The following is a 51,129-nucleotide window of genomic DNA, read 5'->3' as shown; positions in this document are numbered from 1 at the left end:
TGATTCCGGATCGCGACCGTCCGGATAACCCGTGACAACGATATCCAGCCACGAATCCCATGGCGGCGGCAACTCAACAATGATGTCGTCAAACTCGTCGTCGGCGTTGTGCAGATGGTTGGCAATTACGGTTCCCGTCCAGGTTACCACCCCGCCGTCGATACTGGTTTGCACCGGCATCTGCGTGAAGTGAAGCTCCTGCAATTGCAGGCCACTGCCGCCAAGATTGATATTCATCCGGAACCAGTTCAAGCCCCGGTTGAGATAGTTTGGGCTGCGCAGCCACTGCTGGAATGCTCGCTCCTCAGCCAGAGTGAAGATCCACGTCAGCGACCAGGTCACTTTCAGGTCGTCGGTTTGATTCTCGAAGATAGCCGGGCCGACCGCTGGCTGATCGGTCTGGAACCCGGTATCGAGAGTCATGTTTTTGCTGGCTTTCTGCGCCAGCGGCAGCCAGTCGGGATAGTCGATAATTGGCATCAGCCCTGCCCTCTTGGCGTGCGTTTAACGTTCATGTTACTGGTAATGGCGTTGCTCGCCGGGCCACCGTTATTCATGTCAGCGATGAAAGCCTCAAGCGTCCATGAACCATCACCGTTCTGTGTAGCCTGAGCATCTACAGAGGCGGATGAGTAGTTGTAGATGTTGAGAACCGGAGCGCCACCCCCTACACCCGAAGTCATGTCCTTGTTGCTGATCACCCTGCCATTATCGCCCGGTATCATGTACTGCTTACCGGTACTGGCCTGGTAAATCTCCGGCATGCCGCCTTCGCCGACCTGATACATTCCGCCAGCCGACACAGGGCCGCCGTTCTTGCGTTTGCCTGACAGTGCCAGGATGCCAGCCATTGCGCCAAGACCAATAGCAACAGCACCACCGAATGAAGCCACGGATGACATGATGGCCGCAGGAGTCCATGCCGCCGTAGTAGCCGCTGCCGCTGCCGTCGAAGTCGCCGTCGTGGTTGCGATGCCTGCTGCCTGTGCCGTGGTGGATGCTGCAACCGCCGCGGTAGTGGCCGTCTGGCCCATAATGGCCGACTTCACCCACTCGACGCCCATCTGCACAAATGTGTTTACTAGGCTATTTAAAACAGTTCTTCCTAAAGATTTAGCTGCCTCTTCAGCGTCCATGCTTTTGGTGATAAGACCTGTCAGAGTGTTAGAGGCATTATTGCCGAATGCGGTAAATGCCGCCGCCGCTGCCTGAGTGGCCGCGTTCTGTTGCGCCCATTCTTCCCACATCGCAGCGTTACGCTGATCACGATACTGCTGCTCGATAGCTGCACGCGCTGCCTCAGCCTCCCCGATCTTCTGCGGGTAAAGCTGGGCGTAAAGCTGGATGTCAGCAATGTCTTTCTGATACTGACTATCCAGCCCGGCAGTTTTACTGGTTTTTCCCTGGATGGTGCTGAACTTATTGGCTGCCTCAGTGCGCTCCCGTTCAGCCTTGGCCTGCTCACGCAATGCGTTGGCATTGTCCCAGGCTTTTCCTGCCAGTTGCCCGGCCAGCAGAAGTTGTTCCTGCGTGGCTGTGTTACCGAGAGACTGTTGCGCATTAAGCACGGCCTGCGCTCTCGACAGTTCACCGACACTGCCAGCTGACAGCTCGGCCTTCTGCCTCAGTTCATCCAGCTTTTGATTAACAGTTTCTTGAGCTTTGGCGTATTGCTCAGCTTCTTTCTGTGCCGAAGACTTTCCGCCTTTCGCTTTGCCGCCTGTAGCTGAGGCGGTAGTTTTAATCTCGATCGGCTTTGTGTTAGCCGCGGTCTGCGATGCTTTGGAAACAGCGGCCAGGTCGCCAACCAGCATGGCGGCTTTATTACTCAGCCCGGCCAGCGCTTTGTTTTGCGCCTCCCAGCCATCAAGCCCAAGCCATGACCAGGTGCGCGCGCGGCGAGTAAACATTTCTGCGGTGCTGTTCAGATCCGATATCTGAGCATCTGCCGACGCCGCTTTACCCACCAGCCGGTCGAGTGCAGCAGTCATTGAATCGATGACTGCCACCAGGCCGTTACTCGCACCTGTTGCCTGGTTAACAGAGTCAATCATCGACAGGAATGAGTTTGTCAGCGCGGTATTAGCCTGTGAAAGCGTGCGCGGGAGTTTCTCGAACTCTGCATTCACTGAGCCGGTTTGCTTCTGAATGGCGTTGAGAGCATCTTCTGCCGTCAGTTTCCCGTCCAGCATCAGCTGACGAAGCTCTCCGATGCTTACACCCATCCCGGCGGCAATCTGGCGCGCCAGTTCCGGCATTTGCTCAAGGATGGAGTTGAACTCCTCCGCCCGAACCGTACCGGATGAAATTGACTGGCCGAACTGACGAAGAGCATTCGCCATTTCTTCGGAAGAGGATCCGCCAATGCGACCGATTTTCTGAAGCGTCTCGGTGAGTTGGATGATCTGGCCGTTCGTCGCGCCGGTATCGCGCAACGCCGTGCTGAGAGTCTCCCACAGCTTTGCTGTATCCTGTAGCGAACCACCCGTTGCCGAACTGATGCGCATCATATTCTGCATAGTTTGCGAGGCTGTCGCTGCGCTGCCAGTGAGCCTCTCTATACGCGCGTTTAACTGACTCATATTGTCAGCAGCAACGAGGAATGCACGCCCCCAGTCAACAACTATCGATGCAGCTATGGCCCCGGCAACTTTGTTTATGCTGGTCTGGAGTTGGTCAAATTTGCTGGCTGCCTTTGACGCTCCACCACTCATCTTCTCAAGGCGCTCATTTACTTTGCGCTGTGCCTCAATCAGATTCGCAACATCCATCTGCACCTGATAGACGATATTGCCTACTTGTTCCTCACCAGCCATTGATATTTCTCCTGTGGATTATCCCACGCAATAGCCGGGAGTTATTTTTTCGCTGCGGCCCTTCTTGCCGCCTGTTTAGCCAGAAAATCATCAGCAACTGCGCTGTATTCTTCTTTGGTTAGGCCTTTCTGATCCGGATATTTCTCTGACAGCAACGCCTGAAATTCAGTCATGGTCAGACGGCGCGCTTCATCCAGGCTTATACTGAAGTGGATCCTTGCTGCGTTGATGTATTCAATGGCGTTAAATTCTGTAGTGCCGCCAGACGATTCATGGCGCTGGAGTTTCCGAGTCTTCGCTTTACCTGTTACGCCATGCTGTAAAAGATGCTGAGCAAAGATGACAATATCTGACTGAGGCATGAGGCCGGGCGAATAAGAAAACTGTCCTTCAACCTCATCCCATTGGCCTACAATCGGCGTTAAATCTTCGTATGAGCACGCCTGTAAAACATCCATGGCTTTTGTTAGCAGGCGATCTGAAACCCTGCGCATCGCTGGCCCCATCCAGTCAGGTAAACCGCCAAAAGCATCTGCGCATGCTGCAATTAATAATTCCGCCTCGCGACCATGAATATCAGCGTATATCTCAACAATTTCATGCGGCTCACCGATCCTTGTGATTGCCTCGAAAGACGGTCGTAACAAGTAATCTTTTCCGCCTTCACGGCTGTCACTTATGCCTATTTCGCCAATTTCTCTCAAAGCAGTCATGGTATTCCCTGATCAACGGTCATTATCAAGGCTGCCAGCCGACAGCCTTTGTAATGTTCGCTATGCGGTAACAGTGAGAACGCAGGTAGTTGAGGTGATTTTATTTCCGTCGCTATCCGTGACCTCACAGCGATAGCTACCACTCGATGCGGTTGTAACTCCAAGCAGCAGGAGCGTGGCTGTTGCCGCCGTAGGGTTTGCAGTTGAATCGATCTGAGTGCTGCCAAGGAACCATTTGTAGCTGTAAGTTGGGCGACCGCCTGTTACGTCAACATCAAGAACGACGTCGTTGTCTGCATCGGCAGCTTTAGTCGCTGGCAAATCTTTGGAGAATGCCAACGGCGTTGAAGGCGTGGCGTCCGTATTAACAACCTGAACAGTAGTGCCATCAGATACTTTGAACTCAACGGTAAACGTGATGATGTCGTTACTTCCGCCATCTGCTGGCGTAAGGTTAGAAATCACCATATAGCCCGAAAACTCGATTGGACCGATAGCGATACGTGCCCATAGCGTCGGCTGGCGCTTGGCATTGATCTCATCGGTGAAGTACTTCACCAGATTGCCATAACCGAACTGGTCAAGTTTGTCGTGTTTCCGCACTTCACCATCAAAACTGATTGTCGCGTCTGCGTTGGTGATGATGTTTTCTACCCATCCCGCAGTATCGTCTGCATCAGAGGTGACAGAGTTTGGAGCGAAATCCAGCCCCTTACTGGTTCCCGCACCGAGAGCCTTCCAGTCGTCTTCTGTAGGCCGCGCGTCTGGGCAACCATAGGCCAGCTCCAGCACTGTTGCTGAGCCGAATACCCTTTCGTTGGAGTTTTGGCAATTAGCCATCTTTGACCTCTTTTATGTATAAAAAAAGGCCGCCAGATGGCGACCTTGTGTTGATGATTTTTTTCAGTCCCCGAAAGTGCAGGAAAACTGTAATCTCAGGACAATCCTCCCCTCCTCCGTCGTTACTGGAGTTGGATAAGCACCCATGTTTTCGATCTTACCCACGCATTCTTCTGCGTGAGGATTTGCCTGAACGTAATCAAGGATTGACTGAGCTGCCGTTGCCGCCGCCTGGTTTTTGTCCTTTGCGCCGATCACATCGACCAGGACATAGTTATCGTTCCCGAGGTCGTTTCTGATGGGGGTTCCGCCATTTGGCCTGAACACCATAATCGCTTTCGAAAGGTCATTCGGGTCATTGAAATTAAGAAGCTGAACCAGGAAACCGTTAGTAAGCCCGGCATCTCCAAACATGTTCCTGACTCGCTGATACATAGGAGGATTCATAGAGACATTTCCTTGGCGATCACAGCATCAATCTGTCGCTGCGTGTCTTCAAACCCTTTGGTTAAAAACTCCTTCCTGGCCGTCGCCCGGCGGAAGTTCTGAGGTACGCTTGGGTCATGGACGTATGCAGCATAGTTAGCTGAATAACCCACCCGGCCCGTCACGCGATTGCCATTTACAGTGATCTCGCGGAACTGGCTATTTATGAGGGTTGATGTATCGATCGGGGTATAGAGCGCAGCCTGAGATCCGCCAATAATCAAAGCTGATTGCATGGCTCTAACGACCTTTCTCCCCTGAATGTCACCAACCAGAGCATTAAGGTTTTTCTTCGCCTGGCTAATGCCCTTCACTTTGATGCCCATGGCTTTCTCCAGGCAATAAAAAACCTCGCCGGGGCGAGGCTTCTATCAGTTGAGTGTTTGTGTTTTTGATGAAGATGGTTATGAATAACGCTAAAAGGGTAACATCGCGCGCATTTCAGAATAAAAATCATGGAAAAATGGAATGTAGTCCAGAAACCATAACCCAAGTCCAATCATCGCGAAACTCATTGCGAAGTGACAAATCACACTAAACCAGTACTCCATTGGCTGCATGTTTTTGTGAATGTATTCTCTCCGCCTAGTCCCTTTGAATGTTTTAGTGTAAATCCCCCGCCTTACGTATGCGACAGCCTCCACTAAAGCAATCGGGCCGAACAGGAGCGAGCACCCTATTACCAGCCAGTAATCAAACCCCATCACACGCCATTCCGTTTAATGAATTTTGTCCATTATTACACAGGTTTATCAAATCCCAGTAATGACGGCATAATCATCAGCCAGGCGCTCGAACGTGTCGGCGTAACGGATAACCTGCCGCACCTCGTCGGCACCGGCCATAACCGGGTCGGGTTCTGTCGAAACGCCAATCATCAGGTAATCACCGGCGGCCGCCAGCGCGAACTCCGTCCAGACGGTATTCTTCACAACGATTTCAGCGCCAAGGCTGGCTAACTTCTTGCTGAGGCCGCCCTCATAATCACAGAGGATTTGCTCAGGTTCGGCATAGCCAAGCGGATCGCCGTATTCATCATTGCCTTCCAGCTTTCGCCAGATAGTCGCCGTGGCGGTATATGACCAGTTCGCTACCGATGACATCAGCCCTCCTTCCAGCGCAGCACCTTCGCGCCAGTCGCCCGGATGCGCGCGCAGTTGATATGCCACTCGCCATCCGATTTCACGTAGCCGGTAGTTTCCCGTCCGGTGTCGGTTTCAACCCATACGCGGGTAAACGAACGAGGTAGCCCGTGCTTAACTGATTTGTACGTCATCAGCAGCCTCCGACCACCATGAACAGGCCGACACTGTTTCCGGCGCTGATCGGCAACTCGCTGGCGCAATCGCTGGTATCGAGACGGGCCAGCGAGTCGCGCAGCCAGGTAATGCTGTCATCACCGTACTCAAACGAGCGGGACGCACCAGACGGCGCACCCTGCGATTTGATGCGGCGTGCGCCGGACGACGTAGCCATAAGTGCTGCTGCATACATCAGGATCAGCTTCGAGGTGCACTCGTCATGCCCTGCGCCGTCGAGGCACGGGATGATTTTGTTAACCACGCAGAGAATCGGCTCCAGCAGCGCGCCCGGGATGGAGTAACCCAACTCAGCGAGGAAGCCTTTAATTTCTTCTGGCGTAAGCGGGGTTGCCATGGTTATTTCGCCTTTTTTGATTTAGCGGTGGTTCCTGCCTGCTCTGCCTGCTCTGAAGGTTTATCGTCGGCACCTGGCGTGGCAACTTCAAGCTCTTGCTCTTCGACTTCGCCCACCACCGATACGCGACCAGCGAAAGCCGGTGGAACGTCAATCGCAACAAACTCATGACCTACTGGCAGTTGCTGGAATACGCCGTTAATTGTTCCCCAGCAGCCAGTCTTCTCGACCTTCAACTTTTTCATGCTCTCTCCCGTAGAGAAGGGGCCGAAGCCCCTTAACCCTGTGCGTTGAACACTTTAGAGCGACCGTTGAAATCGCGCTTGATTTGAAGACCGACAGCACTCCAGACCAGAGTGTTGTAGTTGTCGAACGGATTCTGACGCGGGATCATGAAGGTACCCACTGGCGCGGCGATGCGCGTCTTGATGTACTGCGAATTGCGTACGTAGGCAATGAAGTGGTTACCGGTCAGCTTAAAGGTCTGGTTGAACGACTCGATGCGACCGTAGCGCAGGATGTACTCCAGCACGGTGCCTTCTTTGAAGCCAGCGGCATCTGAATATGGTCGGTTCAGGTTGCGCATAATGTCAGGCGATGCCCACAGCTTAACCTTCTCCTGCACGTAGTTATCATCCAGAAGTTTGGCGAACGGGCCGGTGAAGAATGCCACTGATTCATCAGGAGTTGAGGTGGTCAGGTCAATATTCAGACCGGATGCACTCAGATCCACTTGGTTGGTATTGGCATGGTTGGTGATACCTGCGCCAACATAGCCTTTCACCTTCACTTTCGCGTCACCAGAAAGCATATAGTCGGCCATATCCTCACGGATGGCTGCAACGTGCGCTTCCTGGTCATCGGCCATTGCGTCAAGGTTTTCTGACTGCATGCCGTTCCACTCACGCCATTCACGGCTGTAGCCAGTGTTGAAGATCGGAATGGGGTCACCGGCTTCGTCGTAGATGACTTTATCCAGTTCTTCCGGAACGTGGCCCGTCAGTGTGCGATGAACCTTACCAGCATCACTGGAAACGCGATACAGTGCCGCAGTTTTGCCGATAGAGATCGGCGTACCGAGACCGAGCAGATCATCCAGCAGGCCGTTGCCTTCGTCATTACGGAAGACTCGGGTGGTGATGTTGTCCACTTCACGCCAGTAGTCTTTGGAGATCAGCGCGGCCTGGTTAACTTCCAGCGCGCCGCCGTACTGTGCAGCAATAGTTCCCTGATTGATATTGAAGGATTCACGCTGCATAAGCAGTTGATTCCATGCCTGCTTCACCTGGTTGTGCTCGGTGATCAGCTTTTTGTTGAATACGATCATGCTCATGCGGTTGCTTTCCCTGATTTGCGAACTTTCACGAGTTGAGCTTCAGCGCCAACGGTGATTTTTTCGCGTGAATAAAATAGGACCTGGTCGGTGGCTGGTGTGGTTGACTTGGCCAGCGTGCCGTCACCGGCAGAAATCAGTCCTTCATTTTCCAGCAGCACTTCCCCGGCTTTGACGCGCATGTGGTAGTCAACATCGTCTTCACACATGATCGCCGCGCCAGTATCACCAGCGGGAACCGCGTCTCGGATATCGCCGCCGCCGATATAGTTGTGCTGCATGGCAAGCGCCACACCAGGGCCGCCAGCAGTGGCGTGATAAATGAATTGCCCACTTGCATCAAGTTCAACAAGAGAGCCAGGGATAATGGCGACTTTGCAGATCGCCTCAATTACCTGCGGGTCATTCTTACGGGCCGGGCCCGCGATTACGGTATGAAAACGAGGTGCGAGAGCCATTATTCAGGTGCCTCCATGTTAAGGATTTCACTCTGAGCGCCATTTCCCTGGAATGCAGGGTTCAGACCGGTGCTGGTCTGGCACTGTGAGTACAGGTCGTTCAGCGCGTCACCTGACAGGGAGTTAACCGCTGCTTCGGTCATGAACGAGAATTTCGCTTTAACCGCATCGCGCTTGGTCTTTAGTTCGCTTTCGGCATTAGCTTGCAGCTGAGTTTCCAGCTTGCTCAGCTTTTCGTTCAGCGGGGTGAGCGCAGCATTAACAGCAGCAGTAATCACATCAGAGTTGATCTGAGCCTGGCCCGGGTCGCCGCCACCCTCTTTTTTCTGCATCTGCTGGTTGTAGGCATCCCAGACCTGATCGTCGGACAGCCCCTCGGTTTTAACGCCTGCGGCATTGAGCGCGGCGATCATCTTCTCTTTCATCGGGTTTGTATCTCCGTTGGTTTTGACTTCGTACTCAGTTGGTTTGCGCACGACTTCTACAGGCTCGCCGACCAGCGTCACTTCGCTGTCATCGATGAGATATTTTTGCTGGAAGAGTTTGTTGCCCTCTTCGTAGATGAATTTGTCCGGCCAGACTGTCACGACGTAGCGATAGACATCACTGCCGGATGGCGCGCGGATAGCCTCGCGCAGCATCTGGTATATTTCGTCGAATGAGGCGTCGGAGTTGTGGGCGAAGAAGAACTTCACCTTGTTCAGAAGGCCGTCTTTCATGCTGTTTGCAGCATCGATGAGGCTCGTCGCTTCAACATCGGCCTCCTGCCCGTCAGCGTTGACGAACATGCCGACGCCTTCATCCGGCGTACCGGCACCCGGCTCGTCGAGCAGGATTGCAATGTGGTCGAACTGCATGTTGTGAGCGACCCAGGAGTATTTCTTCTGCTTCGACTCACCGGCCTTTTGCTCCTTGTTCAGCAGCAGACCAGTAGAGACATGAATCGGGTCGGCGTTATTGCCGGAAATCATGTCGTCCAGGCGTTGGATAAGGCGCTTACCGTCAGGCTTGGTGTCTGCCACAGCCTTATTTACGTAAACGTCCATCACGACCTTGTCGTTGGCTTTGCTGACGTTCTGAGCCCACGCCCCGGCGTAGTAATCGTTGACTGCCTGCGGGTCGTTGGCGCTGACGTATTTGCCGTTCACCATCGGGTGGCCGATCGGCATTAACTTGCGCTCCATCGTCTGGTAGCTGTTGTTAATCTCCTCCGCCGGGTACAGGCCACCATTCATCACGATGTCATCGACGATCGGGACCGCACCACGAATGACGTAGTGTTCCTGGCCGTTGATGGTGGTCGTTGAGATGTTGGAGGCGTTGATGGCGAGGGATTTAACGTGGATGCTGGATAGCTTCACGTTACGTCCTCATTGGTGGATTTCAGGCATTAAAAAAGGCCGCCGTGGCGACCTTCTGTTGTTCATATTAACTGATTATAAAAATCGCTCTGTATCGACAGACTCTTCAATTTTTTTGACAATAAAATCAAAGGCATTGGTAAAATCTGTCTTATCCGTAACTTTCCTGCAACCAACGCTTTCCCCACAGATAACCATAGTGTAGCCATCGTCTTTCCCCCAGAAAAGACATTCAAATATCTCCGACTTCACATAAATTTCACTATTGTATTTTGAAAGGTTTATCTGAACAAAGAAACGTAAGCTGGGCTTTTGGCCATCTACTTTTTCAAAATTTCTTACTAATTCATCTTCAACTTCTTCGCCAACTTTGTTGCCAACCAAGACGATAGGGTACTTATTTTTATCATGATCATCACAAAGTTCCATACCTTCAACGCCAAGATAATCAATAAGTTTAGGCTTGAATAGAGTAAGGCGCGCCTTGAGATCGTCCCAGTAACGTTGTTCAGTTTCTTTGTATTCTGTTAACTTTTTTTGAACGCGATTATATAACGACATATTATTCTCCTGTGTGTAGGGCTTTAATATGTCTAGAAAAAAACATTGGTTCAACTACCATTTTTCCATTGTTTTCGCTCCTTCTCCAATTTCTCAGCAATCCCTTCGTTGAATATGCTGCCGTCGTCGTTGAGCAGTACCGGAATCTGACCGCAGTAGCAGTGGTATTTGTTACCATCGACTGCATACCAGTCGCGAACCTCTTGCACGGTTCTAACCTTTCCATGCCAGAATGCGTGCGTTGTCCTGGTGGTAGGCTTCAGCGCAGAAAGATGGAGAAGACCAGTGTTCAGCCCGAGCCTCTCGGAAGCCCAGTCCGTTTCATTCCATTGAGCTTCACGCAGAGCGCCGACCTGCTCAGTCTGAGCGATGGTCTTGGCCTTCGACATCGATACATCAAGGCGCTTGCTGATGACGCTGGCCGTGTCGCGAGGATTAACGCCGCGAGCTACCGCATCGGTGATGATGTTGGTCAAATCGCCGCGGGCGGTGTCGCTGATCACCTTCCAGTCACTGAACGTTGTCAGCCTGGTCGCCGCTATCTGATTCAGATAGCCGGGACTGCTTAAAAGCTGCTGTAGCGTCGTCTGGCTGGCGTAAACCTGCGACTGCTGCGAGAGGTTATTGAAAGCCTCCAGCGTGCCGCGCTGCGCTTCTGCGACGACGTAATCCATCGCCCACAGGTTTTGCTCGCCACCTTCCAGCAGGTAATCGTCGAGAACCGACTGCACCGCCTCCAGCAGGTCCGCCAGTTCCTGCGCCGACATGTCGTAGATGAACTTGCCGGCGTTTACCTGGTAGAGCCGCACATCCTCGCCGTGGTCATGGCAAAGGAAGTGCCAGTTATGGCTGTTTACCTCTCGCTCTCTCCCAGTCAGGCGCTGATCGAACAGAGCTTTAAGCGCCACCTTTATCGCGTAATACCGACCCTCAATGTCACGCTCCATCTTGCTAACGGACTTGCGCGACATCGTGGGGTCAACTTTCGACCGTGGTATCACCGGACTTTTCGGCTTCTGATTCTGGGTCGGCCAGTGGATCAGGTTTTGGCTGGTTGCCATCTGGCGGCACCTCATCATCAAGTTCAGGCAGGGCTTGCAGTTCGCCCGCCGCGCGTATCTCGTTTTCGGTGATTGCTGAGCGGCCAAACGCGTTCGTCGACTTCACGGCCACGTCCGCGAGCTTGTCCATGTTGGCAATCTTCTCTGCCTGGCTCGGCGCCAGTAGATCGGACCATCCCACTGTAACTTCTTCGCCGCTGGCTGGAGGAATGAAACCAAGCGTCCAGAAGCGGGTAACCACCTCAGTGATTGCTTCGGTCAGGAAGCCATTGCGTCGGCTCATACGGGTTTTTGCCCAGTCCTTCGCATCTTCCGTGCTGGCCCTTTCTCCTGTCTGCATGCCCACCAGCACCTTCACCGGGATCGGCACTGTGGAGCAGAACTCATTGAGCGCAGTCCGCCATGTTGGCTCCGGGTCGGCAACTGCCACGGAAAGCACGCTGGTATCGCCCTCCTGCATGATGACGGCGCTATCTGTGCTGTCATTCAGGCGACGAACCTGGTCATCCATCCCTTCAGAGAGTTGCGCCTCGCTAACGCCCAGTGCTCTTGCCAGCTGCGCAAAACTTGTCTTGGCGCTGAAGTTAAAATTGAGCTGCCGACTGGCATTCTTCAGGAACCCCTCCGCCGCGCCGCCTGATACCTTCTCAAGATCCATCAGCTTGTTGAAGCCCTCTTCCAGCAGAGACTCGCCGGAATCCAGTCTTCCATCATCTGAACCTTCCGCCAGGATGATGACGCGATCAGGATGAACGTTGATGATTCGCCCGGGCTGGCCACTGCGTTGCTGCTGAACCGGTATCTCGGTAAATGAGTACATGCTAACAGCACCGTAGTCCTCGCTGTTCTGGTCCTCGTTATAACTGACAGGGTCGAGCTGAGCCTCCCAGACCGGGATTAGCCTGACGAGCGCCCTTTCTTGGAGTCTGCCGACCATCGCCTTATCGACAGGTTCCCACCATGGCTTACTGTCTTTAACCTGGATGAGCAGAGCCGAGTAACGGCCCACTAGGTTACGTTTGTCAGCGCCCTTAATCTGCTTCCAGCAGCGTTTAAGCAGCTTATTGACCCGCTTATCCCAGTCTGTCTGCTGTGTGGCATCCTTAGTCTGGTCGCCTTCGTAAACGTCCGGGTAATCCTCCCAGCAACCATCAACCATGCGCGCCACTGCGGCGCCAGCGATGGCATTGCGGCGGTACGCCCGGTAAAAGTCATCGAAGCAGAGATCCTGCGGGTACCCAAACTCCTGATACAGGCGCTTGCGCTTGGTATTACTGGTGCCATTGAACAGTGCGTTGACGTAACGCATCCGCTCGCGGTCGATGCTGGCGTTCGTGGCGAGTTGTTTATTTTCGCTTTCGTTCACGGTGTCCTCCGTCAGCGCGAGCGCACCAACATGCCGGTTGATTGTGGTTCTGATAATTCGGTGAGTGCGTATACCGCGGCATCAAGCCGGTCAGGTGATTTCTTCGCTGTCGATGGAACGTACTCCATGAACTGGTTTTCAACCTCGTAGAGACTGCCACGGTGAGCGACCCGGCCCTGCGCATATAGCGCGGAGATGGGTTCTGCGCGAGCGTATTTGCCCTTGCTGGCATGCACCCGGATGATGCGTCCGCCGAAACCGGCGTTGCGGAGCGTGTCCTCTGCCATATCGCCACCTTGGTTGGTTTCAATGACGATCGCATCAGCTTCGTGCTGCTCATAAGCCTCAATGGCCTTAGTAGCCCAGCCGTTGGGTGAATACTTCCCACTGTAATCCGCATCGAGGCTGTACTGCCGTTCATCACCAGTACCGTAAACACTGGCGACGGCAATCCCTGATTCGTCACTCTCTTCGCTGTTGGTGGCCTGCGGGTCGATTGCCACTACCGTACGTGCCAACTCCTGAGTGATCCGCATCGCATGTGCGGCGCTGATCATCTCCTCGTTCCACAACGCTCCCTCCGCATTGAAGCGTTTCGGGTTCTGCATGTACTGAGCTTCGGCAGTGCGTCTGTGAGAGAACAGCGATACGCGGTGCGATTCATTGTGCTTAAACGGCCACAACCAGCCATCAGGCAGTCCATGGTCAATCGGTATAGCGTGCGAGTTTTCAGGATACTGCGCAGCGTATGGTTGGCTATTGTCGATAATCACCGGCAGATTCAGGTGATGCCACTTCTCACCACTCCCGCCCCGCAGCAGATAGCCGCTCAGGTCGTGGTAGTGGATCCGCTGCATGATGACAATCATCGGCGTCGTCTCGATCGCCAGTCGTGATTTGATTGTCTCGTTAAAACGGCTGTTTACCCCGTCTCGGACGATCTCTGAGTAAGCGTCATCTGGCTTAACCGGGTCATCGATAATCAGCGCGCCCTGCCAGCCAGGTTCCATGTGTCCGGCACGAAAGCCGGTAACCTGTCCAGCAGCTGACGACGCATAAACGCCGCCGCCGTGCTCAGTCCACCACATGGCCTTGCTGTCAGCGTCATCGCGCAGCGCCATCGGCCACATGGATTGGTATGCCTGCGACTTAATCATGCCGCGCGCTGTGGATGAGTTCAGCAGCGCCAAGTTATGCGAATAGGACAGGTGCATGAAACGGGCCCGGCAGTTCAGCGCCAGCCCTCGGCCCATCATATTGATGGTCGCCAGTTCCGTTTTCGTGTAGCCAGGCGGTACGTTGATGATCAGGCGTTGAATCTCACCATCAATGACGCGGTCCAACGTCTGCTGAATCACCTTGTGGTGAGGAGCGACAATCATCTTGCCGCCGGTGCGCTGCTTGAAGAAGTATCGAGCGTAATAGAGCCCGTCCTCTTCGCATTCAACCTTACGGGCAAATGCCCTTTGCTCAGCAGTCGTCATCCTCCAACATCTCCCGCCGGGCAGCCTTGTACTCTTCCTTGGTCAGCGTAGCCATTTCGATTGGCCCACCGTTCTTGCCTGTATGCTCATGAGTGGCCTGTTCTTTGAAAGCCATCACATCTATGTGCTTCCCGAGCAGTTCGAGGTTTTTGACTTTATCAGGCCACTTAATTTTCTTGAGCAGCCCGACCATCTCACGCTCCTCCCCACGGCCTTCAAACATCTCAGCCACATCGAAGCCGCTCAAATATCTTCGCCAGGATGAAGGCCACTCGCTTACTGGCTTCAGACTCATGTCGTCTTTGAGGATGTCGAGCACGTCCATCTGGTCAATCTCAACCAGACGATTCAGGACATATGTCGCATTTATGCCAACCAGATCATTGCGTTGCGCTTTAAGTTCGGCAATTCTGGACTGGATGTCAGGTTTTGACAGGTTTTCGGACGCAGTGCGGTTAGCTGTCTTTGCGCTGTACCCCGCCCGAATAGCCGCTTGCGTGGCGTTTAAATCGATGAGGTACTCGCGACAGAACATTTCTTGCTTGTCGGTGAGTGCCATTTATTATCCAAATATTAAGGTGCTATATGAACGAGCTAACTGTTGGTGATGTGATTTCAAGCCTTAAAGACTATCGTGCATATCTCGAAAAAAAAGCAGCAGACTTCAAGCAGGAGATTCATGATCACTGGCATGAGAGTAGACATTTGCAAACTCAGTTCCTGATTGAAATCAATGAGAATGAAGAAATCGCTTTTAGCATTCCTGCATTGCATTTTAAATGTTGGTCTAATTTTAGAATTGTCTTTCTAGAGAAGCTTCCTGTTGCAGAAGTTCGGTTCTCAAGTGAAGTTGATGAAAAGGCATTAGATATCGAGACATACTATTTGGATACTCAAGGTCACTTACATGTGGGTTTGCCTGGCACGAATAAACCAATTGATTTTGAGTTTGAAAGTATCGGAGCGACATTTTTTGGATCAATTGTTAAATCCGCCTCAGCGAAAAAACTGATTTCTTTATGATGAAAGTGTCTTGGGGTTTGGGTTATACCCACGCCCCATCATGCTCGATTCTTAATCAGTCCATGATTCAGGAGTAAGATTTCTATGTACCAATCCAGCAAGATAACTGGACGGCCTCCCAGTCCGGTTTGCTCATTCGTTACTCCGTTGCTTGTTCTTCTGGCTGTTCGGTCTGCTCTGCCGGTGCTGGCGTGAACTGCACGCGCTTCACATCAGCCGGAGCGAAATACAATCACTCGCCCGTCTCAGTCGCCAGCGGCACAAATCCGTTTACCAGCTCAGGCTGACGTCGTGACATCTTGCCCGTGAAGGTTTCGCCTGTTTGGGTGGTCAGGGTGATTTGGTAGATATCGGACATTGAGAGCCTCTTTATCCGCTTATGGGGATAATGCCATTACGATGAGGCTACTCATGGTGATGGCAATAAAAAACCACCCGAGGGTGGTTAGATTTATAAAACCTTTAGTTTTACATTTAGTGATTCGAGAATGCCTGCAAGGCGATTGGTATCGCCGCCCCTCATTATGTAATCTCGAAACTCACCTCGAAACTTATTCCATAAGACTTCGATCTCTGTTTCAGAGAAGAGATGTTCACACATGATCCATGCTTTGGTTGAGCCACTGAATGCATCCTTGAGAGCCATTTTATTGATGTATATCTGCGCAGGGTCAGCAACTCTATTTGCAACCTCAGGCGATGCTTGTAACCTTGCCCGAGCTAAATTGATCTGATGATAAGACCAATTTCTTGGCATAGAGTCCATAGCATAAATTAATTCAAGAATAGACCTCTTGAATTCCATCTTCAGCTTTAACATCTCTTGCTGACGCCAAGTATCCAAGGCGCTGAAAGCCATACCTAGAGTACCCAAGGAAATCAGAACACTGAATATAGTCGCAGCCATTGTCCACCACGCCCAATGTGCAGAGTCCTTAGCTGCCAACATAGCCTCTAATGCAATTTGTTTTTCGTCCATAATCACCCCTAATTTATCAAGGTGATTTTACTTGATTCAATCAATTTAAGCACTGCTCTTTGATGTATTCCTGCAAATAGCCGACCTGCTTCGTCACTGTGACGATTCGCTCTCTGAGGGTGAAATAATCCCGTTCAGCGGAGTCAGTAAGTCCGGGGCTGGAAGCATCGCCCAGGCTGCCGGTGCTGGTCGCTCCGTTCGCGGGACAGCTTGCGTTGAGCTGCAACCGACGTTTACCAGAAGCAACATCGCGCTCAAGCTGATCGATAGTGGCTTTGGCATCAGCCAGTTCTCCAGTGTATTTAGCATCCAGTGCAGTGACATCACGCTGGCGCGTCTGCATGTCTTTGATTGTGGCGCTCGCAAGGCTGAGCTGTTCGGTAGCCTTATCGCGCTGGTCTTTGTAGGTGATGGCATTATCGCGGTAGTGGTTCACGAAGAACACCAGCACGCCGATTACCGCCAACACCAGCAACTGCAACCAGTAACGCCTTAGCAGCGCGCCAATCACGACAGGAACAGAGCGCGCTCCGCCTCACGCCGACGGGTCAGACCGTTCAGGACTTTGCCACCGGCTTTATTCCAGCGCATGAACTCATCGGCAGCGCCAGCGTAATCTCCGGCGTTGAGTTTTCGCAGAAGAGTAGATGTCGACAGTGACCGGGCGCCGAGGTTGTACGTGAACGACACCAGGGCGTCGAATTGCCCCTGAGTCAGACCGACTTTAACCAGACGGGACACGTCATTTTCATAGCTGACCAGTCCGGTCTTCAGCAGGCGCTCAGCCGTTTCCTGCTTAATCGTCATCCCAGCGCGGATTGGTTTGCCGTCGACAGGCTGAGTCCAGCCATAGCCAATCGTCCACACTCCGACGCTGTCCTGGTACGCGGTGAGCTTGCAACCTTCGAACTGCTTGATCAGGTCAATGCCTTTATTACTGGTTTGCATTCTTCATCCCCGTCAGGCGTTCCCAGAAGTACGTCAGTGCCACGGAGCCCATTGCACCGCTAATGCCAGACGTAACTAGGATCATGTAAAGGCTCAGACCACTTTCAACGCTGATCAGGCCACCAATGAGACCGGTAAAGCCGGACACTGCAATTTGTGCCAGCGCGTTGATCCAGCTCCAGGTGGCTTTGTTCTGTTTAACGTCAATAAGGTATCGGACCAGGCCGCCCCAGCATGACAGAGCAAGGACAATCAGCCATGACACTCCGGCAATGCTTTCTTTATCTTGCATACGTTTAGCCATATCACCTCCGAAAGAACGGGGTGCTGTTTGTGTAGTGGGGAAAGGCCGTCAGACACGATAGCTACGTGGCATATGGAATTGATTGTCTGCGGCCTGAATAAAAAACCCGGCGACAGGCCGGGAAGATGAGGGTAAGGCAATGTCGGCTCTCTGGCCGTAAATACCTTGGCTGGTATTGGCTCGCCTGGCTGGATTCGAACCAGCGACCAACCGCTTAGAAGGCGGGTGCTCTTTCCTCTGAGCTACAGGCAATAAAAAAGGCCGCCTGAGCGACCTGTTTGTTGAGTTGCACATTCACCACATTTTGAGCCCACGCAAAAAGCCTCTTAGGCCTTCAGCGTGCCTCCTGTAATGCGATGTGCACTCATCGATAACATCATGAGCTGACACAAAGCGAAGCGACTTACAACCGACCTCTTTGTGCAACTTGTTTTTGACGTTGAATATTCGAACACTAAAAGCATCATCCACCTTTCTGATTTCGTAACGATAGGTGATGTTGTTAGTGCCGCCAACATAAAGCTGGAAGTTCTTCATGATGAGGCCTCTCTGTTTTCACTGGAGGCCATATTTTACATAAGTAAAAAAAGATTATTAACTTTTAAAGACCACTTGGTTTATATAAAGCACAAAAAACAAAGCCCCGCACGGTGGCGAGGCTCTTAATTCTTTGTCGACCTACGAAGCTATGGCGACGATATCAGATTTACATGAAATATATGCGTTTCAGTTCGGTTTAGCAAGACTTACATCTAAATTTGTCGCCTTTTGTTGTGAACGTGATCGCGTTACAGAGATAAGCGCACCGCTATCGAGTCGCTTAAAGTTGTTGCGCATAGCCAGCCAATGAGGCAAATACGTTTCTGTCCAAGTGGATTTAGCCACGCCCGCCAGTTCCGCCAGCGCTTGGTATTCATACGTTTCCCGCCCCGCCAGCTCTGCTTTCACGTCCTGCGCCGCCAGCCAGATAAGCTTCTTCAGGCGTTCCATCGTCTTGCCGGCCACTTTCTTCGTGCTGAGCTGTTCCCGGAACTCTTCCCACGCCCACTGCGTGATCGACACCTGGTATTCAAAGCGGGTGTTCTCGCTGTAGTTCCACAGTAGCCACGCTTTCTGATGTTCTTCCAGAGACAGGACAGCACGGCGCCAGGATGCCGTAACGAACTCCAACGGGCCCACCAGCGCGATGGATGATCCCTTAGCGCGGGACTGGTTGCCGCTCATCGGCGGGCCGTCAGGGTTAACTTTCCGGCCGGTGACCGGGTCGGTGATTTTCTTCCGGCCCCGGCTGCGCACCGTCGCGGTGAATTGCGCGTTCTCGGCGAAAGCTACCAGCTGCCCTTTCGTCGCCCCGCTCAGATCTGCGGTCGCCACCATGATCTGCTGACGTACGTATTCCAGTTGCTGACTGTTCATGCGGCTTCCTTATGTGGCTGGTTGGTTTTGGTATGGCTGTGCTTTGCTACTGGCGGCATGCTGGCGCGCTTAACGCTTTCGGCCTGGTACTTTTCGAAATCAGCTCTGGTCATGATTCCACCACTCCCGTGCTGACTTTCTGTATTCAGGGTTATCTGTCTGGCAGATAATTTCCGCTCGATCGCCGCTTATCAGCTCGCGGGCTTTCGCATACAGCCTTTCTCTTTTCGAAAGCTGCGTTGTTTCGTACCAGGTGCTGGCAACGAACCTTCTCGCTTCAACTGGAGTGAATGTCTTCACGCTGCCTCCTGCTGCTTCAGTGCGCGAAGATCTGCCCTGGCTTTGGCGCGGATGCCGTCCAGTTCTTCGCGGGTATATCGGTGGTTTTCGTTGTTGGATTCGAGGGCCAGTACGCGTTCTTCACCGATCAGTTCGACCAAGGCTGCACGATAGGCCTCGATGTTCCCTGATTTATGAACGTTGCAGACTGGACACTGTAACCACAAATTATCTGGGTTGAAGCGCAACTGAGGTGCAGCCGCCGTGGTGCGGTAATGTCCGGCATGCCATACAAAAGCGCTCTTAGTGCCGCATGAGATGCAGCCATAGCCGGCAGCAAGCAGCATTTCGCGACGCCAGTCGTTGAAGGCGCGCTGAGTCATCTGCACCCAGTGACGGAGCGGCTTCAGCTCATTACGCCGCGCAGCGCGCCGTTGGCGACCTGCCTTCTCGGCCTCTTTCTGCTCTTTGATGCGCTTAGCCGCGGCCTTCACCTTCTCTTTTTCGCGCTCTTCCATCGCGAGGATTGCGCCGTGCTCCGGGCAGCACCAGCGGATCCGGATATCGTGGAATTTCGGCACGAAGTATTCTCCGCATACTTTGCACTTACGGCGGGATGGTTTACGCATGGTTCCTCCGTGCCGCGAGACGCAGCCATTTCTGATCCACCAGGCGGGCGGTGTAGCCTTTCAGGGTCGGGATGTCGGACGGCTTAACCGCGGGCTTGCGCTGTCGGCGCGCCGGAACGCGGAAGATTTCGTTGGTAATGACGCGGGAAAGTGGAGTAGACATCAGGCCTCCTGCTTATCGCGCAGTTGCTGGTACTCGCAACTTTGGGGGATGGTCAGGTGACAGCCGATATTCATCGCCCAAGCTTCGACTTTGCACAGGAAGATGTACATCTCGCCGGTTTCCAGATCGGCGGTATGGCGGAGCGATTGAACCGTGGTCACCTCTCCGGACACGACGTCTACCCTGTCTTTGCTTTCGTATCCGAGATAGGTGTGCTTCATCGCGTCCTTGACCCACTCTGGCGTGGCGAAAGTCTTACCGCGAGCGATGAGGTAGCCGCTAATTTCGCCATACCACAAATGTGAAAGGCTGTTCTGCGACAGGCTGCGTTTCTCGCGCCACGGCTTAACCTGAAGGCGGAAACATTGTTCGGCATCGAGCAATGGCTGAATCTGCTGTCCGATGGCCGCGAAGTTGCCGCGATGGAGTTTGATACCGTCTACGGGCAGAGTCATGCGGCCTCCTTAACGGAAACCGCAGAATGCAGAAAATCGCAGGTGCCGCTAAGCATCTGTGACAAGGTGAGGAGTTCAGATTGTGGTCGCATTTAAGTCCCCTTAAATGCGCAGAAGTCACCGGAGTTGTTCAGGCTCCGATGACATGATTATGGCGGGTTGATTATCAAAAATCAAAGCTGCAAAGCTATTATTTTTTCTCGGCAGAGAGTGTGAAGATTGGGTATCCATCATGCATTCTGCCAGCGGTTGCGTCGTGGCTTATACTTCGAGGCTGAGGGTATTCCTGGCTGGTGATAACCTCTACCATTCTGTCAGCAACCTCGATTGCACTCTGGCCAGTGGTTATCTGGAAATCACTAACTACAACGTCATCATCTGTGGTCTGAATATATAAATAAAACTGCTCAGCAATGACTTGAATAAAATCTGGATCATCAATCTCGGTATATAAATCACTCACTTTCCATCCTCCTGTTTCAGGTAAACCGGATCGCTACCTCTCGGTAAAGTTATCGACTTTTCACGATAAAACTTCAGTCGCTCAAGGAAGTAATCCCGCAAATGCTCGGGCTGCTGACGCATCACCACTTAAGCGATAACCGGCATGTTCAGGCGCTCTTTGTACGCCACGCCAGAGGCTGCAAGATCAACGTTAACCTTGTCGCGATCATCCTGCGGCTTTGCTGCAATGTTCCAATCCGACATAAAAATCCCCTCGTTGACTTGAGGGGATTATAGGGCACTAATCAATGAAACCTAAAAAATTGTAACTAAGACTTCTGAACTGCCTACGCTTTCCATAAGCGCCCTCATTTCCAAGTGATTCAAGATAACGTTCCGCTTCAGGTGAAAGTGCAGCAATTAGTTCCTCGTCGCTAATTCTATCTCCTCGCTCAATTACAGTTTCGAAATCATATTGCTCTTCATCTGTAGAGATTATGACCAAGTATTTAGCTTTCATATCACCCTCGTTCATTGCTATGTGCGAGGATGAGTTTAGGAAAGTTTATGAACAAATATTTACCCTGATGGCGAATACTTTCACCGGTTCGGGACCAAAGTGCTTATGTGTGATCACCTTCACTTCGTATCCAGCATACGGGATGTCAATCCGACGCTCACAATCGTCTTTTCTTGGATAGCCTTTCGTGATGATCAATCGGTCAAAGCGCCGCGGTAACTGTTGATTATGGCCTTGAGATAGCCTGCGGCACCAGTACGGATTAACCAGGCGATACTCTTCAACCTTCTCCCCGCGCTTCATCTGGTCGAAGTATTCACCGTTAACTGCCAATTGCAGGTTAGCCATCACTTAACCTCCTGCTGCGGTGCTGCTGCGAGCATCGCCGCCCAGCACAATTTTGCACGGTGTGCCGCCTGCTGACATCCACTCATGGCGTCGTAAGCCTCCCACACTTTTGCATCGCTAAAGAACTCGTCTGGCTCAGACTCGAAGCCTTCGATTACCATCTTCTCCGTCGGCTCAACCGGCACCAGTGCGTACCCATCCGGAATCGCCGGAGAGTTGCCAGCGGCACCATGAAGCATGGCGGCGCGGCATGTATCTATCACCACTGCGAGACGCTTAGCGAAATGTGTTGCCTTTGGTGTTGGGCATGGAAGCATCAAAATCCAGTCGAGAATCGCCTCAAGCTCTTTCAAGTCAGGCAAAGTTACCGGCGCTGGCGGGGCGGTGTAGACCTCAATAACACCGTCATCAATGGGCCACTCGCCATCCTTGATGTAATCCGTGGTTCCGCCTACCTGCTGTTCAGAGATGTGGAAAGCTCCTATCGGCTCTGCTTCGAGCGATGCCAGCGCGATACGCGCCAGTTCACGCACAACTTCCGGCGGCGCGTAACGGTCATTAAGGTCATCCCACAGGCGGAGCATGTTATCGCTCTCAGGGTGAACATCCTCGTTAGTTCCGGCCAGCGCGGTAATAACCTCATCGGCTGCTTCAATAATTTTCTGAGCCTGTTCTCTGGTAATAGTGCTCATGGGTTAGTCCTCCCCATCAATGCGTTTGTACTCGGACCAGATAATTGGGTAAGTACCCACCACCCGGCGCTGCAATTTCCCACGCTGCTCGAGCCGTTCGCAGCGATACATGGGACGATTGAACGGAAGGTGCTCAGCCCTGAACCAGCCGGAAGGGAGCCTGTTTAGCGCTTCAATGTCTGCGTTGGTCAAGATAGGCATATCAATCTCCTTTACCGGCTGTGGCGGCGCGTTCAGCTTCGCTTTGTTCCCAGAACCACCGATGAAGAGCCATGAGTTCTTCGTCAAGCGGGCCATATTTCCGGTCGAAGTATGCCTGGGCATCTTTCTCCGCCTCGTCCGGCAGTTCGCCTGGCCCCCACAGCGTGTTATAAATCCATGCCAGTCCCTTTCTTGCATCACCAGTTCCCTGCCATTCGATAATGGCGGCCTGCATTACCAGCAGGTTCTTTCCGAACAGGAGATCAGATTCTATAAAGCGTTTTCGGATGTATTCGTTTTCACCAGCCAGCTCAGCAATCCGCTTCTCTGCGGCTTCCAGCTTGACGCGTAGCTTCTCGAAGTCATCAGCATGTACAACAGGAACATGCCCATAGCCGGGGTTTTTCGTGCTACCGAATGCCATCCGGTGGATGTAATAAGTTTTCACGCTTTCATCATCTGCGAGAGCCTGTTTGTCGATGTTGCTCATTGTGCGGCCTCCTGGGCAGGCATCAGCGCTTCACGCACGCATGACTTGTAGTAGTGATGGAAAGCGAACGTCAGCCCGAGCTTGGTTGGCCGCTCCTGTTTCCCGAGTAGGCCGAGGCGCGTGCAGATTGTCGTTGCGATCCATCCTGAGTGGTACCCGGCCGCGCGCTTCATGACTGTTTCAGCCAGGATGGTGCGGAAATCAGAGCGACCGAAATTCGTGTTTTCGAAAGCAGCATTGATCACTTCGTCTGAGAGATGCGCGTCGATAGCGTTGCTCATTGGGCGGCTCCTTCTGTGCGTACCGGGATGAAACGCGATGGTGACCAGTCGCAATATGTATCCGCCTCCGTGTGGCCGAACATGGCCTTACAGCGCCGGATGTGATGGCATTCACCGCAGCTCGAACCCTTTGGCAAACGCATTTTGTCCGGGTCAGTAGGGTCATAGTTTAGTGCTTTAGTGATTTCGCTCATGACTGCACTCCTTTGCTAAGGCCTGCTGCGAAAGCCACAGAGTCATTGGCATTTTGCTCAAGCCAATCAACAAGTGACTCCATGTCAGTTACGGCTGGGTTGTCCAGAATGCTTTCATACACCCGCTTAGATTCTTGCGCACGCACTTCAGCCAGGAAAGAGTCGGTGGCCGGGGCTTTTAGCCCATCTCGCAGCTTCGTGTACGCGCTTAGCATTGCCAGCTCCGGCACTTCATCAGCGCCCGCCTGATAAACATCAAGCGCCTCCATCATCAGCTTACTGAATGGTGCTGGCTCCGATTTTTTCAGAAGCGCATTCTCCGCAGCCAGCGCCGCGCATCTGGCTTCAAGTGCGGCGTAGTCTTCGTAATCAACCATATCGCCTTCAGCACTCTCTACCACGTCGCAATGGCACGCATGCTCATCACAGGCCACCCACTCATAACGTTTCACGTTCATACCCCTACCCTCCCCCAAACCATCAATACTCGCTTCATCGCCGCGCTGTTGCGGCACTCCTGAAATATTCCGTTGGTGCAGCTGCGCGCGGTACCACCCTGTTCTTCGGGTGTCGCCAGGCGATAAGTCACCGTTCGCCAGACCTTGCTCACCCGCACAATCTTCCGGGCCCGCTCCAGATCGAGCGCGTTCTTCGTGATGCAGTTGATGGTCATGCCGCACTCTGAGGCCACATCCTTCGCGGTGAAAGTCCGGTGCGTTTCGAGATAACGCAGAATTTCCTGTTTACCTTTCATCAGAAGCCCCCTTTATTTTTCGGCTGCTGCTCACGCCCGCGGCGTTCTGCGGCGGCGGACTGCTGGTCTGTGTCGTAAATTGCCCCGTTGAGCTGATTGCAATACACCGTTCCGGTGCTACCGTGGCGGTTTAGCCTAAGAAGCAGTTCTGTCTCTCCCGGCGGCACGCTGTCATCGAATGCGCCTTCCCGATGAATCCCGACCCAGTAATCGCAGTCCTGCTCAATCTGACCGGTATCGCGGGAGTCGCTCGGCAGCGGGCGTTTGTTTCCTCGCTCTTCAAGTTTTCGGTTCAACTGGGTAAGCAACACCACTACGCAGCCAAGCTCTTTAGCGAGATTCTTAAGCCCTTTGGTGATCATCCCGTACGCCAGGTCATTACGGTCTGCTTTTTCGGCAGTCATCAGCGTCAGGTAGTCAACCAAAATCATGCCTACGCAGCCTTTCTCGCGCTTAATTCGACGGCATTCGGTAACGATATGCGCCAGGGACAGGCCAGGAGTGTCGTCGATGTACAGCATGTCGATTTCACTTAGCCGACTGGCTGTGGCGATCGCCTTCTTAAAGTCGCCGTCGTAGTCGCCCTGGTACTGGTCATCGGCGTCATCCGTGGCGGGCATGTAAAAAATGCTCGGGTTAATGCCGGACTTCTGACCAACCAGTTTTTCAAGGATCTGGTCTCCCGGCATTTCCAGGCTGAACATCAGCGCTGGCTTTTTCTCACGAACCGCGCAGTTGATCGCCATCTGCCCGTACAGGGTTGTCTTGCCCATCTTTGGCCTTGCGCCAATCACGAATAGAGAGCCTTTAACCAGACCTTTCGGCGCCAGCAGTCGGTCTAGGGACGGGATACCTGTACTCATGCCGCGCTGTTCGCCTGCAGGATCAAATCGTTTCTCCAGATCCGCTACCCAGTCATCCATAACCTCGCCGAATGACCGCAACCCACGGCGACTACCGGTTTTTGAATGGTCTGCGAGTTGGGTGAAAATACCCTGAATGGCCTCGTACTTCTGCGTAGCGCTCATGCCGTTGCGGGAATACAGCAGCTCAGTAGCTTCGGTCAGGCGGATAATACCGTAGCGCTCCATAGCGGCTTCCCTGACTGAGGCAGCGTATGCCACGATGTTTGCGGCGCTGGGCGTATTTTTTGCGATCTGCGCGATGTAGGCGAAACCACCGATCTGCTCCGTAAGTCCTTTGCTTTCCAGAGCGTCGAACAGCGTCAACCCATCGACAGGCTTGTTAGCGCGGAACATGTCACGCAATTCAGCGAATACGATCTGATGAACCCGGATATAAAACGACTCAGGCTTGAGCATCGCCAGAACCTTCTGGACACGCTCGCTGTTGTCATCGTCCAGCAGCAGGCCACCGATAACGCTCTGCTCCGCTTCGAGGTTGTGAGGTACGGTCAGGATTTCAGAGGTCATCACAGGCCCCCTCGCGCGTCTTGGCATACACATCGACGTTCAGGAAGTATTCGAGAGCCTTGCGGCGCCATGTGCGACCGGTTCGCTGGTCTGGACGGTTCTCCAGCATCCAGCGGCAATTGGTGGCGATGTAGCTCAGATAGGATTCCCAGTCACTCAAAGTGAACTTATGGCCGTCCAGCTGCTGAGTTACTCTCCCGGCCTTCTGCCAGAAGGTGCGGATCAGAGCACGGCGCTTGTCAGTCAGTATCCTGATACTCTGAGCTTCAGGCAGTACGCGATGGTAAACCTCGACTACCTGCTCACAGCTGAGAGACGGTTTTTTCTGCTCTGGTTTTTCTGCTGCTGATGCACACTCTCTTACGTTAGTAAGAGAGTTATTTAATATATTGTTATCTGTGGACACTGGCTGGACATCTGCTGGACACTCCACCTCCACAGGCATTGGTACTACTGCGTTTGCGCTGGACACTGGCTGGACATCGGCTGGACAAAAATTTGACTGATATTCGTCGTATTTGACCACTTTTAGAACAGTAAAACGGTTGTTCGATTTGGTGGTGATCATGCCCAGATTCTGGAATTTACGGAGCAGTGATTTAACGCGATCAGCGGTTAAACCGGTTTCCATTGCCAGTGTGTTGCGCCCGGTAATGAACTCTCCGCGTTCGCAGATCACATCGCCGACATCAGTCGATACCATTGTCTGTTCGTGGTTAGCGCGCAGGAGAAGGTGAACCCATAAATGAGCCGCCTCAGCGTCCTTGTAGAACGGCACATCCATAATTTTACGGTGCAGCAAGGCAAACCCCTTACCGCCATTCGTACGCGGTTTCTGGAGCCTTCTGGCCTCTCTGGCTTCGGCTAAATTGGATATGTTACCCACGGCCACTCTCCTTACGTTTCATTTCTTCCAGGATGGCGCGCATCTTCTCTGCCACAATCGGGTTAACCGAGCGGATGAAGCGGTCGCGGGTTATGTTTTTATGTACAGCGGTATGGTAATAGCGTGGATTTTTTGCCATTATTCCTCCTGCAACTACTCTCGTTTTTGCACCAGAAAGTCGGTTCTGTTCGCGCAGACCGGCTTTCGCCATTTCTGTAGTTCTCACATAACCCCCAACATCGAAGTGACCATGGCCATCAGCGGCACGGTCAGGTCCGGGTCGACACGGAACATCTCTACAATCCCCTCACTGAGTTCCTTGAGCTTCTGGTGACGCGGGGCGTTCATCGCAACGGCAACTTTCGCCTCGCTCGTTTCCTTCTCAAGTCGAGCTAAGCGGGACATAAAGCTGTCTTCTGGAAGAAGGCGGTGGCGGTACTCCAGAGGCAGGACCGACATGATTGCCGGGGCCAGCTGGCGAATGTTGTTGGCGGCGTATTCGGTATCGCCATCAATCCAGCGGAATACCTTCTGCATCTGGCGGTGCGAGTCGGTCGGGATATCCAGACCGGTTCCGCCGGTTTCCCGCCACTCTTCTACAATCAGCGCTGCGACAAATTCACGGCTGCGGCAATCAGCAGCCCAGCCGCGAACAGCTGCGCGGATCCCATCGATGTTTAACGCCGTGGAATCAGGCTCCCGGCGATTCTGGTAAATCATCGCCGTTGGCGAAAATTTGTTACCTTGTTGATACGCAAGTGAATGCATTGCTTTCCCTTTCGTGGTTAGGGCCGCCGGTTAGGCGGCATGGTTCTCTGGGTGTGGAAACAGGTCGGGAAGATCAGGTCGAATTTCGTGTGCCTTAATCTCGCCACCAGTAGCGTTTACGATGGCTGTTACTTTTTCCGGAGATACGGAACCACCGTTAAGCCACTTGTGAACCGCTGGCTGGCTAACGCCGCAAATATCTGCAAGTCGCTTCTGGCTGCCAACGATTTCTAAAGCTCGTTGAATAACTTTGTTCATGGATTTTACCTATCCGATTACTGGATTAATGAAAAGATAACCCAAGTTATGGGTATTGTCCATAACCTTTGTTATTTTACTCTACATAACCTCGGTTATATATTGATAAGATGAAAACATTTGCAGAACGACTGAACGCGGCTATGTCGGCCGCTGACATATCTCAAGGACAGTTGGCTGATAAAGTCGGTATATCCCAGCCTGCAATTCAAAAGATGACGTCAGGTAAAACGAGCGGCAGCCGTAAGATGGTCGAGCTAGCTCATGCTCTGGGTGTAAGGCCGGAATGGCTTAGTTCTGGAGTGGGGGAAATGCGGATTGATGGTAATGTGCCATCGGCGGCCCAACCGGTCTCGGAAACAATTGATGTCTTTCGGGTTGATGTTTTAGACCTGAAAGTAAGCGCTGGTCCGGGGTCTTTTATGATTTCTGAATTTGTTGAGGTCCTGCATGCTATTGAGTTCACAACTGAGCATGCCAGATCTCTTTTCGGGAACCGCACTCAAAATGATGTGAAGGTGATGACCGTAGACGGTGACAGCATGTGCCCAACAATACAGTCAGGTGATCGTCTCTTCTTTGACGTTTCTGTTAGGAATTTCAAAGTTGACGGGGTGTACGCTTTTGTTTTCGGCCAACACTTCCATGTTAAACGCTTACAAATGCAAGGTTTGCAACTGGCTGTGCTATCTGACAATCCAGCTTACAAAGACTGGTATGTGACAGAAGAAAATCAGGACCAGCTGTACATCATGGGTAAGGCGCTGATCCATGAGTCCATTGCTTACAACAAGCTTTGACAGCTGGGGCTTCTGCAAGGTGTTCTGGTCGGCGCATAGCTGGTAAGCCAACTTTTCCCTGTGCTTTTTATGCAAATTAATCTAATGAATTTGAAAAGATTTTTACCTATTTTGTTGGTTCAGGAGAACATAAGTGAGCGATAAACAAGAAGTTGCCTTAGCACATATCAATGATGTACTGGAGTCCAAAAATTATATTGAAACTAATGCTGATGGGGTTGTAACCATCGGAACGGATAACAATGGCTACGAAGTTTTTAACTTCGTTTTTCTCAATAGCACCCCAGTCATCGGCCATATGAATGGCGAAATCGCAGTGGCAGGAATGCAACGCACTAAGGTTGCGTCCGTGACTTTAAGTAAACAGAAGGCCTTCGATTTCTATCAGTCCTTGAAAAGCATGTTCGAGGAATAAAAGCTGATGAATGCAGCTCAATCATCTTTGGATGAGGGAAAGCTAGTAATTGCTTACTCTGATAAGAATGGATCTACAGTAGGGCTGGAATTTTCTTCTGTAGCATCAAGCCAAGCAACGCTCTTGATGAAAGCTTGTTCTGTTGCTGCTTCAGATAAAGAAAAACGGATTGTCACATCGGTTGTGATGGATGATACTGAGATCATTCAAACAACAAGTGATGATGGAGGCGACGACATGGATAAGCGATTAGCAGTTCTTGAAGCTGAAGTTGCGCACATCAAGAGCAGCATGGCAGGAATTAAAGAGGATACCCGGAAAATATCTTCTGATTCTACTGACGCCAAAAGAGACACCGCTGTACTTTTACAGAAGAGCCTGGATTTTGATGCTTCACTATCTAAGAAACCATCGGTTGACTACTTTGAAGCTAAATTTTCCGCTTTGGAAACCAAGATAGCAGATGTAAAAGCATGGATGCTCGGTGTTCTCTTGGCCTCGCTTGCTATGCCAACTATATTTTTCCTATTAAACTTGTACCTTAAGAAAGGTCAGTAATTTAGCAAATCCGGCCACCGTGCCGGGTTTTTATTGCCCACCCATAAAGCTATCCGCCATTCTGCCGATAACTATTCAGCCTGAAGCTGATAACAATAACTATCGCAACACTACCTGCCCGCCCGTGCGGGCTTTTTTATTGCCCTTTCCGCACTATCTCCGCCGCATCCCTGTTCACTCCCTTCCCTGTCACGTTTCCTGTTTCCTTCCGGTACTGCTCCAGCTTGTCGATGATGTTTTGCTGGGTCATGGGTAATTCAGCCAGTGACAATTCCATCACCGCCCGCCCCATCGCCTGAATTTTCATGCTTATACGCTCTTCATCCAGAACCATGCACATCCCTCCTGCTGTTTTTTTAAGCATAGCACTCATGATTTACAAAAATAAATTCATTTAGTTATCATTAATTTATAACTTATGTGATTGATATTATAAATTAGGTTATTGCCATCACTCATAACTAAGGTTATCTTTAATCCATCGAAACGAAACATCGACAGCTGAGCGAAGTTAGCCAGCGGCGGACAGCAAGTCGCCTGCTCATTAAGAATTCAGTCAAGCAGCAAATCACCCGGAGCGCTCCTGGCAAATTGAAATGGCGCCCAATGGGATTGAGGCAGGTGTGTAACGCGTGGCGGGTATAGCACACGAAGAGGACTCCGCACCGGAATGGTTTGCTGCTCAGTTCCCGAACATCGGGGAAGCTTTACCAGCAGCTCTTTGCGAGGGGCTGACGGCAAATCTACTCCACTTATTTGAGGTGATGGTGATGGATATAAAAAACGATGAAGTAGCGATGTTTAAAAGCAACAATGGCGTAATTTTAGCAGCTGACGCAGCTTATGCTGCTGCTGAAGAAGCGGTTAAAGGGGCATCAGATGACCACTGGTATCGGCAGAATTTGATAAAGGCAGCACTGGAGACTGCCCTGGCATCAGTTATCGTTTTATAGCGATCCCAAAAGGCGTAGGTGCTTCTGCTTTGTACTTTTCCTTTGCTGCTTCACGACAGGCAGGAAGCAAATCAGCAATGCGCTCAATTAAAGCTTCTGGCGTGTTGGCGGATGGGTCTTTTACTGCAAGCGCCAGCGCTAAATCATATGCCACTGATTCCTCAGTTCTCTTTCCTGCAAATACATTCATGGACATAAAGAAATCCTTTTATTGACTGTGGAATATCCAGTCTACGGCATTCCTTTGACTGTGGAAAGTGAAGGAAATCACGCGCCGGGCGTGGCTAAACATCCCGGAACTCATTCAAGTTGAGGCTGCCAGGTAGGCGGCCTTTTTCATACCTGGAGTTATTTACGAGTGACTCAAGTTATGACAACCGGCGGCCATCCACCGCCCATTGAAACACTGAATAAATGCGTTGAAGTCTTGTATTAACCGTTCCGTTCGCCGCGATAAGGCCAAGAGGATTTATGAGCAACCCCATCACAGTAGGTTTTTCAGGCCTGACGAAGCGAATTTTCGCGGGTCGGTCAAAGCCAAGCAAATTGGCCCCCGGCGTTCGTGAATTCACAGGTGAGAAATTTGATGTCACAGACGAGGCGCTATTTGCAGTGGCCCATCTTCTCGCGGTTCGTGATGACATCCTTATATTCCCGACAGCTGATGGGAAAGAGATTCACCTGCGCGCCGACATCAAAGAAAAGCGGGAGGCATCATGACAGTCACCCACAACGGAAAGCAGTACACCGCCAAAAAGCTCAACGATAACGAGTGGCAACTGACGTCGGTATCGGCACCGCGTGACAAGCTGACGCTTAACCGCCAACAGATGAATATCGCTGGCCTCCTGAAACAGGTTGAGGTGAAGGCATGATCAATCATCACCTGCTGCGCGCAGCGCAGAGTAAAGCAGCCATTGCCCTGTTTATCGGTGATGGCGCCATGTGGATGGCAGCCTACGACGAAATGAAGGTCGCCATCGGTTATCCGTGGCATAGAAAAACAGCCTAACCCCCTATTCAACCGATCGGCCTGGCTTTTTGCGGGCGGGATCTGCACATCCAAATTTCAGGAGAAACCATGAGCGAAGTAACGGATTTAGTCGTCATTGAGAAACAGAACGCAATGGCGGTATTCACCACCAAAGAGCAGCTCGACCCTATTATTGAGGCGATCGAGAAAGAAGCTCGCAGCCTGGTACCGGATGTGTCGACCCGCAAAGGCCGCGACGCGATCGCATCCATGGCGCATAAGGTTGCCCGCTCCAAAACCTATATCGACAATGCCGGCAAGGATCTGGTTGCCGAGCTTAAAGCCCTGCCGAAGCAGATCGACGAAAGCCGCCGCATTGTGCGTGAGCGGCTGGACGCGCTGAAGGATGAAGTACGGCGCCCGCTCACAGAATGGGAAGCCGAGCAGGAACGCATTAAGGCTGAAGAAGCCATGAACGCGCTGCACGCCGAAGCGCTGGAAATGAACGAAGAGTTCAACCGCCAGCGTGCCGCGCAGATCGAGGCAGACCACGAAATGGCCTTGCTGATGAACAAGGATTTCGACCGTGACCGCGAAGAGCAGCGACGCCTGGCGGAACAGGCTCAACGTGAACGTGAAGAACGAATCAAGCAGGAAGCCGCTGACAAAGCCAAGCGCGAAGCCGAAGAGAGACATAAAGCTGAACTTGATGCTGCAGCGCGTCGCGAAGCTGAAGAGAAAGCTCGCGCTGATGCCGCTGAGCGTAAACGTAAAGAAGACGCTGACCGTGCAGAACGTGAGAAGCAGGACGCCATCGCAGAAGAAAAACGGAAAGCGCAGGAAGAAGCGGATCGCATCAAGCGTGAAGCTGAAGCGAAAGAAAAAGCCCGCCTGGCCGAAGAGCAGCGCAAAGCTGAAGAAGAAGCGCGCCGCGCCGCAGACAAAGAGCACCGCCGCACCGTCAACCGTCGCGTCATCGCCGACCTTATAGCTCAGGGCATCCCCGAAGAATTCGCGCAGAAAGCAATGCTGGCGCTCGCTGGCGGCAAAGTGCAGGACGCGCACATCAAATATTGAGGCAACCATGAACGCATACCTCACTTACGACCGCATCGAAGATCGGCGCTGGGCTGAACAGCAGCTCATCGACGAAAAAGAGAAGTGGATCGGCGACCGGGCGCGGGAAATCATCGACATGATGCCGAAAGAGCCGTCAGGCCTCTTCCACTTCTCAGTCCCAATTGACTCAAGCCCATACGAAGGACTTCGCAGCGATGACGCTGGCAAGGCCTTCAACGATTTCATTTCGGCAGTTGCTTACGCCCAGGCGGAATACGACTGGGAACACCGTACCGGCTGCCCGTTTTAATTTTTGAGGGATTTAACAATGAGTACTGCACTTTCCACCATGGCCGGGAAACTGGCCGCACGCCTCGGCATGGATGCCGGTACAGACCTGATGAATACGCTGAAGAATACAGCGTTCAAAGGTGGCAACGTCACGGACGAGCAATTCACAGCCCTGCTGATCGTAGCCAACCAGTATGGCCTGAACCCATGGACCAAAGAGATTTACGCATTCCCAGATAAAGGCGGGATTGTCCCAGTCGTCGGCGTTGATGGATGGGCTCGCATTATCAACGAACATCCTCAGTTTGACGGCATGGAGTTCTCTTACGACAAAGAGGAAGCCGCGTGCACCTGCAAGATTTACCGCAAAGACCGCAAGCACCCGACCATCGTCACCGAGTACATGGGAGAGTGTAAGCGCAACACTCAACCCTGGCAGTCCCATCCTACCCGCATGCTTCGCCACAAGACGCTTATCCAGTGCGCGCGCCTGGCCTTTGGTTTCGCTGGCATCTTCGACCAGGACGAGGCAGAGCGAGTGATTGAAGGAACAATGGCAGAGGTTCATGCGGGCCATGAATCAGATAGCCGTCGCCCGGATCTGATCGCAAAAGGTGAGTCCGCCGCGCGCCTTGGAACCGTTAAGTATCAGGAGTTCTGGGTTGCGCTGAGCGCTGAAGAGAAGCAGGTGATCGGCGCAGTTGAGAAGCGACGCATGTATGACATGAGTCTTGCTGTCGACAACGCCGAACCTGTCAATGTCGCAGATGCGGAGGCTGAATGATGGAGCAACGCACCCCTGAATGGTTTGCTGCTCGCTGCGGCAAGGTCACAGCCAGTCGCCTGGCTGATGTCATGGCCCGGACTAAGTCGGGCTACTCCACCAGCCGCCAGAACTACATGGCCGAACTGATTTGCCAACGGCTGACCGGGAAGCTGGAGGAAGGGTTTTCGAATGCCGCGATGATGCGCGGCACTGAACTTGAGCCAGTGGCACGCGAAATGTACGCGCTGAATGAGTTCGATGCGGAAATCACTGAAGTTGGACTCATCGATCACCCAACCATACCCGGATTCGCAGCCAGCCCGGACGGACTTGTTAACGACGACGGGCTTATCGAAATCAAATGCCCCAACACCTGGACCCATCTTGAAACACTGAAGACTGGCGAGCCAAAGCGCCAGTACATGCTGCAAATGCATGCGCAGATGATGTGCACCGGGCGGAAATGGTGTGATTTCGTTAGTTTCGATGATCGCCTGCCGCCTGACCTCGCCTATTTCAAGAAGCGCATTCATTTCGATGAAGAGCTGGCGCGCGAAATCGAGTCTGAGGTTAAGAGCTTCCTTGCAGATCTGGAATCTGAAATTCAGAAAATCACAGAGCGTGCAGCATGAAACGCACACCATTTTACCGCAGGCCCGGGCGAACCGGGCAATTCTCCGGCCTCCGTGAGCGCGTTATCTGGATGATTCAGACGCGCGGCCGCCCGGTCACCGGAAGCGAAATCGCTGAGAAGTTTGGCGTAACGCTCATCGAGTTTAACCGGGTCGCCAACGGCATTACCCGCGGCTCCGGACAGATAGCTCAGATCGTTGAGTCGGAAAAATGGATCAACGAGGACGGCATCTGCGACCGGAAATTCGACTTGGTCACGAAGCCAAAGGTCGTAACGCCGCAGGGCAAATCACGGCTGTTCACCCGGCGCGCCATTGAGCAATCGCAGGAAGGCAGACGGCAGGAGTGCATTGAACGTGCCGCCCGCCGTAGCCGCCTGATTGCTCAGGGCCTCTACATCGACGAAATGGAGTCAGTGCTATGAAAGCGTGGTCACTCGAAGAGCTTGCGCTGCTGTGGCGGCACTCAAACGCTGAAGTCGCAGAGATTACCGGCCGCAGCATTGAAGAGGTCGGAGATAAGCGGCTGCAAACCAATATTGAGCGTAATGGCTGGGATGTTAACGATCCGGAGCGGGAGGATGTATGACAGATTACACCGGCAGCAACACCCCAGCGGATCAGCGTGACCTATGGCGCACTCCACCAGCCTTCTTCGCTTCCCTTGATGCTGAGTTCTGCTTCCAGCTTGATGCCGCCGCTGCGTCGCATAACGCGCTGTGCCGGAAGTTCATCACCGCCGAGCAGAACACGCTGGAAACGCCGTGGGCTGATTACCTGAATGTGCCAGGCTACGTCTGGCTGAACCCGCCATACAGCGATATCACGCCGTTCGTTAAGAAGGCCGCTGCCGAGAGCGCCAATCAGATCGGGACTGTCATGCTGGTACCGGCAGACACTTCGGTTGGCTGGTTTAAGGAGGCTATCCAGACCGCCAGCGAGGTTCGCTTCATCACCGCCGGGCGGCTGGCATTTATCAACCCGGTCACCGGTAAGCCAGTCAGCGGAAATAATAAAGGCAGCATGCTCATTATCTGGCGACCGTACCCGCGTACACACTGCCACTTCGCAACTGTGGACCGGGACGAGCTGATGGCTTTCGGGGCGAAACTTCTCGCCCGCCGGGAGGCCGCATGACGCCAGAAACAGACAACGCCATCCGCGCAGCCTGCCGCCGCTGCACCGAAGAAATCCAGCAGGCCATGCGCAAGAAGCCAAAGCCTAACTGGAACGAAACGGTGCCTCCCATCATCAACAAGCATCACAAGAAAATTGAAGCTCTGGGAGTTAGTCTCCTGGAGTTCGTCGTCAAAACTGGCCGCCTTAACGGGCGGTTTGGAGTTGAATCGTGACCAAATACGCGAAACTGGATAGCGAAGTGTTAAGCGCTATCGGCGCTCAGCCTACCTCGTTTTCTGAACTATTTAGCCCTTCCGTCAGACAGGAGTGCCTCGTCATTGCTGAAGCAGAAGGAAAGCACCCGATGGACGTATTCCGCATCCTTGACCGCCGACTCCAGTCGCTCAGGAAGCTTGGTGTCATCCAGCACGTCAAAGGCAAGGGGTGGATACAGCCATGACATCCCAAATCACAAGGTCGCTAAAGCGGCCTTTTTTATTGCTGGCGTTCACCTTCAACCGAATTAACCGACAGTTCAGGGAGCATTGACCATGGCCGACATCATCGACACCGCAGCAGAGATTGAGGAGCTTCAGCGTAACGCTGCCCTTTCCGCTCACCGAGTAAACCGCAACGCCGTATCAGCTGAGCGTTGTGAAGAATGCGACGAACCAATTCCCGAGCCGCGGCGCGCTGCCGTTCCCGGCTGCCAGACATGCGCGGAGTGCCAGGGCTTGATCGAACTGAAGAATAAGCAGAGGGGGATGTGATGTGGCCTATATGCAAACACTGCGGCCGTATGTGCTGGAGTGAATGGTGTATTAAATGCGACAAGCGGGGGTGAAGTGATGGATTACAGCAAGCTAGGCGATTTTGAGATAAACAAACTGGTCGGCGATGTCGTTTTCAAAGGACTATGGTCATGCAGGCCGGGCACTGCGGGAAATAAAAGTGACTCATGGTATTACGGTAACGCGGATGCTTCGCTCAACCCGCTATCACCGCTTCCCGACTACTGCAACGATGCGTCTGCCGCATGGCCGATAATCACCGCAAATAAAATCAGCATTTACGCAATGAGCGACGCGGACAAAAGAGGCGGTTGGGGGGCCGAGGCTTTTCATCCCAACGATGCATATAGCTTTAACGATAACCCACTTCGTGCCGCAATGATTGTCTTCCTCATGATGCAGGAGTTAGCCAATGTTCAGGATAATCCAGCCTAATACCTGGTACGCCGATCCCCACGGCGCGCCCTGCAAGATAATCCGCGTTACCCACGAAGTCATCCACTACATCCGCAACGGTCGCACCTGCATCGCCAGCATGGGCCGCTTTAATCAGGATTTCGAGCCGCTGACCAAAGCACAGGCTGAGCGGATCGCCGAAGAAATAGAAACAGCAGAACACCTGAAGAAGCTGCGCGCCCAGCGCGCGGCATGAGGAGAGATTATGGGATTAGACATTACTGCGTACAGCAACATTAAGCGCCTGGACGCTCATCTGAATGATGATGGCGAGGCTGTCTATAACAGCAATGGAGAGGTGGTAGAAGCGTATTACTTTCACGTTTGGAAAAACCCAAGCTTCCCGGGTCGTGCGGATGAGCTGGTCGATGGGGCTGTTTATACATATGAAGACTGCACAGGTCACGGCGTAGGTTATGGCGGCTATTACTGGTGGCGTAACGAGCTTGCAGAAATTGCTGGCTACCCGGTTGGTGAATATGAGAGTGGACATGGAAAAGAAGCTAACCATTTTGGTGGTGTGCTCAACTCCGATAGCGGCCCATTCTATGAATTGATCAACTTCAGTGACTGCGAAGGATTTATTGGCACAGCTGTTGCGACGAAATTACTGGCTGATTTTAAAACCTTCCATGACAAGGCTGAAGAGATCGGCAGCCTCTTCTTCGAGCAATACAAGCACTGGCAGTCAGCCATGGAAATGGCCTCGAACAATGGCTGCATTAGCTTCCACTGACGCAACTGATAGCCAGTTATGAGCTGGCTATTGGGTGCGAAAGCGCCACCTCGTGATCCCTTTTGCCCGGCCCCGCGCCGGGTTCTTTTTTGCCTGGAGGAAATGCATGGTTGAGGCAAAAACACTGACAGCCAGACAGGCGGCCGAGCTACTAATCACCTCACCGAGAACTGTCTACCGTCTTATCGACTCGGGGCAGCTGGCCGGGAAGAAGATCGGGAACAAATACCGCACAACCGACGTTGCCTGTATTGCGTATTTACATGACCCGCGCGATCCTGTTTCCGCGAGCGCGGGTGAACATAAAGGAGAAATTTTATGTCAATCACCCTCAGAGGCGGCGTCTGGCACTGTCATTTCGTTACGCCGTCAGGGAAAAGAATTAGACGATCTCTTGGTACGGGGGACAAGAAACAAGCGCAGGAGTTGCACGACAAGCTGAAGGCAGAAGCGTGGCGGGTTGATAAAATTGGAGAGCTGCCGACGAGGACGTTTGAGGAATGTTGCATCAGGTGGATCCGCGAGAAGGAGCATAAGCGGTCACTCGATGACGATAAGACCAAAATCGAATATTTCCTGCGGCATTTCTCCGGCCGGGATATTTCAACCATCACGGCTGATCAGGTTCATGAGGCTGTTTCGAAGATGGTCAACCGTAAGCATATTCAGGTCTGGGAGTCGCGCAGGGACGCGGCTATACGCCGGGGGAAGGAACCGCCTCCGTATGTTGAGAAACCGGTAAGCCAGGCCACAAAGAGTCAGCACCTTTCGTTCATGCGATCTCTGTTCAAGGCTGCGGCTAATGACTGGGGCTGGATTAAAACGGCCCCGATTATAAAAACCAAAAAACCGATCAGCAAACGCATCCGATGGCTGACCAGGGACGAGGCAGAACGGCTTATTTCCTGCATGCCGGAGTCGATAAAGCCGGTGGTGATATTTGCACTGGCAACCGGCCTGCGCCGCTCCAACATCATTGATCTGGAGTGGCAGCAGGTCGATATGCAGAGAAAGGTTGCATGGGTAAATCCAGAGAACGCGAAGGCGGGCAAGGCTATCGGCGTGGCTCTGAATGATACCGCATGCAGGGTGTTAAGGGACCAGATCGGGAAAAGTTCCAGGTGGGTATTCGTTCACACGAAACCATCAACTCGCCCGGATAAAACCGTCACTCCGGCTGTCCGCAAAATGCGAGTGGATGACAATGTCGCCTGGCGCATTGGACTGGAAAGAGCTGGTATAGAGGACTTCCGTTTTCACGACCTTCGGCATACCTGGGCGAGCTGGTTAATTCAGTCCGGCGTGCCGCTGTCAGTTCTTCAGGAAATGGGAGGCTGGGAGTCAATCGAAATGGTCCGTCGTTATGCTCACCTGGCACCGAACCATTTAAGCGAACATGCACGGAAAATTGATGCCATTTTTGGCAACCATGACACAAATACGACACAAGGAGAAAATCAGGCTGGTTTGAAACTGGCGTAAGTGCCTGTTTTTAAATGGCACGCCCTGTAGGATTCGAACCTACGACCTACGGCTTAGAAGGCCGTTGCTCTATCCAACTGAGCTAAGGGCGCACGGAGAAGAGTGTACTTCGCGGTGGTGAAACGCCTGGAATTATACGGTCAATGCGTAGTGAGTCAATGCCTTTTCCGCCTTCTCTGGCGATAATGACTAGCTGATTGTAAATACGGCTGTTTTTTCAACATTTATCCCTCTTTTACGGGCTGCGAAAAGGCTTAGCCGCTTTTAAGTAACGCCTGCTGTTTTCCTGTTTACTTCACCTTCACACTGTCCAGCGGTAACCCGGCCGCCTGGAGGCTGGAAGTGAACAGGACGACGGAGTGACAGCGCCAGACCAGACAGGTTTTCCCTCGTGCGTGCAGCACATCTCACACGATATTACAGGCATTAAGCTTGAACCCATTGTCGCCCTCTCATCTTCGCGCACGGTGGGGGCCGAAGTGCTCAGCGTGCTGTCGCCGCATCAGCAAAACGAAAGCTTTTTCCAGGACTGGTCCGCCGCCCGGGCGCTTATGCTGCTGGAAGCACAGATCGCCGCGTTAAAAAACCCCTTCCCCTGTGACAACCTTTTCATAAATTTGCCGATAACCGTTCTGACCATACCGGAAATGTTCCAGCGTTTACTGCAACTTAACAGCCCACCGCTGAACATTGAACTCGTGGAGCCTGCCTCGTTCTTTACACTCTCAGACCCGGCGCGTCTGAGGGTGAGTTGTGCGCTTCAGCAGTTGACCGCGCGAGGACACCGGATCTGGCTGGATGATATTGATGAAGCGTCAGGACAAGCATTTTTATCCTGCCGCCTGCCATTAAGCGGAATAAAAATCGATAAGATCGCTTTCTGGCGTTTACGTGAAACGCAGGCGCTGACACAGCTGGTCACCCTTTGTTCAAAAATCGCTGCGAATGTGCTTATTGAAGGCATTGAAACAGAACGGGACCGTACTTGCGCGCTTCATGCTGGCGCGCGCTTCGGTCAGGGATATTATTGGCCATCCTGGAGATGGCAGGAGGACTGAACGGTCATCGCCAAGAGGGAAGCTATGCGAATGACAGTGCGCCGTTACCGGCGTCGTCGGACAGGAAGTGATTCACTGGGTTCTACGCACTCGCCTTTTGCTCTCCCATTTTTTGATCGTCTCGAATATTTGAGCCAGTCAATCAACCAGACCCGCAAAACCGATGCTCCCTTTATCATTCTGGTCACACAGGATAATTTTTTCCGTTCCGGTTTACTGAGCGGGCAGTCGCCCCTGAGCAATTGCTGCGACTATTCCACGCTGGAAGCCGCCCTCAGTGATTTAAATCACTGGCCTTCATCGCGTCTGGTAATAGACATTGAGAGCCGCGCCTCGCCGCTCATCGACCTGCTGGACCGATTACGCCGCCACAGCCTGTTCGCCCCCTACCTGACACCCTACCTGCTCGTCCGCGCCGATGATTATGATGCTCGCCTGTTTTGTAAAGCGGCTGGCCCTTTTCATGTGCTTGAACGCCAGCTAACGGCGCTGGCTATGCAACAAACCTTGCTGGAAGCACCGTCACCGGCCGGCAACCGCAAAGAGTGGTTTTCACGGGATGAATGGCCGATCTTACAGGCGCTGTCGCAGGGGAGCTCCTTGCGGCAGATCGCGCAGTTACAGAACCGCCCCTACAGCCGCATTATTTACCGTCTCAGCTGCATCCTGGCGAAACTTGGGCTGAATCATCGTCATGAGTTGCTACATCTTCTCAACAACCTCTCAGATTTCACGTATTAACGTATTCAGTAACTTCTTAATTCCTAAAGACCTTTAGGAAATTACTTAGGATGTATGTTAAATTTTTGTGTTTTTTAACAAAACTTTCGATTTTATAACTATTCCTAATTCCAGGTCTTAAACCATGCGAAATGCTGCCGGTACGCTCAACGAGAGTGATTTTATCCATGCGTTAAGGTTCTGGCGCTTCAGTTAACAGGATGATAATGGTGTAAAAACAAGCGATTCACCTGTAAAAGAATGCGATGAGAGGTGAAGAAAACAGCAGATAGTACTGTTCTGTTGTTGGGAACGGCAATTTGCCATGAGGCGTTTGAAACGGAGAGATGACGCACGAAATGGCGGATTTCAGGGATGGCAGGCAGGCGGGATACTGGTTGTCACAGCCCACTCGCTGTTAACATTCATTTAACATACAGTAAAATCGTTTATTTTTTGTTATTACATAAAGATGAAAGTGTGTGGTAAATGCAATATCAGGACATTTTTGCTAATTTTAAAAAGTTAGTGATTCAGATCCAGAACATAATAATCAGCAATATATGGATATTAATTTACAGGCTTTTCGGACAATACTTAAACGGTATAATAAGACGTGTTTGACACGCGAATAAGAAAAATCATTTTGCCATAACCAGCCTTATGAGATAACTGCGCTGAGGCATTGATATCACCACTACGTAAACAAGGATGCTTTCGCTCTTCCCAGGGACATTTACCGTACAAGGATCTGCGCAATTATCCTTCCGGCTTTTCGAGAGTTTTAACAAAACTCAGCATAACGCTTTTAACAATCTGAGGCATAAAAAATGAAACCGGCATCCGTTATCATTATGGACGAACACCCTATCGTCAGAATGTCGATAGAAGTCCTGCTACAGAAAAATAAAAACATCCAGGTCAAACTGAAGTCAGGCGACAGCCACGAGGTGCTTGACTGTATACGCAACCACCCCATTGACCTGGTCATTCTCGATATTGAAATGACGGGCACGGATGGGTTCGTATTACTGAAAAGAATCAGGAACTTAAATAAAGACATCAAGGTTCTTTTCCTCTCTTCGAAATCTGAAGCCTTCTACGCAGGACGCGCCATCCGCGCCGGGGCAAATGGTTTTGTCAGTAAGCGAAAAGATCTGGGGGAAATTTATAACGCGGTGGAAATGATCCTGACGGGCTATTCCTTCTTCCCCTCAGAAACATTGAGTTTTATAAACCATCTGGGCTCGCGGACGGGCGCCGCTGTGGATATGCCGTTATCGAATCGTGAAGTGACGGTTCTGCGATATCTGGCGAACGGATTATCTAATAAGGAGATTGCGGATCAATTATTACTTAGCAACAAAACAATTAGCGCTCATAAGTCTAATATCTTTTCCAAGCTGGGCGTGCAAAGTATCGTTGAATTAATTGATTACGCGAAAGCGCACGAATTACTATAATCCTACCCTCTCCCTGCAACATATAACCGTTACAGGGAGAGTGGATACGATTAATTATAATTAATCATGAAAGTTGCATCGGCGTCAGCCCGTCCCGGCTGCGGGTTATCCGCCGTGGCGATATAATTGGCATAAAACGACAGTTCGGCATTTCCCTGCGCATCTACCGCCACCGTCTGGCTGGCCTGCTGCAACGCGAGGCGCGTTTTATCCCGGTCGAGGATCTCCACGGCCACGTTGCTGGCCGCGCTGGCATCATTCAGCGCCAGCAGGCTGTTATCATGCCCGTCCATCTTCCCCGTAAATGTGACCGAAGCCGCCCCCGGCGGACATCCGGTCAGCTTCAGGGTGAACGGTACAGGCTGCGTCCGGCTCCCCGTTGTGCGAAGCTGTTTCGTGGGCCAGGTGCCGAGCGTGACGGTTTTATTGCTGTCGTCCCCCTCCGCCACGCAGGTAAAATCCACGATATTGCCGTAGAGCTGAATGTTAATTTCCCCAAGCGCCGTCTCTGCGTGTGCAGGGGAGCAAAGCGCAAAGAGAGCGACGGCTAAATACCGCATTCCGTTTCGCATACCTGCTCCTTAGTCGTAGTCGACGCGTAAATAGCCGCGAGAGGTAAAACGCCCCTCGGCAGGTTTTTTACCGGTTACGCTGACGGGCCACGCGCGGATCCCCACCTGCGCCTGAGCGCTGTCGTCCAGACGGAACGGGATTTTGCTGGTCAGGTTGTTGGGCGTCAGCGGCACGCCATTACTGTTGGCAATCACAAAACCCACATCCGCGTTATCGGAAACCAGCGTACTGCCTGAAACCTTCTCCGCTTCAACACGCATCGTGAGCATGGCGTTCGCCTCGACGTTGGTGCATTTGATGCCGATGGTTTTGCTTTGCGCTGAGATCCCCTCCGGCTTATTCCCGATGCCTGCTTTACTGAACAGGGAGGCGCCGATGTCTCCGAAATCGAACTCCACCACATTCCCGGCATTAATTTCACAGCTCTGAGGTACCTGAATAGTCCCGCTGTAGCTGATGGTATAAACCGGCGTGGTGAGCGGATCCGAGGAGGTCGTGGTGACGTAAACCCGGAACATGGTCGCCCGGGGGATCACCACCATATTGATAAAGCGTCGGGTCACTTTAAGCCGGAAGACGAGGCTGGAATCCTGTACGCCAAACGGTTTGTTTTTAGACACATTCGGGTGGCTCCCCATCTGAATGTAGCTTTTGGGCGGATAAAACGTGCCAGCGTAGCTGTCGGTGATTTTCATCGCCCCGTCCAGATAGTCGTTTAGCTTCAGATACTGGTAGCCATCGCTGGTGCCCGTAACAGGGAAATCGGTAACATAGCTGCGCTTGGTGGTGTTCCCGGACGTTCCCTTAGGGCAGACGGCGTTGACGCCCACCCACTGGGACTTCTCGCTGAGCGTGACAATCTGCCCCACCTGGTTATTGGAGCTGTTAAATTTATCCGTCAGGTCGTAATACACCTCCGTCGGCACGCCATTTTCATTGACGCAGACCGTGGCGAAGGCCTCAGATAGCGGAAAAAACGCCAGCAGGGATAGCCCCAGATAATGGATTTTATTCACAGCGGATCCCCTTAAGTGTGATCGCCTGTTGCAGGCTTTGTTCTGGCAGGCTGTAGGGCGCACGACACTGGGACTGTTTCCCGTCTCCCCACTGAATCAGCAGTTCTCCGCTCAGCGGCAGCCCGCTCAGGTAAATCTGACCGTCATCTCCCACCATGCTGGTTACGCCGCTCTGCGTCTCACGCACCACCGCCCCAAACGGTACAGGCTGGTTATCACGCTTCACGGTGAGCAGCGCACGCACGCCGATGCGGGTGTCAAAACTGGCGCGCACCAGCGCACCGTTCGTCGGCACGACGCTGGAAACGTTATTTTCAATGTCGGTGTTGTTGCTCATAGTGTTGGTGTCGAGCGCCACGCGGTTGTAACGGTACACCGTGGCGTACGGCATCACCGCATAGCCACGCCAGTCTGTTTTGACGCCGGTCTGGTTTTCGACGCTCACGCCTGACGCGCCCGGCGCTTTGATCAAGACGTTGGTATCGCCCAGCGGCTGACTGAATGTGATGCCGTCTGAATGCCCTACCACGCCGCCGGAGAGCTGCCAGTTGAGGTCGTGCTGATCCCGGGCGTAGTTGTAGCCCACGCCCAGCGTGCCGTACGTCGCCTGCCAGTTAGCGCTGGCGCTGCCGCTGGCACCGTTATTGCTGGTGTGACCCTGCGTGACGCTGTAGTTCAGGTTACGATCCTGGAGCAGCGTTCCGCTGATCCCGGTCTGCCAACTGGTATCACCATCGCTGTTACGGCTGGCAGAGGCTGTGGCATAGGCCCGGTCGATCGCGTTATCGCGACGGTAGCCGTGACGGGTGAACAGGCTGAACGGGACGGAGACGTTGAACGAGGCGATCCGGTCGGTTCCGTCAATGCCGACGGCCTTGTTCCACGACCAGGATAAGGCGTAGCTGACCCCTTTCACCCCGCCCGCGTAGCCAAGCTGATACCAGACGTTGGATTCGCTGGTGCCCCAGTAACTCTGCTGGCTGCCCGACACGTACACCGAGCCGTAATCGCCGAGAGACTGGGAGATATTGAGCTGGAAACGCCCTTTTTTATTCAGCGTCAGGTTGTGATAGCTCTGCACGTCCGGCACGCCGTCATCGTCCTGATCGTCGCCATACTGGTAGCCTTCCATTGTGCGCCAGGCCACATCGTCGAGGGTGTAGAAGCCTTTGGTCGAGTAGCGATAGCCCAGCAGCTGGAAGTTGGTGCCGAATCCGTTAAGGGATTTTGCGTACAGGAACCGCAGGGACTGCCCTTCATGGCGGCTGTCATCGGCAAGCTGGCTGCGGGCATGGGTGAGATCAAGTGAAACCGCCCCCCAGTCACCGAGGTTTTTACCCGCGCCAATGGCGATGGCGGCATAGCGCGAGGCCAGCTGCGTTCCGCCGTACAGCGTGTAGCCGTCGGCAAGACCCGCAATCATCGTACCCTGAGTAAAGAACGGCGTGTCCTGCTCGCTGTTGCCGCTGCGATAGTCCCCTGCCACCAGATCGTATTTCCAGCGTCCTTCACGCTGGAGCAGCGGAACGGTGGAATACGGGACGGTGTAGCGCTGCTGGCTGCCGTCCTTCTCTTCCACCGTCACCTCCAGGTCACCGCTTGAGGAGGTCGGGTTAAGATCAGTTATCGCAAAAGCCCCCGGCTGCACATAGCTCTGGTAAATCACGTATCCGTTCTGGCGGATCACCACTTTGGCAGGGGTGCGGGCGATTCCGCGCACGGTAGGCGCGTAACCTTGCAGGCTGTCCGGGTACATACTGTCGGACGAATAGAGGCGACCACCGCGAAAACCAACGCTGTCGAAGACATCGTTACCGGTGTTGCTGTCGCCAAGCACCAGCTCGCTTTTCAGCGGGATGATCGTACGCTGCGCCCAGGTACCAATATTTTGCCAGCTGCTGTGCCGCTGGCCGTTGCTTTCGGTATAACGCCACGCGCCGTTATTGCGTAATCGCCAGGCGCCATAGTTCAACCCGCTTTGCAGGTTCAGATAGTAGCTGTCGTCGTCGCTGCCCCGGTTGCCGGTAAAGCTGTAGTTCAGCAGCGCGGCGGGGATGCCTTCATCCCACTGTTCAGGTGGAATATACCCGCGGGCGCTGTTTTGCATCGCCACCTGAGGCAGGCTGACGTTCAGGCGCAACGAGGCGAAGTTGAACGCCGTTTCGCTGCCCGGAATAGCCGTGGTGAGCGGAACGCAGGTATCGCCCTGCACGTTGCTCAGTTCCGGGAAGGCGGCGATATTGACCCCAAAGCGATCGAGCATCGCGCGCGTAATGCACGGCGACAAACCGCCCGCGACCGGCGGCGTGTTGTCAGCTTGCTCAAACCGCACGTCCTGCGTGCCGATAAACTCATCGTTACGCCAGATATCGACGCGATAGACGCCCGGTGCCTGCTGGTGGCCTTTTTCAAAACGCGACAAATCCGCCACGTTCGCCGTGTCATCGGAGAGAAACGCCGGGTTAAAGTAGCTTTCGCCCCAGCCAGCGAGTGGCCAGAGCGTTGCCATCAGTGCCAGCGCAACCGGGCAGTAACGCCATTGAGTGTTCATCGCCCTGTCTCTGCTCACAGGCTGACGCTACGCGCCGGCGTAATGGCGCCATAGTCATTCACACTCTGCCAGGAGAGCGTGCCGCTCGCAGCGGCAGGCAGCACCTGCTGCGCCGAGCTTTTAGGGGCAACCATCAGGTTATCCAGCGTCTGACCGCCGAGCTTCAGATTGACCAGCGTGACGTAATACGGCGAGGCATTGCTCACCTTAAGATGGTTGCCGACGCGCTCAAAGCGCAGCTGTGAGAGCGCCTCTTCCGGCGGCATCGCCAGGTTAGCCGGGCGAACAAACAGCTTGATACGTGACAGAATAGCCAGTTGCAGGACGTTGTTGCCGTCCTGATGTTTTTTGCTGACGGAGGGAATCGCTTTGACGTTCATGTAAAAGAGTGATTCGCGATCGGCAGGCAGCGCCGGGCCTGCGTAGATAATGCGCAGGGTGTTTTCGCTGGCCGGCTCGCTGACAAACAGCGGCGGCGTGACGGCAAAGGTTTTTTCCTTTTGCCCGTTGGCATTTTCTATCCACGCGTTAATTAAATAGCGCTCTTGTTTATTGCTGTTGGTGATCGCCAGCGACGTTTGTTTGGCATCGGCCGGATAAATAACGCGCGTCGCGCCCAGCGCAATTCCGCCGGACGCATTCGCGCTGGCAGAAACCATCATCAAAATAAAAGCTAAAAACAGTCCAGGTTTAATCAGGGTGTTCATCACAACCGTACCTTTAATAATTAGTTCGCAGGCGTCAGGGATAAATCAACGTAAACCAGACATTCGACTGAATAGTGCCTGGTACAAGGTGTTCGGAAATTGCCCGGTAGCGGGCGCTGAAATGAAATACCAGCTCGCGGGTGTCAATGGGTAACCAGCTCACCGCCGTCGCGTTCGGGATGATCTGACGTTGCTGTTCGTCAAAAAGCGCCAGCCCGACACCGCTGCTGACCGCATTTTCCCCCGGCCGCGATGTCGCCAGGAAAACCTGCGGATCTTCTGCCGGTGTCACTCCCTGGAACTGGATCCCCACGGTGCGGGAGACGTCCACGCTGCAATCCAGCAGACGTACGGTGAAAGGCACATTAACCGTGGAAAAGCTGCCGACGCCGGAAAAGGCGTTTGTGCGGTATTGCCCCATATCCACGCGCATATTCTGGCTGTCCGGGGCCACGGCGCAGCCGCCGTTCACCAGCTCTCCCCTGAGGTGTACTTTGCCGCCGTCTATGACCACGGTATGTGCGTTTACCGCTGAGGCAATCGCAAGGGCACACAGCAGTATCCCAGTCCTTGTCATCCTTCGCTCCCGGTATAGGCGATCAAAAGACCTCTTCCCTGAGGCCAGCCACATCCCTGTACTCAGGCATTACTCGTATTTCATTACGAATGTTGCGTCCGCGTTTGCCTGGCCTGGCTCGGTGGTCGCCGCCGTGGCTTTATAGCGCGCGGTGAAGTTCAGGGTGTTAGTCCCTTCAATCAGGTTCTGCGCCGCAGAGAAGGTGGCGCCGTCCGGGGTCAGCGTGGAGGATTTGCTGTCGAGGATCTCAATACCCACGCCCTTCGCGGAGTTGTCGTTGTTACCGGAGCTTACCGCCAGCAGCGTTTTGTCGGTGGCGTCGATCTGGCCAGTAAACGCGACAGCAGCGGTTTTCGCTACCGCAGGATCGCAGTCGTTCAGTTCGATGGTGAACGGAATATTGGAGGTGGTGTCACCCACTTTAGTGAATTTCGCGGTACGGTACTGGCCAAGATTAACCGTCTGCTCTGAAGAGTCAGTATTCACTGAACACGCGGCATTCACTAATTCACCTTTAAAATGCACCGTACCACCGTTTACAGATACAGGCGCTACCGGATCTTCTGCGTGAGCGGCACCCGCGACCAGGGCCAGAGTTGCAATAACAGTAGAAGCAATGTTGCTGAGTTTCATGTCTATTCCTTTAAAATGTAAATAACCCTTCCCGCGCATATTCGGGAATAAGAAATACGATCAATTAAAAAATTGAAGGCTTATTTCGGAGAGGACAAAGTAGCTCAGGAATTTATTTTGTAATATGTCAAAACGCTGCCATTTTGCCAGGTCACATCCTAATCACCTCTAAGAAATTGACCATGCCCTGAGAAGGGATTTTGCGGGACATCGATGAAATCTCGTAAAGGGTGACTGACAGCGGCGCTCGCTTCTGACAAAATACAGGCAATCCCTCCTTTCTAACGTTACAGACGGAATCTTCTCTCTGATGGCAGCAAAGATTATTGACGGTAAAACGATTGCGCAGCAGGTGCGCTCTGAGGTTGCGGAAAAAGTGAAGGCGCGTAAAGCCGCCGGATTTCGCGCCCCCGGGCTGGCCGTTGTGCTGGTTGGCAGCAACCCAGCTTCGCAAATTTATGTCGGCAGCAAACGCAAAGCGTGTGAAGAGGTGGGGTTCGTCTCCCGCTCTTACGATCTGCCGGAAACCACCAGCGAAGCGGAACTGCTGGAACTGATCGACACTCTGAATGCCGATAAAGAGATCGACGGCATCCTGGTTCAGCTGCCGCTGCCTGCGGGCATTGACAACGTGAAGGTGCTGGAGCGCATCGCGCCGGACAAAGACGTTGACGGTTTCCATCCGTATAACGTAGGCCGACTGTGCCAGCGCGCGCCGCGCCTGCGTCCGTGCACCCCGCGCGGCATCGTGACGCTGCTGGAGCGTTATAACATCGATACCTATGGCCTCAACGCCGTGGTGATTGGTGCCTCCAACATCGTGGGCCGCCCGATGAGCATGGAGCTGCTGCTGGCGGGCTGTACCACCACCGTTACCCACCGCTTCACTAAAAACCTGCGTCACCACGTCGAAAATGCCGATCTGCTGATCGTTGCGGTCGGCAAGCCGGGCTTTATTCCAGGCGAGTGGATCAAAGAGGGCGCAATCGTCGTGGACGTGGGTATTAACCGTCTGGAAAACGGCAAAGTGGTCGGCGACGTGGTGTATGAAGATGCCGCAGCGCGCGCATCCTATATCACTCCGGTCCCGGGCGGCGTAGGCCCGATGACGGTAGCAACACTGATTCAGAATACCTTGCAGGCGTGCGAGGAGTATCACGACGTAGAGGACGCGTAATCATGGCAACTTTTTCTTTAGGTAAACACCCGCACGTTGAACTGTGCGATCTGCTGAAGCTGGAAGGCTGGAGCGAAAGCGGCGCGCAGGCGAAGATCGTCATCGCCGACGGGCAGGTAAAAGTAGACGGCGCGGTGGAAACCCGCAAGCGCTGCAAAATTGTCGCGGGTCAGACCGTGAGCTTTGCAGGACAGAGCGTGACCGTGACGGCCTGAGCTGTCTGATGGCCGGTGGCGCTGCGCTTACCGGGCCTACGTACTGTCTCCGTTTGTAGGCCGGGTAAGGCGAAGCCGCCACCCGGCAATTTCTCTCGCAATCCCCTCACACCCATCACGGTTAATTATCGATCAACTTCAAATAATCACTATTCCCTCTGGCGAAATGTGAAAATTAAGTTGCGCGATTTTCAGACTTTCCCCACGATAAGTAGAACGTTCTACTAAAACGTTCTACTTACAATAACAGCGTGAAAAAAGCGCTACTCGGGGGAAATCAGCATGAGCCTGATATCAGGGTTTGTTAAATCGCTGTCTAAGTTATCGATGATTGGTCGCGCCTTAATGCTGCCAATTTCACTGCTTCCCGCTGCGGGCCTGCTGCTGGCCTTCGGCGATAAGTTCCATCTGCCGCTGATGATGAACGCCGGCGGGGTTATCTTTGATAACCTGCCGATGCTGTTCGCCATCGGCTCTGCCGTCGGACTGGCTTCGGAATCCGGCATTGCCGCACTCTCTGCGGCGGTCTCCGTGTTTGTCACCAACATCACCATCAGCACCGTGCTGAACATCACGCCGGAAATGGCCTCTCAGGGCGGCAAATACGCCATGGTCGTTGGCATTCCGACGTTGCAGATGGGCGTCTTTGGCGGCCTGATCTGCGGTATTCTTGCGGCCTGGTGTTACAACCGCTTCCACACCATGCAGCTGCCGGAGTTCCTCGGCTTCTTCTCCGGCAAGCGCTTTGTGGCGATTGCGACGGCGTTTCTGTCGTTCCTGCTCGGCCTGCTGCTGCCGTACGTCTGGCAGCATATTCAGTCCGGGATCGACGCCCTGTCCGTGGTGGTGAACGGCGATAACCAGGCGGCCTCGACCTTTATCTTCGGGCTGGTGGAGCGCGCGTTGATCCCGCTCGGCCTGCACCATATCTGGTATCCCTCCTTCTGGTATTCCTTCGGGGATTACACTACCCAGGCGGGTCAGGTGATCCACGGCGACCAGACCATCTGGTTCAAGATGCTGGAAGAAGGGGTGAAATCCTTCAGCAGCGACACCTACCAGAACGCCGGGAAATTCATGCAGGGCGAGTTCCCGCTGATGCTGTTCGCGCTGCCTGCGGCGTGCCTGGCGATGTACCACGAAGCGCACACGAAGAATAAGAAAATCGCGGCCGGTATTCTGTTCTCTGCGGCGCTCACCTGTTTCCTGACGGGGATCACCGAGCCGGTGGAGTTTACCTTTATCTTCGTGGCGCCAATCCTTTACGTTTTCAACGCCATCATGGCGGGGCTGGCGTACATGACCATGTACCTGCTGCATGCGCACATCGCCAAATCGTTCTCGGCGGGCTTTATCGACTACCTGTCGTTCGGGATCCTGCCGTCGTTTAACGGCTATCAGACCAACTTCCTGAGCGCCATTATCATCGGCATTCCGATGGCATTGATCTACTACTTCACCTTCCGCTTCGTGATCCGTCGCTTCGACGTGAAAACGCCGGGCCGCACCGAAGTGACCGCCAGCGCGAATGACAAGTCCGATTCCGAACTTGCCACCGAAATCATCGGCCTGCTGGGCGGTGCGCAGAACATTGATTCCGTCGGCTCCTGCATCACGCGTCTGCGTCTGGAAGTGGCAAAGAGCGAAGCGGTGGACCGGGACGGGCTGAACGGGCTTGGCGCGCGCGGCGTGGTGTTCGTGGGCGACAACGGGATACAGGTGATTTTCGGGGCCAGAGCACAGTTTATCGCCCAGACCATGTCCACCATGATTGGCAAATAATAAGATGCCTGAAGGAGGCGTCTCCT

Annotated in this window: 78 protein-coding genes, 2 tRNA genes and 2 pseudogenes (1 of these 82 cut by a window edge); 28 read left to right on the top strand and 54 right to left on the bottom strand. The window is 53.1% G+C overall.

Going from position 1 to position 51,129, the window contains the following annotated elements; all coding sequences use genetic code 11:
- The 18 genes from L379_RS16850 to L379_RS16940 all read right to left on the bottom strand — a co-directional run.
- Positions 1 to 480 carry the 5' portion of a hypothetical protein gene (locus L379_RS16850; RefSeq protein WP_032652853.1) on the bottom strand. It extends 18 nt beyond the left edge of the window, so only the first 480 of its 498 coding nucleotides appear in the window; its start codon is at positions 478 to 480; its stop codon lies off the left edge, out of view.
- Positions 480 to 2,816, bottom strand: a complete 2,337-nt coding sequence (locus tag L379_RS16855) for a tape measure protein (RefSeq protein WP_032652851.1) — start codon at positions 2,814 to 2,816, stop codon at positions 480 to 482. The genes L379_RS16850 and L379_RS16855 overlap by 1 nt, the downstream gene beginning before the upstream one ends.
- A 41-nt stretch (positions 2,817 to 2,857) precedes the next feature.
- Positions 2,858 to 3,529, bottom strand: coding sequence for a DUF6246 family protein (locus L379_RS16860; RefSeq protein WP_032652849.1), 672 nt, complete (start codon positions 3,527 to 3,529; stop codon positions 2,858 to 2,860).
- Positions 3,530 to 3,589: 60 nt separating this feature from the next.
- Positions 3,590 to 4,369, bottom strand: coding sequence for a hypothetical protein (locus tag L379_RS16865; RefSeq protein WP_032652847.1), 780 nt, complete (start codon positions 4,367 to 4,369; stop codon positions 3,590 to 3,592).
- A gap of 63 nt (positions 4,370 to 4,432) precedes the next feature.
- Complete coding sequence (locus tag L379_RS16870) at positions 4,433 to 4,816, bottom strand: phage tail termination protein (protein ID WP_032652846.1); 384 nt, start codon at positions 4,814 to 4,816, stop codon at positions 4,433 to 4,435.
- Positions 4,813 to 5,181 carry a hypothetical protein gene (locus L379_RS16875; RefSeq protein WP_032652844.1) on the bottom strand — a complete coding sequence of 123 codons (369 nt, stop codon included), beginning with the start codon at positions 5,179 to 5,181 and terminating at the stop codon, positions 4,813 to 4,815. The genes L379_RS16870 and L379_RS16875 overlap by 4 nt, the downstream gene beginning before the upstream one ends.
- A gap of 426 nt (positions 5,182 to 5,607) precedes the next feature.
- Positions 5,608 to 5,958: a hypothetical protein gene (locus L379_RS16885; RefSeq protein ID WP_032652840.1), complete on the bottom strand. Its 351-nt coding sequence runs from the start codon at positions 5,956 to 5,958 to the stop codon at positions 5,608 to 5,610.
- Positions 5,958 to 6,131, bottom strand: coding sequence for a hypothetical protein (locus L379_RS16890; RefSeq protein WP_032652838.1), 174 nt, complete (start codon positions 6,129 to 6,131; stop codon positions 5,958 to 5,960). The genes L379_RS16885 and L379_RS16890 overlap by 1 nt, the downstream gene beginning before the upstream one ends.
- Complete coding sequence (locus L379_RS16895; RefSeq protein WP_032652836.1) at positions 6,131 to 6,511, bottom strand: DUF7370 family protein; 381 nt, start codon at positions 6,509 to 6,511, stop codon at positions 6,131 to 6,133. Before L379_RS16895 ends, L379_RS16890 begins: the two co-directional genes overlap by 1 nt.
- A gap of 2 nt (positions 6,512 to 6,513) precedes the next feature.
- Positions 6,514 to 6,756, bottom strand: a complete 243-nt coding sequence (locus L379_RS16900; protein WP_032652834.1) for a hypothetical protein — start codon at positions 6,754 to 6,756, stop codon at positions 6,514 to 6,516.
- 32 nt (positions 6,757 to 6,788) lie between these two features.
- Positions 6,789 to 7,844, bottom strand: a complete 1,056-nt coding sequence (locus L379_RS16905) for a major capsid protein (RefSeq protein ID WP_032652832.1) — start codon at positions 7,842 to 7,844, stop codon at positions 6,789 to 6,791.
- Positions 7,841 to 8,302, bottom strand: a complete 462-nt coding sequence (locus L379_RS16910; RefSeq protein ID WP_032652830.1) for a hypothetical protein — start codon at positions 8,300 to 8,302, stop codon at positions 7,841 to 7,843. Before L379_RS16910 ends, L379_RS16905 begins: the two co-directional genes overlap by 4 nt.
- Complete coding sequence (locus L379_RS16915; RefSeq protein ID WP_032652828.1) at positions 8,302 to 9,663, bottom strand: hypothetical protein; 1,362 nt, start codon at positions 9,661 to 9,663, stop codon at positions 8,302 to 8,304. The genes L379_RS16910 and L379_RS16915 overlap by 1 nt, the downstream gene beginning before the upstream one ends.
- 75 nt (positions 9,664 to 9,738) lie before the next feature.
- Entirely contained in the window at positions 9,739 to 10,224 is a 486-nt protein-coding gene (locus L379_RS16920) for a hypothetical protein (RefSeq protein ID WP_032652826.1), read from the bottom strand.
- Positions 10,225 to 10,274: 50 nt separating this feature from the next.
- Positions 10,275 to 11,267, bottom strand: a complete 993-nt coding sequence (locus tag L379_RS16925) for a phage minor head protein (RefSeq protein WP_032655556.1) — start codon at positions 11,265 to 11,267, stop codon at positions 10,275 to 10,277.
- Positions 11,203 to 12,651 carry a DUF1073 domain-containing protein gene (locus L379_RS16930; RefSeq protein ID WP_032652824.1) on the bottom strand — a complete coding sequence of 483 codons (1,449 nt, stop codon included), beginning with the start codon at positions 12,649 to 12,651 and terminating at the stop codon, positions 11,203 to 11,205. The genes L379_RS16925 and L379_RS16930 overlap by 65 nt, the downstream gene beginning before the upstream one ends.
- 11 nt (positions 12,652 to 12,662) lie before the next feature.
- Positions 12,663 to 14,135 (bottom strand): phage terminase large subunit family protein, encoded by a 1,473-nt coding sequence (locus L379_RS16935; protein WP_032652822.1) that lies wholly within the window; start codon positions 14,133 to 14,135, stop codon positions 12,663 to 12,665.
- Positions 14,122 to 14,694: a terminase small subunit gene (locus L379_RS16940; RefSeq protein ID WP_023296432.1), complete on the bottom strand. Its 573-nt coding sequence runs from the start codon at positions 14,692 to 14,694 to the stop codon at positions 14,122 to 14,124. The genes L379_RS16935 and L379_RS16940 overlap by 14 nt, the downstream gene beginning before the upstream one ends.
- 26 nt (positions 14,695 to 14,720) lie before the next feature.
- Between L379_RS16940 and L379_RS16945 the strand changes: the two genes are divergently transcribed.
- Complete coding sequence (locus L379_RS16945) at positions 14,721 to 15,158, top strand: hypothetical protein (protein WP_032652820.1); 438 nt, start codon at positions 14,721 to 14,723, stop codon at positions 15,156 to 15,158.
- Positions 15,159 to 15,297: 139 nt separating this feature from the next.
- Here the strand turns inward: L379_RS16945 and L379_RS0123920 are convergent.
- The 26 genes and pseudogenes from L379_RS0123920 to L379_RS0123895 form a co-directional block, all read right to left on the bottom strand.
- A pseudogene (locus L379_RS0123920) lies at positions 15,298 to 15,516 on the bottom strand (hypothetical protein).
- 93 nt (positions 15,517 to 15,609) lie between these two features.
- The gene (locus tag L379_RS16950) at positions 15,610 to 16,137 is read right to left on the bottom strand and encodes a hypothetical protein (RefSeq protein WP_032652818.1); all 528 of its coding nucleotides are present in this window, start codon (positions 16,135 to 16,137) and stop codon (positions 15,610 to 15,612) included.
- A gap of 40 nt (positions 16,138 to 16,177) precedes the next feature.
- Positions 16,178 to 16,648 (bottom strand): lysis protein, encoded by a 471-nt coding sequence (locus L379_RS25575; RefSeq protein ID WP_032652817.1) that lies wholly within the window; start codon positions 16,646 to 16,648, stop codon positions 16,178 to 16,180.
- Complete coding sequence (locus tag L379_RS16960) at positions 16,645 to 17,085, bottom strand: lysozyme (protein ID WP_032652815.1); 441 nt, start codon at positions 17,083 to 17,085, stop codon at positions 16,645 to 16,647. The genes L379_RS25575 and L379_RS16960 overlap by 4 nt, the downstream gene beginning before the upstream one ends.
- Positions 17,072 to 17,377: a phage holin family protein gene (locus L379_RS16965; protein WP_122008274.1), complete on the bottom strand. Its 306-nt coding sequence runs from the start codon at positions 17,375 to 17,377 to the stop codon at positions 17,072 to 17,074. Before L379_RS16965 ends, L379_RS16960 begins: the two co-directional genes overlap by 14 nt.
- A gap of 188 nt (positions 17,378 to 17,565) precedes the next feature.
- Positions 17,566 to 17,641, bottom strand: a tRNA-Arg gene (locus L379_RS16970).
- 474 nt (positions 17,642 to 18,115) lie between these two features.
- On the bottom strand, positions 18,116 to 18,805 hold the full coding sequence (locus L379_RS16980; protein WP_032652813.1) for a bacteriophage antitermination protein Q: 690 nt from the start codon (positions 18,803 to 18,805) through the stop codon (positions 18,116 to 18,118).
- A 296-nt stretch (positions 18,806 to 19,101) separates the two neighbouring features.
- Positions 19,102 to 19,713: a recombination protein NinG gene (locus L379_RS16985; protein ID WP_032652812.1), complete on the bottom strand. Its 612-nt coding sequence runs from the start codon at positions 19,711 to 19,713 to the stop codon at positions 19,102 to 19,104.
- A complete protein-coding gene (locus L379_RS16990) occupies positions 19,706 to 19,876 on the bottom strand; it encodes a NinE family protein (RefSeq protein ID WP_032652810.1) in 171 nt (56 codons plus the stop codon). The genes L379_RS16985 and L379_RS16990 overlap by 8 nt, the downstream gene beginning before the upstream one ends.
- Positions 19,876 to 20,331: a YbcN family protein gene (locus L379_RS16995; protein WP_032652808.1), complete on the bottom strand. Its 456-nt coding sequence runs from the start codon at positions 20,329 to 20,331 to the stop codon at positions 19,876 to 19,878. The genes L379_RS16990 and L379_RS16995 overlap by 1 nt, the downstream gene beginning before the upstream one ends.
- A gap of 190 nt (positions 20,332 to 20,521) precedes the next feature.
- Entirely contained in the window at positions 20,522 to 20,794 is a 273-nt protein-coding gene (locus tag L379_RS17000) for a hypothetical protein (RefSeq protein WP_032652806.1), read from the bottom strand.
- A pseudogene (locus L379_RS0123910) lies at positions 20,791 to 21,039 on the bottom strand (DNA polymerase III subunit theta). The gene L379_RS17000 and the pseudogene L379_RS0123910 overlap by 4 nt, the downstream one beginning before the upstream one ends.
- Before the next feature lie 37 nt (positions 21,040 to 21,076).
- Positions 21,077 to 21,295 (bottom strand): hypothetical protein, encoded by a 219-nt coding sequence (locus L379_RS17005; RefSeq protein ID WP_032652805.1) that lies wholly within the window; start codon positions 21,293 to 21,295, stop codon positions 21,077 to 21,079.
- Between the two features lie 45 nt (positions 21,296 to 21,340).
- Positions 21,341 to 21,643, bottom strand: a complete 303-nt coding sequence (locus L379_RS17010) for a hypothetical protein (RefSeq protein ID WP_032652803.1) — start codon at positions 21,641 to 21,643, stop codon at positions 21,341 to 21,343.
- Positions 21,643 to 22,335 carry a hypothetical protein gene (locus tag L379_RS25570; RefSeq protein WP_032652801.1) on the bottom strand — a complete coding sequence of 231 codons (693 nt, stop codon included), beginning with the start codon at positions 22,333 to 22,335 and terminating at the stop codon, positions 21,643 to 21,645. Before L379_RS25570 ends, L379_RS17010 begins: the two co-directional genes overlap by 1 nt.
- Before the next feature lie 3 nt (positions 22,336 to 22,338).
- Positions 22,339 to 22,536 carry a hypothetical protein gene (locus L379_RS17020; protein ID WP_032652799.1) on the bottom strand — a complete coding sequence of 66 codons (198 nt, stop codon included), beginning with the start codon at positions 22,534 to 22,536 and terminating at the stop codon, positions 22,339 to 22,341.
- A 1-nt stretch (position 22,537) separates the two neighbouring features.
- Positions 22,538 to 23,026: an ead/Ea22-like family protein gene (locus tag L379_RS0123905; protein WP_228100621.1), complete on the bottom strand. Its 489-nt coding sequence runs from the start codon at positions 23,024 to 23,026 to the stop codon at positions 22,538 to 22,540.
- Positions 23,023 to 23,307 (bottom strand): hypothetical protein, encoded by a 285-nt coding sequence (locus L379_RS17025; RefSeq protein ID WP_032652797.1) that lies wholly within the window; start codon positions 23,305 to 23,307, stop codon positions 23,023 to 23,025. The genes L379_RS0123905 and L379_RS17025 overlap by 4 nt, the downstream gene beginning before the upstream one ends.
- A complete protein-coding gene (locus L379_RS26245; protein WP_032652795.1) occupies positions 23,304 to 23,501 on the bottom strand; it encodes a hypothetical protein in 198 nt (65 codons plus the stop codon). Before L379_RS26245 ends, L379_RS17025 begins: the two co-directional genes overlap by 4 nt.
- Positions 23,498 to 23,959 carry a hypothetical protein gene (locus L379_RS0123900; protein ID WP_228100619.1) on the bottom strand — a complete coding sequence of 154 codons (462 nt, stop codon included), beginning with the start codon at positions 23,957 to 23,959 and terminating at the stop codon, positions 23,498 to 23,500. Before L379_RS0123900 ends, L379_RS26245 begins: the two co-directional genes overlap by 4 nt.
- The gene (locus L379_RS17035; RefSeq protein ID WP_032652793.1) at positions 23,956 to 24,255 is read right to left on the bottom strand and encodes a protein ren; all 300 of its coding nucleotides are present in this window, start codon (positions 24,253 to 24,255) and stop codon (positions 23,956 to 23,958) included. Before L379_RS17035 ends, L379_RS0123900 begins: the two co-directional genes overlap by 4 nt.
- Positions 24,255 to 25,688 (bottom strand): DnaB-like helicase C-terminal domain-containing protein, encoded by a 1,434-nt coding sequence (locus tag L379_RS17040; RefSeq protein WP_032652791.1) that lies wholly within the window; start codon positions 25,686 to 25,688, stop codon positions 24,255 to 24,257. Before L379_RS17040 ends, L379_RS17035 begins: the two co-directional genes overlap by 1 nt.
- Positions 25,678 to 26,574 (bottom strand): hypothetical protein, encoded by an 897-nt coding sequence (locus tag L379_RS17045; protein WP_032652790.1) that lies wholly within the window; start codon positions 26,572 to 26,574, stop codon positions 25,678 to 25,680. The genes L379_RS17040 and L379_RS17045 overlap by 11 nt, the downstream gene beginning before the upstream one ends.
- Entirely contained in the window at positions 26,567 to 26,713 is a 147-nt protein-coding gene (locus L379_RS26065; protein ID WP_164712618.1) for a hypothetical protein, read from the bottom strand. The genes L379_RS17045 and L379_RS26065 overlap by 8 nt, the downstream gene beginning before the upstream one ends.
- An 83-nt stretch (positions 26,714 to 26,796) precedes the next feature.
- On the bottom strand, positions 26,797 to 27,342 hold the full coding sequence (locus tag L379_RS17050) for a toxin YdaT domain-containing protein (protein ID WP_032652787.1): 546 nt from the start codon (positions 27,340 to 27,342) through the stop codon (positions 26,797 to 26,799).
- Positions 27,343 to 27,372: 30 nt separating this feature from the next.
- Entirely contained in the window at positions 27,373 to 27,600 is a 228-nt protein-coding gene (locus L379_RS0123895; protein WP_016042179.1) for a transcriptional regulator, read from the bottom strand.
- A 110-nt stretch (positions 27,601 to 27,710) separates the two neighbouring features.
- On the opposite strand from L379_RS0123895, the gene L379_RS0123890 reads away from it, so the two are divergent.
- The 3 genes from L379_RS0123890 to L379_RS0123885 all read left to right on the top strand — a co-directional run bounded on the left by L379_RS0123890 (position 27,711) and on the right by L379_RS0123885 (position 29,373).
- Positions 27,711 to 28,400 carry an XRE family transcriptional regulator gene (locus L379_RS0123890; protein WP_016042178.1) on the top strand — a complete coding sequence of 230 codons (690 nt, stop codon included), beginning with the start codon at positions 27,711 to 27,713 and terminating at the stop codon, positions 28,398 to 28,400.
- 133 nt (positions 28,401 to 28,533) lie between these two features.
- Complete coding sequence (locus L379_RS17055; protein ID WP_025760149.1) at positions 28,534 to 28,815, top strand: hypothetical protein; 282 nt, start codon at positions 28,534 to 28,536, stop codon at positions 28,813 to 28,815.
- Between the two features lie 6 nt (positions 28,816 to 28,821).
- A complete protein-coding gene (locus L379_RS0123885) occupies positions 28,822 to 29,373 on the top strand; it encodes a hypothetical protein (protein WP_096159806.1) in 552 nt (183 codons plus the stop codon).
- Between the two features lie 136 nt (positions 29,374 to 29,509).
- On the opposite strand, the gene L379_RS17060 is transcribed toward L379_RS0123885, so the two are convergent.
- Complete coding sequence (locus L379_RS17060; protein WP_032652785.1) at positions 29,510 to 29,707, bottom strand: hypothetical protein; 198 nt, start codon at positions 29,705 to 29,707, stop codon at positions 29,510 to 29,512.
- A gap of 298 nt (positions 29,708 to 30,005) precedes the next feature.
- Between L379_RS17060 and L379_RS0123880 the strand changes: the two genes are divergently transcribed.
- The gene (locus L379_RS0123880) at positions 30,006 to 30,326 is read left to right on the top strand and encodes a hypothetical protein (protein WP_032652783.1); all 321 of its coding nucleotides are present in this window, start codon (positions 30,006 to 30,008) and stop codon (positions 30,324 to 30,326) included.
- On the opposite strand, the gene L379_RS17065 is transcribed toward L379_RS0123880, so the two are convergent.
- On the bottom strand, positions 30,313 to 30,522 hold the full coding sequence (locus L379_RS17065; RefSeq protein ID WP_023303584.1) for a hypothetical protein: 210 nt from the start codon (positions 30,520 to 30,522) through the stop codon (positions 30,313 to 30,315). The genes L379_RS0123880 and L379_RS17065 overlap by 14 nt on opposite strands.
- A gap of 275 nt (positions 30,523 to 30,797) precedes the next feature.
- Between L379_RS17065 and L379_RS17070 the strand changes: the two genes are divergently transcribed.
- From L379_RS17070 to L379_RS17115, 11 genes are all read left to right on the top strand, one after another.
- Positions 30,798 to 31,046, top strand: a complete 249-nt coding sequence (locus L379_RS17070; RefSeq protein ID WP_022651079.1) for a DUF7446 family protein — start codon at positions 30,798 to 30,800, stop codon at positions 31,044 to 31,046.
- Positions 31,043 to 31,201, top strand: a complete 159-nt coding sequence (locus L379_RS26060; protein ID WP_032652782.1) for a hypothetical protein — start codon at positions 31,043 to 31,045, stop codon at positions 31,199 to 31,201. Before L379_RS17070 ends, L379_RS26060 begins: the two co-directional genes overlap by 4 nt.
- Positions 31,198 to 31,338 (top strand): host cell division inhibitory peptide Kil, encoded by a 141-nt coding sequence (locus L379_RS17080; RefSeq protein WP_023327239.1) that lies wholly within the window; start codon positions 31,198 to 31,200, stop codon positions 31,336 to 31,338. Before L379_RS26060 ends, L379_RS17080 begins: the two co-directional genes overlap by 4 nt.
- A gap of 69 nt (positions 31,339 to 31,407) precedes the next feature.
- Positions 31,408 to 32,376, top strand: coding sequence for a hypothetical protein (locus tag L379_RS17085; protein ID WP_032652781.1), 969 nt, complete (start codon positions 31,408 to 31,410; stop codon positions 32,374 to 32,376).
- A 7-nt stretch (positions 32,377 to 32,383) separates the two neighbouring features.
- Positions 32,384 to 32,668 (top strand): host nuclease inhibitor GamL, encoded by a 285-nt coding sequence (gamL, locus tag L379_RS17090; protein WP_032652779.1) that lies wholly within the window; start codon positions 32,384 to 32,386, stop codon positions 32,666 to 32,668.
- 18 nt (positions 32,669 to 32,686) lie between these two features.
- On the top strand, positions 32,687 to 33,433 hold the full coding sequence (gene bet / locus L379_RS17095) for a phage recombination protein Bet (protein WP_032652778.1): 747 nt from the start codon (positions 32,687 to 32,689) through the stop codon (positions 33,431 to 33,433).
- Complete coding sequence (locus L379_RS17100) at positions 33,430 to 34,047, top strand: lambda exonuclease family protein (protein WP_032652776.1); 618 nt, start codon at positions 33,430 to 33,432, stop codon at positions 34,045 to 34,047. Before bet ends, L379_RS17100 begins: the two co-directional genes overlap by 4 nt.
- Complete coding sequence (locus L379_RS17105; protein WP_032652774.1) at positions 34,044 to 34,472, top strand: hypothetical protein; 429 nt, start codon at positions 34,044 to 34,046, stop codon at positions 34,470 to 34,472. The genes L379_RS17100 and L379_RS17105 overlap by 4 nt, the downstream gene beginning before the upstream one ends.
- The gene (locus L379_RS26055) at positions 34,469 to 34,636 is read left to right on the top strand and encodes a hypothetical protein (protein WP_163358440.1); all 168 of its coding nucleotides are present in this window, start codon (positions 34,469 to 34,471) and stop codon (positions 34,634 to 34,636) included. The genes L379_RS17105 and L379_RS26055 overlap by 4 nt, the downstream gene beginning before the upstream one ends.
- A complete protein-coding gene (locus L379_RS17110) occupies positions 34,633 to 35,184 on the top strand; it encodes a phage N-6-adenine-methyltransferase (RefSeq protein WP_032652772.1) in 552 nt (183 codons plus the stop codon). Before L379_RS26055 ends, L379_RS17110 begins: the two co-directional genes overlap by 4 nt.
- Complete coding sequence (locus L379_RS17115) at positions 35,181 to 35,399, top strand: hypothetical protein (RefSeq protein WP_032652770.1); 219 nt, start codon at positions 35,181 to 35,183, stop codon at positions 35,397 to 35,399. The genes L379_RS17110 and L379_RS17115 overlap by 4 nt, the downstream gene beginning before the upstream one ends.
- Before the next feature lie 68 nt (positions 35,400 to 35,467).
- Here L379_RS17115 and L379_RS25790 read toward each other — a convergent pair whose 3' ends face one another.
- Entirely contained in the window at positions 35,468 to 35,629 is a 162-nt protein-coding gene (locus L379_RS25790) for a hypothetical protein (protein ID WP_155858404.1), read from the bottom strand.
- 88 nt (positions 35,630 to 35,717) lie between these two features.
- On the opposite strand from L379_RS25790, the gene L379_RS17125 reads away from it, so the two are divergent.
- The 6 genes from L379_RS17125 (at position 35,718) to L379_RS26190 (ending at position 38,631) form a co-directional block, all read left to right on the top strand.
- Positions 35,718 to 35,936, top strand: a complete 219-nt coding sequence (locus tag L379_RS17125) for a TraR/DksA family transcriptional regulator (protein WP_032652769.1) — start codon at positions 35,718 to 35,720, stop codon at positions 35,934 to 35,936.
- 78 nt (positions 35,937 to 36,014) lie between these two features.
- Positions 36,015 to 36,392, top strand: a complete 378-nt coding sequence (locus tag L379_RS17130) for a phage protein NinX family protein (protein WP_032652767.1) — start codon at positions 36,015 to 36,017, stop codon at positions 36,390 to 36,392.
- Positions 36,370 to 36,609 carry a DUF4222 domain-containing protein gene (locus tag L379_RS17135; RefSeq protein ID WP_032652766.1) on the top strand — a complete coding sequence of 80 codons (240 nt, stop codon included), beginning with the start codon at positions 36,370 to 36,372 and terminating at the stop codon, positions 36,607 to 36,609. Before L379_RS17130 ends, L379_RS17135 begins: the two co-directional genes overlap by 23 nt.
- A gap of 9 nt (positions 36,610 to 36,618) precedes the next feature.
- Entirely contained in the window at positions 36,619 to 37,149 is a 531-nt protein-coding gene (locus L379_RS17140) for a hypothetical protein (protein WP_032652764.1), read from the top strand.
- Between the two features lie 106 nt (positions 37,150 to 37,255).
- A complete protein-coding gene (locus L379_RS24855; protein ID WP_071882737.1) occupies positions 37,256 to 37,591 on the top strand; it encodes a helix-turn-helix domain-containing protein in 336 nt (111 codons plus the stop codon).
- A complete protein-coding gene (locus tag L379_RS26190) occupies positions 37,474 to 38,631 on the top strand; it encodes a tyrosine-type recombinase/integrase (RefSeq protein ID WP_228100622.1) in 1,158 nt (385 codons plus the stop codon). The genes L379_RS24855 and L379_RS26190 overlap by 118 nt, the downstream gene beginning before the upstream one ends.
- A gap of 15 nt (positions 38,632 to 38,646) precedes the next feature.
- On the opposite strand, the gene L379_RS17150 is transcribed toward L379_RS26190, so the two are convergent.
- A tRNA-Arg gene (locus L379_RS17150) sits at positions 38,647 to 38,723 on the bottom strand.
- Positions 38,724 to 39,026: 303 nt separating this feature from the next.
- On the opposite strand from L379_RS17150, the gene L379_RS17155 reads away from it, so the two are divergent.
- The 3 genes from L379_RS17155 to fimZ all read left to right on the top strand — a co-directional run bounded on the left by L379_RS17155 (position 39,027) and on the right by fimZ (position 41,872).
- Entirely contained in the window at positions 39,027 to 39,689 is a 663-nt protein-coding gene (locus L379_RS17155; RefSeq protein ID WP_017383241.1) for an EAL domain-containing protein, read from the top strand.
- A 24-nt stretch (positions 39,690 to 39,713) separates the two neighbouring features.
- A complete protein-coding gene (locus L379_RS17160; protein ID WP_017383240.1) occupies positions 39,714 to 40,430 on the top strand; it encodes a helix-turn-helix transcriptional regulator in 717 nt (238 codons plus the stop codon).
- Between the two features lie 809 nt (positions 40,431 to 41,239).
- A complete protein-coding gene (gene fimZ / locus L379_RS17165) occupies positions 41,240 to 41,872 on the top strand; it encodes a fimbria biosynthesis transcriptional regulator FimZ (protein ID WP_003858901.1) in 633 nt (210 codons plus the stop codon).
- 50 nt (positions 41,873 to 41,922) lie between these two features.
- Here fimZ and sfmF read toward each other — a convergent pair whose 3' ends face one another.
- From sfmF to fimA, 6 genes are all read right to left on the bottom strand, one after another.
- On the bottom strand, positions 41,923 to 42,444 hold the full coding sequence (gene sfmF / locus L379_RS17170; protein WP_023296055.1) for a fimbria assembly protein: 522 nt from the start codon (positions 42,442 to 42,444) through the stop codon (positions 41,923 to 41,925).
- 9 nt (positions 42,445 to 42,453) lie between these two features.
- The gene (gene fimH, locus L379_RS17175; protein WP_023296054.1) at positions 42,454 to 43,461 is read right to left on the bottom strand and encodes a type 1 fimbria D-mannose specific adhesin FimH; all 1,008 of its coding nucleotides are present in this window, start codon (positions 43,459 to 43,461) and stop codon (positions 42,454 to 42,456) included.
- Positions 43,454 to 46,012: a fimbrial biogenesis usher protein gene (locus tag L379_RS17180; RefSeq protein WP_032652759.1), complete on the bottom strand. Its 2,559-nt coding sequence runs from the start codon at positions 46,010 to 46,012 to the stop codon at positions 43,454 to 43,456. Before L379_RS17180 ends, fimH begins: the two co-directional genes overlap by 8 nt.
- 14 nt (positions 46,013 to 46,026) lie before the next feature.
- Positions 46,027 to 46,719, bottom strand: a complete 693-nt coding sequence (fimC, locus tag L379_RS17185; RefSeq protein ID WP_015571222.1) for a type 1 fimbria chaperone FimC — start codon at positions 46,717 to 46,719, stop codon at positions 46,027 to 46,029.
- 34 nt (positions 46,720 to 46,753) lie between these two features.
- Entirely contained in the window at positions 46,754 to 47,296 is a 543-nt protein-coding gene (gene fimI, locus L379_RS17190) for a type 1 fimbrial protein subunit FimI (RefSeq protein WP_017383235.1), read from the bottom strand.
- 69 nt (positions 47,297 to 47,365) lie between these two features.
- Positions 47,366 to 47,929 carry a type 1 fimbrial major subunit FimA gene (fimA, locus tag L379_RS17195; RefSeq protein WP_003858911.1) on the bottom strand — a complete coding sequence of 188 codons (564 nt, stop codon included), beginning with the start codon at positions 47,927 to 47,929 and terminating at the stop codon, positions 47,366 to 47,368.
- Positions 47,930 to 48,239: 310 nt separating this feature from the next.
- Here fimA and folD point away from each other — a divergent pair, with 310 nt between their 5' ends.
- The 3 genes from folD (at position 48,240) to L379_RS17210 (ending at position 51,103) form a co-directional block, all read left to right on the top strand.
- A complete protein-coding gene (gene folD / locus L379_RS17200) occupies positions 48,240 to 49,106 on the top strand; it encodes a bifunctional methylenetetrahydrofolate dehydrogenase/methenyltetrahydrofolate cyclohydrolase FolD (RefSeq protein ID WP_006809817.1) in 867 nt (288 codons plus the stop codon).
- Between the two features lie 2 nt (positions 49,107 to 49,108).
- Complete coding sequence (gene ybcJ, locus L379_RS17205; protein WP_017694378.1) at positions 49,109 to 49,321, top strand: ribosome-associated protein YbcJ; 213 nt, start codon at positions 49,109 to 49,111, stop codon at positions 49,319 to 49,321.
- Between the two features lie 282 nt (positions 49,322 to 49,603).
- Entirely contained in the window at positions 49,604 to 51,103 is a 1,500-nt protein-coding gene (locus L379_RS17210) for a PTS transporter subunit EIIC (protein ID WP_023303217.1), read from the top strand.
- The last annotated feature ends 26 nt before the right edge of the window (positions 51,104 to 51,129 follow it).

It is taken from the genome of Enterobacter sp. MGH 33 (assembly GCF_000534535.1).
In the GTDB taxonomy this organism is placed as follows: Bacteria; Pseudomonadota; Gammaproteobacteria; order Enterobacterales; family Enterobacteriaceae; genus Enterobacter; species Enterobacter hormaechei_C.
The sequence above is the reverse complement of the archived record's forward strand: the minus strand, read 5'-3'. Positions and strand labels throughout refer to the sequence as shown.

Excerpts from the sequence above, each read along its gene's own strand:
- L379_RS17130 (WP_032652767.1), top strand. The coding sequence starts at position 36,015 with ATGGATTACAGCAAGCTAGGCGATTTTGAGATAAACAAACTGGTCGGC.
- bet (WP_032652778.1), top strand. The coding sequence starts at position 32,687 with ATGAGTACTGCACTTTCCACCATGGCCGGGAAACTGGCCGCACGCCTC.
- L379_RS17140 (WP_032652764.1), top strand. The coding sequence starts at position 36,619 with ATGGGATTAGACATTACTGCGTACAGCAACATTAAGCGCCTGGACGCT.
- L379_RS16935 (WP_032652822.1), bottom strand. The coding sequence starts at position 14,135 with ATGACGACTGCTGAGCAAAGGGCATTTGCCCGTAAGGTTGAATGCGAA.
- L379_RS16950 (WP_032652818.1), bottom strand. The coding sequence starts at position 16,137 with ATGGACGAAAAACAAATTGCATTAGAGGCTATGTTGGCAGCTAAGGAC.
- L379_RS17035 (WP_032652793.1), bottom strand. The coding sequence starts at position 24,255 with ATGAAAGGTAAACAGGAAATTCTGCGTTATCTCGAAACGCACCGGACT.
- folD (WP_006809817.1), top strand. The coding sequence starts at position 48,240 with ATGGCAGCAAAGATTATTGACGGTAAAACGATTGCGCAGCAGGTGCGC.
- L379_RS17100 (WP_032652776.1), top strand. The coding sequence starts at position 33,430 with ATGATGGAGCAACGCACCCCTGAATGGTTTGCTGCTCGCTGCGGCAAG.
- L379_RS17080 (WP_023327239.1), top strand. The coding sequence starts at position 31,198 with ATGATCAATCATCACCTGCTGCGCGCAGCGCAGAGTAAAGCAGCCATT.
- L379_RS17050 (WP_032652787.1), bottom strand. The coding sequence starts at position 27,342 with ATGCATTCACTTGCGTATCAACAAGGTAACAAATTTTCGCCAACGGCG.
- L379_RS24855 (WP_071882737.1), top strand. The coding sequence starts at position 37,256 with ATGGTTGAGGCAAAAACACTGACAGCCAGACAGGCGGCCGAGCTACTA.
- L379_RS16865 (WP_032652847.1), bottom strand. The coding sequence starts at position 4,369 with ATGGCTAATTGCCAAAACTCCAACGAAAGGGTATTCGGCTCAGCAACA.
- L379_RS17210 (WP_023303217.1), top strand. The coding sequence starts at position 49,604 with ATGAGCCTGATATCAGGGTTTGTTAAATCGCTGTCTAAGTTATCGATG.
- L379_RS17005 (WP_032652805.1), bottom strand. The coding sequence starts at position 21,295 with ATGAAAGCTAAATACTTGGTCATAATCTCTACAGATGAAGAGCAATAT.
- L379_RS17105 (WP_032652774.1), top strand. The coding sequence starts at position 34,044 with ATGAAACGCACACCATTTTACCGCAGGCCCGGGCGAACCGGGCAATTC.
- L379_RS17110 (WP_032652772.1), top strand. The coding sequence starts at position 34,633 with ATGACAGATTACACCGGCAGCAACACCCCAGCGGATCAGCGTGACCTA.
- L379_RS16995 (WP_032652808.1), bottom strand. The coding sequence starts at position 20,331 with ATGACTCTGCCCGTAGACGGTATCAAACTCCATCGCGGCAACTTCGCG.
- L379_RS17085 (WP_032652781.1), top strand. The coding sequence starts at position 31,408 with ATGAGCGAAGTAACGGATTTAGTCGTCATTGAGAAACAGAACGCAATG.
- L379_RS17135 (WP_032652766.1), top strand. The coding sequence starts at position 36,370 with ATGTTCAGGATAATCCAGCCTAATACCTGGTACGCCGATCCCCACGGC.
- L379_RS16990 (WP_032652810.1), bottom strand. The coding sequence starts at position 19,876 with ATGTCTACTCCACTTTCCCGCGTCATTACCAACGAAATCTTCCGCGTT.
- L379_RS17180 (WP_032652759.1), bottom strand. The coding sequence starts at position 46,012 with ATGAACACTCAATGGCGTTACTGCCCGGTTGCGCTGGCACTGATGGCA.
- L379_RS16900 (WP_032652834.1), bottom strand. The coding sequence starts at position 6,756 with ATGAAAAAGTTGAAGGTCGAGAAGACTGGCTGCTGGGGAACAATTAAC.
- L379_RS16890 (WP_032652838.1), bottom strand. The coding sequence starts at position 6,131 with ATGACGTACAAATCAGTTAAGCACGGGCTACCTCGTTCGTTTACCCGC.
- L379_RS17020 (WP_032652799.1), bottom strand. The coding sequence starts at position 22,536 with ATGCCTATCTTGACCAACGCAGACATTGAAGCGCTAAACAGGCTCCCT.
- L379_RS16910 (WP_032652830.1), bottom strand. The coding sequence starts at position 8,302 with ATGGCTCTCGCACCTCGTTTTCATACCGTAATCGCGGGCCCGGCCCGT.
- sfmF (WP_023296055.1), bottom strand. The coding sequence starts at position 42,444 with ATGCGAAACGGAATGCGGTATTTAGCCGTCGCTCTCTTTGCGCTTTGC.
- fimI (WP_017383235.1), bottom strand. The coding sequence starts at position 47,296 with ATGACAAGGACTGGGATACTGCTGTGTGCCCTTGCGATTGCCTCAGCG.
- L379_RS17065 (WP_023303584.1), bottom strand. The coding sequence starts at position 30,522 with ATGTCCATGAATGTATTTGCAGGAAAGAGAACTGAGGAATCAGTGGCA.
- L379_RS16905 (WP_032652832.1), bottom strand. The coding sequence starts at position 7,844 with ATGAGCATGATCGTATTCAACAAAAAGCTGATCACCGAGCACAACCAG.
- L379_RS16885 (WP_032652840.1), bottom strand. The coding sequence starts at position 5,958 with ATGTCATCGGTAGCGAACTGGTCATATACCGCCACGGCGACTATCTGG.
- L379_RS17040 (WP_032652791.1), bottom strand. The coding sequence starts at position 25,688 with ATGACCTCTGAAATCCTGACCGTACCTCACAACCTCGAAGCGGAGCAG.
- L379_RS0123905 (WP_228100621.1), bottom strand. The coding sequence starts at position 23,026 with ATGAGCAACATCGACAAACAGGCTCTCGCAGATGATGAAAGCGTGAAA.
- gamL (WP_032652779.1), top strand. The coding sequence starts at position 32,384 with ATGAACGCATACCTCACTTACGACCGCATCGAAGATCGGCGCTGGGCT.
- fimC (WP_015571222.1), bottom strand. The coding sequence starts at position 46,719 with ATGAACACCCTGATTAAACCTGGACTGTTTTTAGCTTTTATTTTGATG.
- L379_RS26065 (WP_164712618.1), bottom strand. The coding sequence starts at position 26,713 with ATGGCAAAAAATCCACGCTATTACCATACCGCTGTACATAAAAACATA.
- L379_RS16980 (WP_032652813.1), bottom strand. The coding sequence starts at position 18,805 with ATGAACAGTCAGCAACTGGAATACGTACGTCAGCAGATCATGGTGGCG.
- L379_RS17010 (WP_032652803.1), bottom strand. The coding sequence starts at position 21,643 with ATGGCTAACCTGCAATTGGCAGTTAACGGTGAATACTTCGACCAGATG.
- L379_RS16870 (WP_032652846.1), bottom strand. The coding sequence starts at position 4,816 with ATGAATCCTCCTATGTATCAGCGAGTCAGGAACATGTTTGGAGATGCC.
- L379_RS16940 (WP_023296432.1), bottom strand. The coding sequence starts at position 14,694 with ATGGCACTCACCGACAAGCAAGAAATGTTCTGTCGCGAGTACCTCATC.
- ybcJ (WP_017694378.1), top strand. The coding sequence starts at position 49,109 with ATGGCAACTTTTTCTTTAGGTAAACACCCGCACGTTGAACTGTGCGAT.
- L379_RS17160 (WP_017383240.1), top strand. The coding sequence starts at position 39,714 with ATGCGAATGACAGTGCGCCGTTACCGGCGTCGTCGGACAGGAAGTGAT.
- L379_RS0123900 (WP_228100619.1), bottom strand. The coding sequence starts at position 23,959 with ATGAACGTGAAACGTTATGAGTGGGTGGCCTGTGATGAGCATGCGTGC.
- L379_RS0123885 (WP_096159806.1), top strand. The coding sequence starts at position 28,822 with ATGAATGCAGCTCAATCATCTTTGGATGAGGGAAAGCTAGTAATTGCT.
- L379_RS17025 (WP_032652797.1), bottom strand. The coding sequence starts at position 23,307 with ATGAGCAACGCTATCGACGCGCATCTCTCAGACGAAGTGATCAATGCT.
- L379_RS16920 (WP_032652826.1), bottom strand. The coding sequence starts at position 10,224 with ATGTCGTTATATAATCGCGTTCAAAAAAAGTTAACAGAATACAAAGAA.
- L379_RS16960 (WP_032652815.1), bottom strand. The coding sequence starts at position 17,085 with ATGCAAACCAGTAATAAAGGCATTGACCTGATCAAGCAGTTCGAAGGT.
- L379_RS16945 (WP_032652820.1), top strand. The coding sequence starts at position 14,721 with ATGAACGAGCTAACTGTTGGTGATGTGATTTCAAGCCTTAAAGACTAT.
- L379_RS16895 (WP_032652836.1), bottom strand. The coding sequence starts at position 6,511 with ATGGCAACCCCGCTTACGCCAGAAGAAATTAAAGGCTTCCTCGCTGAG.
- L379_RS17060 (WP_032652785.1), bottom strand. The coding sequence starts at position 29,707 with ATGGTTCTGGATGAAGAGCGTATAAGCATGAAAATTCAGGCGATGGGG.
- L379_RS16860 (WP_032652849.1), bottom strand. The coding sequence starts at position 3,529 with ATGACTGCTTTGAGAGAAATTGGCGAAATAGGCATAAGTGACAGCCGT.
- L379_RS0123890 (WP_016042178.1), top strand. The coding sequence starts at position 27,711 with ATGAAAACATTTGCAGAACGACTGAACGCGGCTATGTCGGCCGCTGAC.
- L379_RS17070 (WP_022651079.1), top strand. The coding sequence starts at position 30,798 with ATGAGCAACCCCATCACAGTAGGTTTTTCAGGCCTGACGAAGCGAATT.
- L379_RS25790 (WP_155858404.1), bottom strand. The coding sequence starts at position 35,629 with ATGTCATGGCTGTATCCACCCCTTGCCTTTGACGTGCTGGATGACACC.
- fimA (WP_003858911.1), bottom strand. The coding sequence starts at position 47,929 with ATGAAACTCAGCAACATTGCTTCTACTGTTATTGCAACTCTGGCCCTG.
- L379_RS26060 (WP_032652782.1), top strand. The coding sequence starts at position 31,043 with ATGACAGTCACCCACAACGGAAAGCAGTACACCGCCAAAAAGCTCAAC.
- L379_RS17115 (WP_032652770.1), top strand. The coding sequence starts at position 35,181 with ATGACGCCAGAAACAGACAACGCCATCCGCGCAGCCTGCCGCCGCTGC.
- L379_RS26055 (WP_163358440.1), top strand. The coding sequence starts at position 34,469 with ATGAAAGCGTGGTCACTCGAAGAGCTTGCGCTGCTGTGGCGGCACTCA.
- L379_RS16965 (WP_122008274.1), bottom strand. The coding sequence starts at position 17,377 with ATGCAAGATAAAGAAAGCATTGCCGGAGTGTCATGGCTGATTGTCCTT.
- L379_RS16875 (WP_032652844.1), bottom strand. The coding sequence starts at position 5,181 with ATGGGCATCAAAGTGAAGGGCATTAGCCAGGCGAAGAAAAACCTTAAT.
- fimZ (WP_003858901.1), top strand. The coding sequence starts at position 41,240 with ATGAAACCGGCATCCGTTATCATTATGGACGAACACCCTATCGTCAGA.
- L379_RS16985 (WP_032652812.1), bottom strand. The coding sequence starts at position 19,713 with ATGCGTAAACCATCCCGCCGTAAGTGCAAAGTATGCGGAGAATACTTC.
- L379_RS16855 (WP_032652851.1), bottom strand. The coding sequence starts at position 2,816 with ATGGCTGGTGAGGAACAAGTAGGCAATATCGTCTATCAGGTGCAGATG.
- L379_RS25570 (WP_032652801.1), bottom strand. The coding sequence starts at position 22,335 with ATGAGCACTATTACCAGAGAACAGGCTCAGAAAATTATTGAAGCAGCC.
- L379_RS26245 (WP_032652795.1), bottom strand. The coding sequence starts at position 23,501 with ATGAGCGAAATCACTAAAGCACTAAACTATGACCCTACTGACCCGGAC.
- L379_RS0123895 (WP_016042179.1), bottom strand. The coding sequence starts at position 27,600 with ATGAACAAAGTTATTCAACGAGCTTTAGAAATCGTTGGCAGCCAGAAG.
- L379_RS17125 (WP_032652769.1), top strand. The coding sequence starts at position 35,718 with ATGGCCGACATCATCGACACCGCAGCAGAGATTGAGGAGCTTCAGCGT.